This window comes from Hymenobacter arcticus (genome assembly GCF_054779975.1).
The window spans coordinates 1-49,816 of sequence record NZ_BAAGXF010000025.1; the positions used below are offsets into that span (position 1 = coordinate 1).

At 61.2% G+C, this 49,816-nt stretch carries 32 protein-coding genes and 2 pseudogenes; 29 read left to right on the forward strand and 5 right to left on the reverse strand.

The annotated features are described in order from the left end of the window. Positions 1-571 precede the first annotated feature (571 nt). The 6 genes from ACYVGC_RS23605 to ACYVGC_RS23630 all read left to right on the forward strand — a co-directional run bounded on the left by ACYVGC_RS23605 (position 572) and on the right by ACYVGC_RS23630 (position 16,763). On the forward strand, positions 572-1,180 hold the full coding sequence (locus ACYVGC_RS23605; protein WP_460586307.1) for an SGNH/GDSL hydrolase family protein: 609 nt from the start codon (positions 572-574) through the stop codon (positions 1,178-1,180). 54 nt (positions 1,181-1,234) lie between these two features. Further along, positions 1,235-1,963 carry an esterase family protein gene (locus ACYVGC_RS23610; protein ID WP_460586308.1) on the forward strand — a complete coding sequence of 243 codons (729 nt, stop codon included), beginning with the start codon at positions 1,235-1,237 and terminating at the stop codon, positions 1,961-1,963. Positions 1,964-3,953: 1,990 nt separating this feature from the next. Then, positions 3,954-9,146: a LamG-like jellyroll fold domain-containing protein gene (locus ACYVGC_RS23615; protein WP_460586309.1), complete on the forward strand. Its 5,193-nt coding sequence runs from the start codon at positions 3,954-3,956 to the stop codon at positions 9,144-9,146. 68 nt (positions 9,147-9,214) lie between these two features. Next, on the forward strand, positions 9,215-14,770 hold the full coding sequence (locus tag ACYVGC_RS23620) for a DUF6443 domain-containing protein (RefSeq protein WP_460586310.1): 5,556 nt from the start codon (positions 9,215-9,217) through the stop codon (positions 14,768-14,770). 6 nt (positions 14,771-14,776) lie between these two features. Further along, positions 14,777-15,238 carry a hypothetical protein gene (locus ACYVGC_RS23625; protein ID WP_460586311.1) on the forward strand — a complete coding sequence of 154 codons (462 nt, stop codon included), beginning with the start codon at positions 14,777-14,779 and terminating at the stop codon, positions 15,236-15,238. Positions 15,239-15,320: 82 nt separating this feature from the next. Beyond that, the gene (locus tag ACYVGC_RS23630; protein ID WP_460586312.1) at positions 15,321-16,763 is read left to right on the forward strand and encodes a T9SS type A sorting domain-containing protein; all 1,443 of its coding nucleotides are present in this window, start codon (positions 15,321-15,323) and stop codon (positions 16,761-16,763) included. Positions 16,764-17,038: 275 nt separating this feature from the next. On the opposite strand, the gene ACYVGC_RS23635 is transcribed toward ACYVGC_RS23630, so the two are convergent. After that, positions 17,039-17,488: a recombinase family protein gene (locus ACYVGC_RS23635; RefSeq protein WP_460586313.1), complete on the reverse strand. Its 450-nt coding sequence runs from the start codon at positions 17,486-17,488 to the stop codon at positions 17,039-17,041. 149 nt (positions 17,489-17,637) lie between these two features. Here ACYVGC_RS23635 and ACYVGC_RS23640 point away from each other — a divergent pair. Together ACYVGC_RS23640 and ACYVGC_RS23645 are read left to right on the forward strand one after the other, a co-directional pair. Next, positions 17,638-20,346 (forward strand): annotated as a pseudogene (locus ACYVGC_RS23640) (Tn3 family transposase). A 19-nt stretch (positions 20,347-20,365) separates the two neighbouring features. Further along, positions 20,366-20,602 carry a Tn3 family transposase gene (locus ACYVGC_RS23645; RefSeq protein ID WP_460586314.1) on the forward strand — a complete coding sequence of 79 codons (237 nt, stop codon included), beginning with the start codon at positions 20,366-20,368 and terminating at the stop codon, positions 20,600-20,602. A gap of 1,388 nt (positions 20,603-21,990) precedes the next feature. On the opposite strand, the gene ACYVGC_RS23650 is transcribed toward ACYVGC_RS23645, so the two are convergent. Then, positions 21,991-23,664 carry an alkaline phosphatase family protein gene (locus tag ACYVGC_RS23650; RefSeq protein WP_460586315.1) on the reverse strand — a complete coding sequence of 558 codons (1,674 nt, stop codon included), beginning with the start codon at positions 23,662-23,664 and terminating at the stop codon, positions 21,991-21,993. 337 nt (positions 23,665-24,001) lie between these two features. Between ACYVGC_RS23650 and ACYVGC_RS23655 the strand changes: the two genes are divergently transcribed. From ACYVGC_RS23655 to ACYVGC_RS23680, 6 genes are read left to right on the forward strand one after another with little or no spacing between them, the layout of a single operon-like run. Continuing rightward, positions 24,002-27,007, forward strand: coding sequence for a SusC/RagA family TonB-linked outer membrane protein (locus tag ACYVGC_RS23655; protein ID WP_460586316.1), 3,006 nt, complete (start codon positions 24,002-24,004; stop codon positions 27,005-27,007). Positions 27,008-27,019: 12 nt separating this feature from the next. Continuing rightward, the gene (locus ACYVGC_RS23660; RefSeq protein WP_460586317.1) at positions 27,020-28,606 is read left to right on the forward strand and encodes a RagB/SusD family nutrient uptake outer membrane protein; all 1,587 of its coding nucleotides are present in this window, start codon (positions 27,020-27,022) and stop codon (positions 28,604-28,606) included. Between the two features lie 56 nt (positions 28,607-28,662). Further along, positions 28,663-29,733: a phosphatidylinositol-specific phospholipase C1-like protein gene (locus tag ACYVGC_RS23665; RefSeq protein ID WP_460586318.1), complete on the forward strand. Its 1,071-nt coding sequence runs from the start codon at positions 28,663-28,665 to the stop codon at positions 29,731-29,733. Positions 29,734-29,735: 2 nt separating this feature from the next. Then, positions 29,736-31,223 (forward strand): CehA/McbA family metallohydrolase domain-containing protein, encoded by a 1,488-nt coding sequence (locus ACYVGC_RS23670; protein WP_460586319.1) that lies wholly within the window; start codon positions 29,736-29,738, stop codon positions 31,221-31,223. Between the two features lie 47 nt (positions 31,224-31,270). After that, the gene (locus ACYVGC_RS23675) at positions 31,271-33,505 is read left to right on the forward strand and encodes a GH92 family glycosyl hydrolase (protein WP_460586320.1); all 2,235 of its coding nucleotides are present in this window, start codon (positions 31,271-31,273) and stop codon (positions 33,503-33,505) included. A 13-nt stretch (positions 33,506-33,518) separates the two neighbouring features. Then, positions 33,519-34,085, forward strand: a complete 567-nt coding sequence (locus tag ACYVGC_RS23680; protein WP_460586321.1) for a hypothetical protein — start codon at positions 33,519-33,521, stop codon at positions 34,083-34,085. A 79-nt stretch (positions 34,086-34,164) separates the two neighbouring features. Here ACYVGC_RS23680 and ACYVGC_RS23685 read toward each other — a convergent pair whose 3' ends face one another. The 3 genes and pseudogenes from ACYVGC_RS23685 to ACYVGC_RS23695 form a co-directional block, all read right to left on the reverse strand. Then, entirely contained in the window at positions 34,165-34,566 is a 402-nt protein-coding gene (locus tag ACYVGC_RS23685; RefSeq protein WP_460586322.1) for a porin family protein, read from the reverse strand. A gap of 753 nt (positions 34,567-35,319) precedes the next feature. Beyond that, positions 35,320-35,745: pseudogene (locus ACYVGC_RS23690) on the reverse strand (AAA family ATPase); the annotation flags it as partial. Positions 35,746-36,019: 274 nt separating this feature from the next. Continuing rightward, complete coding sequence (locus ACYVGC_RS23695) at positions 36,020-36,841, reverse strand: universal stress protein (protein WP_460586323.1); 822 nt, start codon at positions 36,839-36,841, stop codon at positions 36,020-36,022. Positions 36,842-37,038: 197 nt separating this feature from the next. On the opposite strand from ACYVGC_RS23695, the gene ACYVGC_RS23700 reads away from it, so the two are divergent. The 15 genes from ACYVGC_RS23700 to ACYVGC_RS23770 all read left to right on the forward strand — a co-directional run. After that, the gene (locus ACYVGC_RS23700; RefSeq protein WP_460586324.1) at positions 37,039-38,631 is read left to right on the forward strand and encodes an oleate hydratase; all 1,593 of its coding nucleotides are present in this window, start codon (positions 37,039-37,041) and stop codon (positions 38,629-38,631) included. A gap of 38 nt (positions 38,632-38,669) precedes the next feature. Continuing rightward, on the forward strand, positions 38,670-39,338 hold the full coding sequence (locus ACYVGC_RS23705) for a Rossmann-fold NAD(P)-binding domain-containing protein (protein WP_460586325.1): 669 nt from the start codon (positions 38,670-38,672) through the stop codon (positions 39,336-39,338). After that, positions 39,239-39,655 carry an NAD(P)-dependent oxidoreductase gene (locus ACYVGC_RS23710; protein ID WP_460586326.1) on the forward strand — a complete coding sequence of 139 codons (417 nt, stop codon included), beginning with the start codon at positions 39,239-39,241 and terminating at the stop codon, positions 39,653-39,655. Before ACYVGC_RS23705 ends, ACYVGC_RS23710 begins: the two co-directional genes overlap by 100 nt. 32 nt (positions 39,656-39,687) lie before the next feature. Further along, positions 39,688-40,164, forward strand: a complete 477-nt coding sequence (locus tag ACYVGC_RS23715; protein ID WP_460586327.1) for a BLUF domain-containing protein — start codon at positions 39,688-39,690, stop codon at positions 40,162-40,164. A gap of 12 nt (positions 40,165-40,176) precedes the next feature. Further along, positions 40,177-41,661 carry a L,D-transpeptidase family protein gene (locus ACYVGC_RS23720; RefSeq protein WP_460586328.1) on the forward strand — a complete coding sequence of 495 codons (1,485 nt, stop codon included), beginning with the start codon at positions 40,177-40,179 and terminating at the stop codon, positions 41,659-41,661. A 415-nt stretch (positions 41,662-42,076) separates the two neighbouring features. Next, entirely contained in the window at positions 42,077-42,502 is a 426-nt protein-coding gene (locus tag ACYVGC_RS23725; protein WP_460586329.1) for a hypothetical protein, read from the forward strand. 228 nt (positions 42,503-42,730) lie between these two features. Then, complete coding sequence (locus ACYVGC_RS23730) at positions 42,731-44,185, forward strand: BON domain-containing protein (protein ID WP_460586330.1); 1,455 nt, start codon at positions 42,731-42,733, stop codon at positions 44,183-44,185. 9 nt (positions 44,186-44,194) lie between these two features. Then, positions 44,195-44,416: a hypothetical protein gene (locus ACYVGC_RS23735; RefSeq protein ID WP_460586331.1), complete on the forward strand. Its 222-nt coding sequence runs from the start codon at positions 44,195-44,197 to the stop codon at positions 44,414-44,416. A 40-nt stretch (positions 44,417-44,456) separates the two neighbouring features. Continuing rightward, entirely contained in the window at positions 44,457-45,290 is an 834-nt protein-coding gene (locus ACYVGC_RS23740; protein WP_460586332.1) for a universal stress protein, read from the forward strand. A gap of 50 nt (positions 45,291-45,340) precedes the next feature. Further along, complete coding sequence (locus ACYVGC_RS23745) at positions 45,341-45,994, forward strand: peroxiredoxin (RefSeq protein WP_460586333.1); 654 nt, start codon at positions 45,341-45,343, stop codon at positions 45,992-45,994. Positions 45,995-46,296: 302 nt separating this feature from the next. After that, positions 46,297-47,049, forward strand: a complete 753-nt coding sequence (locus tag ACYVGC_RS23750; RefSeq protein WP_460586334.1) for an SDR family NAD(P)-dependent oxidoreductase — start codon at positions 46,297-46,299, stop codon at positions 47,047-47,049. 32 nt (positions 47,050-47,081) lie between these two features. Then, positions 47,082-47,366, forward strand: a complete 285-nt coding sequence (locus ACYVGC_RS23755; RefSeq protein WP_460586335.1) for a hypothetical protein — start codon at positions 47,082-47,084, stop codon at positions 47,364-47,366. Between the two features lie 22 nt (positions 47,367-47,388). Beyond that, positions 47,389-48,027, forward strand: a complete 639-nt coding sequence (locus ACYVGC_RS23760; RefSeq protein WP_460586336.1) for an HAD family hydrolase — start codon at positions 47,389-47,391, stop codon at positions 48,025-48,027. Positions 48,028-48,045: 18 nt separating this feature from the next. Beyond that, positions 48,046-49,233, forward strand: coding sequence for an acetate/propionate family kinase (locus ACYVGC_RS23765; RefSeq protein WP_460586337.1), 1,188 nt, complete (start codon positions 48,046-48,048; stop codon positions 49,231-49,233). 34 nt (positions 49,234-49,267) lie between these two features. Further along, positions 49,268-49,816, forward strand: a 549-nt coding sequence (locus ACYVGC_RS23770; protein ID WP_460586338.1) for a phosphoketolase family protein, incomplete at its 3' end; no start/stop codon positions are given.

Sequence of the window (49,816 nt, forward strand, 5' to 3'; positions counted from 1 at the left end):
GAAAACTACCTCGCCATGCTCCATTTTGCCTGCGCTCGAATCACTTGGTATAATTGCCTATTTGGATAGCCTCTAAGAACCGAGTTACTACCGCGGGGCGCTTGCTTTGCTGACCTAGAAGGGGCGCGCCTCAAACTAGCTGAACACCTCGACTACTATCACCACACCCAGCGCTGCACTCCGCTCGAAATCGAATCCCACTACCTGTTTAATTCACCTTAGCTTCGTATCCAGCGGCACCCGACCACCTAAGGCATAGAAATTCTCATGCGCTTTGAAGTCAATGTATAAAGTGAAAAAGGCAATTCGCAAACGCGGCTAGCAACCCCAAGCTATTTTGCCAGGCAAAGGCAGAAGGGACCCCAGCCAGTAGAGGGTAGAGAATTAGGCGGCCGGTGTGTCAAAATGCGTCATCAGCGCGGCAAGTGATACAGCCGCCACCTGATTTTGATGACCTAACGCTGTTCAGCACACACAATAGCCACATAGATTTGACGTGCGGGTAAACTAGTGGCCTGGGCTTAGGCCGACCTTTGACAGGCAATGAAGGCTTTTCGCCGCCAGATACGCTATGCAGTGGTACCAAGAGGAGATTCGGCGCCTGGCGCAACTGCCCGTGGCGGGGCAAGCGCTACCCAAGGTGGTATTCTACGGCAGTTCCACGTTTACGCACTGGCTTACGCTGGCGCCAGATTTTCCGCAGGTGCAGGCTGTCAATCTAGGCTTTGGCGGCTCAACGCTGGCGGCCTGCGCCTGGTTTTTTGAGCAGGTGGTGCCCCGGCAGCAGCCGGCCGCCCTACTCGTATACGCCGGCGACAACGACCTCGGCGATGGGCGCACGCCTGAGGAGGTAGTGCTGTTTTTTGAGCAATTACTGGCCAGCAGCAAGGCGCAGCTCGGGGCGATTCCGCTGTGCTTCGTCTCGATTAAACCCAGCCCGGCGCGGCTGTACCTGCGCGATAATATTGAGTACGCCAACGCCTGCATCCGGCAGCGCATCGCGGCGCTGGGGCCACCCTACTATTTCTTGGACCTCTACCCGGCCATGCTCGATGGGCAGGGTAACCCCCAACGGGCTTTGTATGCGGCCGATGGCTTGCACTTGTCGCCGGCCGGCTATGCCTTGTGGCAGCAGGCCATCGGCCAGCAGCTCGGCACCATGGGGCTGCTCACCTCCTGAGACAAGCTAGTTGGAGGCTTTGCTCCTGCACGTATTTTCTTTCCCGTAAGCTTTATGCGCCGCGAGTATCGACAATGGTGGAGCCCGGCCCTGGGCCGGCAGATGGAGCTACTGGTATTTGGGCACGCGGGGGCACGGGTGCTGCTTTTCCCCACTCGCAAAGCGCGTTTTTTTGACTACGAAAACTGGGGCGTGGTGGAAGCGTTGCGCCCCCGGCTCGAGCGCGGCGAGTTTCAGCTCTACTGCGTCGATAGCGTCGATGCCGAGAGCCTGTACTGCCCGGCCAAGCACCCGTCCGAGCGCATTCGGCGGCACTTGCAGTACGAGCAGTACTTGCTGGAAGAGGTGCTGCCCCTGACGCGCCACCTCAACCCCAACTTGTGCCTGATGGCGGCCGGATGCAGTATGGGGGCCTTCCACGCGGTTAATTTTGCCTTTCGCTACCCGCAGCTGTTTGCCAAGGTGGTGGGCTTGAGCGGGCGCTACGACCTGACGCAGGCCATGGGCTGCTTCCGCGACTTATTTCAGGGCTACGTCGACCAGCAGGTGTACCTGAACACGCCTAACCGCTACTTGCCCAACCTGAGCGATAACTTTTACCTGGCGCACCTGCGCCGGCTCGACATCAAGCTCGTCATCGGGGAAGAAGATGCTTTTCTGGCCGACAACTGCTTTCTGGGCCAGCAGCTTTGGGCCAAAGGCATCGGGCACCAACTGCACGTATGGGCCGGCGAGGCACATACGCCGCCGGCCTGGAAGCACATGGTGCAGCTTTACTTGTAGCGCTACCAGGAGGTGGCGCTACAAGTAAAGCTGCACCATGTGCTTCATCTGATAGGCAGCCAAGCACTTTACCCCCTCTAACAAAGGCCTTCTTATAGCAGCGGGGGGATAAAATTACTCTAAGCCGTTTCGAACGGGTTTTGCAAACTGCGCAGCGAGTTGGGTGCTACTTCCACTTGGCTAGAAACGGTGTACTTACCTAATCGGTCGATGCGTAGATACCGAGCAGGAGAGAGGAGCGCCAGGTCCCCGTCTCGCACCTCCACGCCTTCGGCTCGTAGCGTTTGCACTATCTGTTGCAGCTAAATCGTGCTCCAGAGCACGACGAGGTTGATGACCAGATTTAGGAGTCGCACAACAGTTGGGAACGGAAAATAATGTTGGGAGAATTCAACCAGTTGTTTCTACTGATGGGACATGTGGCCTAGATGTATAGTCCCAGAGTGTGATGGGCCGCGTGTGCCAGTCGTTGCCCGATACCTGCAACGGGGCGGCCAGAGTACACATCACTACGGTCCGCATCTGCGTGCACGCTGGTACCTAGAAATCGGGACGTGCCAAGTTGTACGGTTCCGCCGAGTGTGCAGCTAGCGGTCGGTGGCCAGAAACTCGACAGCCGCTGAACTCAGGCAAAAAATGGGTGAATTGCCCTATACCAGGGTTAACATGGTAGTTATAGCGGGCAACTTGCCCATCGCTGAGAAGTGCAACGGGCCCTGAGAAAAAAATATTAGCCCTAGAAATGTGCATTTCTGGTTGAAAGCGCGCTTTTTAGGATAGATGCGGCCTCTGCTATCGCAAGTCACTACCCGATTGGATAAAGCCAAGCCGACTGACCAGTTCTACGCAGCAGGTCCTCTCTTGAATAGCTTAACTTAAGCATTCTTTCTTAAGCAGTGCTCAAATAGCACTTTTATTGCAGAAGGATTTTTAATATCTAAAATATTAATAATTTAAGCTATCTACTATCTTATCATTCACCCTCCGCAAAATACTCACCCATACTTTGAAATTTAATTAAAAATAATAATGCTATTAATCAGTAATTTAGCTTAAAAATGAGTAGTTGGTGAACTTTTAAATTGGTTGGTGCCACAGCGACTATATATCTTTCGGCTGTGCTAGAAATAAGGCGATGCAATTACCTTATTCAAAGAGTCTCTTCTATTCCTTTTCTACGATAGCATGCCACTAGCCGCTACTTTTTTTAGAAGTTGGCCCTCCCCAAGGCTCAGCTTTATTTTCCTTGTCTAACCTCGTCTACTTTTAACGGGGCGGTAGTTGTAATAAGTATCGTTGCGTAACCTAGAACTGCACGCAGCACAATCTCCCAGACAAGAATGGGTGCCACCCGACTTCAGTAGGTTCCGCTGCTACCGGAAAATTTGTGTCTGGTTTACTAGGAATGCGCGCCTCACTCATTGCGCTAAAAAGGTGAGTGTTAGTGAGACGCCTATAGCACAAAATCGGCAAGGTAGGGCCGTGCTACAAACAGTAGTACGTAAGCAATACCATGCCCATTCTCAGCGCTGGCAACTCCTTGTGTAGCAACTAGTGCCCAGCACGTTTAGCCTGGATTCTACTGGTTACTCTACCGCTTTGGGCTGCCCAGCCAACCAGCCTTGCCGCCCGGTGCGCCACAATGGTCCTTCTTTAACCTAATCAGCACGCCCGCAGCCCAGGTAACGCTCTTGATTTATTAACACCGCCTCAATTTAGTAACTACATGGTTACTAAACTAGTAGCTTAGAAAGGCTTGTGACTACCAGCGGCCTGTCGGCGGAAATAGGGCTTGATAAGCCGGCCTGGTAACTGTCAATGTGCCGCTCTATCTGGTTGCCGTTCCCAGGTTTTACTCCCCTTGGCGCTGGACTACTGGCCTCGGTTTAAAAGTTAAACGGGAGGGTTGCAAGCTGTTGATATGTAGTTAAAATTTATATATTAAGCTGTTAGAATTTTAATTACTCATTCTTGCGGCTCCTCCCTGTGCATGAAACAAGCCTTACTCCTCCCACTCTTAGTTCTGCTTGGCATAGTACCCCGCCCCAGTTGGGGGCAAGCCGCCGCTACTGCCTCCAATACTGGCCTAGTGGCCAGATTTGCCTTGGATGAATTACCAGGTGCTACTACTGCGAAAGATGCGACTGCCCAGCTGGCGGATGGAACCCTGGTAGATACCGGTGGGTCTTGGCAGCCAAGAGGGGGGTATGATGGGGGAGGCGCCCTCGCCCTGACGGGAAACGCCCGCCTTGACATTCCCCTGAACTGGCAGCCGGCCACCTTTTCCTTCTCTTTCTGGCTCAAGCCTACCCGCCTTTACAACTATGGGCAACTTACCGGGGCTAAAGCGAGATGGGGAGCTTTTTTATTTCACTCGGCGGACAATGGCCAGCTTTACGTCGGTACCGACGGGGATAACCGCATCGTGACCCAGGCGGGGACTGTGCAGGTAGGCGTGTGGCAGCACTTTGTATTCACCTTCGCCAATGGCGTAGGAACAATCTATAAAAACGGCAAACTGCTCAGCAGCCAATCAGGTATGGCTCCCTCCCTGCCCTGGCAGGGCCTGAGCCTGGGCTACAACGGGGGAGAAGCCGTCTACGATGAGATACGGGTATATAACCGCGTCATCTCCGCCCAGGAAACAGCGGGGTTGTTTGGCCACTATGAAGCCGAGGAGATACCCGCTGCCCAGCTTGTCAAGGCCACTATCGGCAGTAGCAACGGCGTTACCTATGCGGAGAATCTGACGCAGTCAAGTTCATCCACTCAGGTCGGTTCTACCGTCCCTTTTACTGTGTCAGTTCCGGAAGCCGGAATATATACCATAACTGCTCGCTACGCAACAACTGCTGAGTACGTGCGAACACTGAGTGTATACGTCAATGGCCTAGACGTCACGCAAGCCCAGTTTCCAGCTACGGGCTCGGCAGCTTCCTGGAGTACGCAAAATGTAAAAGTTGCCTTACAGCAAGGAAGTAATACGATTGCCTATCGGTATGATGCTGATGATAACGGGCAGGTTAACATAGATTACCTTGACGTTAACTCGTCTATTAGTCCAGGTTATATCAACGGCTCCGCCGCAACCAGCACCCTACCGGCAGAAGTAGGAGTCGATAAGTTTACTGGCACAGCAACGGTCAACGCCCCGCTGTACACGGTTACCATTCCTGGTTTTTCACTCCCGCTGGCCCTGCATTACTCCGCTGGGGGGGTGCAGGTGGACGATACCGGGGGCGAAATCGGGTTGAACTGGTCGCTGCAGGCAGGGCCCAGCATTCACCGACAGGTACGGGACCTGCCCGATGATAGCAAATTGGAGACTTCCGCCACCCCGGAACGTCGGTACGGGTGGCTCCGCTATCCCACCGGCACCCCGGCAACCCGCCTCGCCGCGGTTCCCAACGCGCCCACCACTTTCAATGCCACGTGCACTACCGGGGAGCAGACAGCCTTCACGCAGCTTAACAGCCTGGGGTCCTTAAATCATGGGGCTGGGGCAACCACCCTATATGATACCGAACCGGACATTTTCACGTACTCGATACCCGGCTACGCCGGTAAATTTATATTTGATGAAACCGGGGCGGTGCGCCTGATGCCCTATGCGCCCATTCAGATTACGCCCGTCTTTGCTACTGGTACGGCGCTCGCCGGGAGTTGCACGTACGCTGTGCCCGTTGGGGAGTTGGCAGGCTTCACTATCAGGACGGCGGAGGGTGTCCTCTATGAATTCAATGACTTAGCTCGTATTTCCCAGCAGACGCAGACGAGCGCACCTTACGGAGGAAGCAAGTATTTACTGCGTCAATTCCGTGACTTTAAAATCCGCCAGGATGAGAGTGGCTCCTACATGGGGCCCACCAATACTGATTACACTACCGGATGGCTGGCTACGCAGATTACAACTCCCGTTGCCCGTATCAATCCGACGGTTAAAGCCGCTAACAGGATTTCTTTTACCTACGACTGCTCCCCACACATCCCAGTTCCGGAAACCCAAAGCACGCTGTTTCTGGTGGGTAATTCAACTAACCTGCCCACTCCCGACCACACTTTGGTAACACGGGTGCTGACTAGTCCACAACTGACCAAAATTACTACCGCTACCACCGTCGTCACCTTCGCTCGGGAGTTGGATGTCTCGGACAATTATCACCTCACTTCCCTGGCAATTACCTCTCCGCTGGAGCAAGGGGGGCTGCTCAAGTCCTATACTTTCGAGTACCTGGGGGCAGGCCGTTACCTGCGGAAAGTATTCCTGAACCGGCCGACTTCTACGCTGCCGCTTTACGATTTTACCTATGCACCTGAAACCGGTACCACCCCACCCGCCGCGGCGAAGGTAGCCACTGGGGTCAACATCAATAAAGACTACTGGGGCTTCGCCAATAACAACAAGGTTCGCACCGGTATTCCGCAGCTCTACGTCTATCCGCAGCTGCTTAGTGGGACCGCCCTGCGGCCAGCTGCACCCTACCGGCTGTACCCAGCGGCTCCTTACCAGAACGGCGGCCTTGTGCTCGTCGGCGCAGACCGCCGCCCGGCCAGCCGCCTGGGTACCGCCGTGGCCGGTACGCTCACGCAAGTTACGTTCGCTACTGGGGGGCAGGTACAATTAGAGTACGAGCAAAACCAGTTTTACGACCCGGTGGCGCAGCAGTCGCTGCCAGCCGGGGGGCTGCGCATCCGCACCATCAAGGTCCAAGACCCCGTTACGCAGGTCGAATCACGCCGCGATTACAGCTACCAGGAAAGCGCGGGGACGAGTACCGGGATTTCCAGCGGCGTGCTGCTGCACCTCCCGCGCTTTGCGTTCGTCATGCCGCTGACCACCAGCACGCAGTGGGCTGACGTAACGGTGCGCAGTACCGAAGAGCTAGCTCCCGACCCCTTTGAGGGGCGACCCGTCGGGTACCGGCAGGTCACGGAGCTAATCCCCGGTAAGGGGCAGGTGACTACGGTGTTCTCCGTACCCGGTGGGGCCGACGAGGTCCTGAGCGCGGCCAACGCGGACAGCAACCTGCCGGAGTGGCGCCGGCCGGTGTTCGGTGTGGCCCGGCAACCAGGCTCCGGCACCTGTCCGAATCTCACCCCCCTGCAGGCGACCAGTGACCTGTACCCGTTTGCTCCGGCTCCTAACTACGACTTCTGCCGGGGACTGCCACTGACGGTCTGGTACCGGGCGGAGCCCACCAGCGGCACGGCCCCCGGCCCCGTGGTGCGGCAGGAAGACTATACCTACCAGTATGTCAACGCCCAGCCGGCTTTGCCGGCGGTGACGGGCCTGCGGTACGAGCAGCTGGGCAACCTGAGCACCCCACTGTATGCCTATGCCAAGTACAGCCTGCTAACCGATTTCTTTTACGCTACCCGGCAGCAAGTGAGTCAGCTGCCCGTCGCGGGGGGGACTACCAATCAGACCAGTATCAGCTACCGCTATACCAACCAGGGCTGGCTGGCCGCCAAGATTATCCAGGGCAGCGATAATACGCTGGGTCGGACACGCTACAAGTACCTGCGTGACTACCCCCTCCCTGCCACGGCTACCGGCAGGGCCCTGCAGGCCATGCGCACCCGACTAGTTACGGAAGGCATCAGCTCCGACCTGGTCGAAACGATTTCCGAAATCCGACCCGCGGGCAGCACTGGTCGCGTGGCCTACGCCGGGGCTACGCTGCAAACTTTCACCACCAGCACCGCCCCGGACGCAACTAACAACCTGCTCACTACGCCGACCTATCCTTATCAGCTGCGGCGCTGGCTGCCTGCCCAGCCGGTAAGCAGCTATGACTCGGTGCGCATCGTCAATAACGAGCTTTACATTCCGGCAGCCCTGCGCGAAGCGTCGACTATTCTGGCCGTTAATGCCAACCTGACGCCGCTGGCCACCCGTACCCAGGCTGGCCGGCAGGTAGCGGCAACGCACGTCGGCTACGAAGGGTCGTTACCCTTGCTGCAGATAGCCAATGCAACGGCTGCCGAAGTCGTCTTCTCGGACTTTGAGACGACTGACAACCCCTACAGCTTCAAGCTAGCTACCGGCAGTAATCCTACTTATTCCACTCCTGTCGCCGCCCGGACAGGCAAGGCGGGACTGCTATTAGGGGCTGGTAGTGCCCTGACCGCTTTTCTGCCCGTCTCCGTCGCCCCACAGTATCGGCTGATATTCTGGGCCAAGGCATCGTCAGCCACTACTATCACGGTGGCCATCAGGGCTGGTTCCAGCACGCCGTTCACACAGTCGCGCAACAGCGCTACCCAGTGGCAACGCTACGAAGTGCTGCTGCCGCTGGCCACGTTAGGGAATCGGAGTGATTATCAACTGAGTATCACGGTAAACGGCCCGCTTCAGCTGGACGATGTGCTACTATTACCGGCCGAAGCCTCAGCGGCCAGTACCACATACGGTCTTGCGGTCGGCAAAACGTCGGAAACGGATGCGCGGGGGCGCACGATGTACTATGAGTACGGTCCCACGGGAGACCTGGCGCTGGTGCGTGACCCGAACCAAGCCATCGTGCACCAGTACCAGAAAGTACTACCCGGCCGGACCGTTACGGCGGGAATTTCCTTCACCACGTCCGGTACGGGCATGGAAAATGAGCCCCTGACCTTCACTGCAGCGGCGGGACTCAATGGGCCATTGCAGTATAAATGGGATTTTGGAGATGGTACCGTTACCCCTTATTCTACTGACTCCAATCCGGGGGCTACGCACGTTTACCCGTTACTCGGGCGTACGCAAGGCTACAACGTGCGCTTATATGTCACCAGTCAGGGGATAGAGTATCTGTACGCGCAACCCCTGACCATCATGACGCCGCCGCTCACCTTAACTACCTGCACGGCTGGCGTGCTAGCGGTAGACGACTGCGTTAAAGGGAGCGCCAATGAGCAGGTTGATTACAGCTGCAACCCCTCAGCACCCCGTACGGCTGGCTACACGACGTTCCAGGTTAAGCCCAGCCTGATGGGTAACCTCACGTACGCCTGGGAGGCGTTGGATGCTACTAATCCTACCGGGCAGTGGGTACGCAGCACCACTAACACCGCCACGATAACGGTGTACAAGAGCTCAAGCCTGCGCTACCGGTGCCGGGTCACCAGGGGGGAAGAAATTGTACTATCCGAAGAGTTAGGAATCGACCATTTCCAAAGTAGCCCGGGCTGCCCATAGGCTGCGCCCCCTCTTCGCCACGCCGTCAGCCGCTACCCTGGTTTCCTCCGACTATCACGCACAGGACTATGAACAATTCTACTTTCTTTCGGGTGCTCGTGAGCTGGCTGGTGCTGGTGGGCCTGGGCAGCGGGCACTACCCGCGGGCTTGGGCCCAGAAAAAGGCCAGTACCAGCCAGCTAGTGGCCAGCCCGCAAGGGACCGGGAATCTGACCATTGGCGTGCCTAACCCCAATCCCGCGTGCCCGAACACGGACGTCACGTTTACAGCGCGGGGCGAATGCAGTTCGTGGTCGTGGGATACGGGGGGCGGTACCTGGATTTCTCAACGGGATATCCCCAACGCTTCTTCTACGGTGACTATCCGCTGGGCAACTCCCGGCACGTACACGGTGAGCGTGGACACGGACTGCGCGGGGACGAGTTATGCGGAGCGCACCATCACGGTGGTAGATACAACGCCCAGGCCAATAACGACCGACGGCCCTGCCAGTCAGCTAACGGCTACTAGTGCCACCATTTGCCAGGGCAACTCCCTGAACCTAGTGCCGCCCGCCGGCTCCAGCAACTGGGTATGGAGCGGTGCCAACGTCGCGCTGGTTTCCAGTAGTGGCGTGGCCACCGTGCAGCCCGTGGCGGAAGCCAACACCTATTCCCTGACTTACAGGCCTTCGGGGTCATCGTGCACGAGTACCAGCACGTTTGCCGTCAACGTAGCCGCAGTTCCTGGCAAGGTAGAGATGCTTAATAACGAGGTACCTGGTGCTAATTGGCGCTTCGGTCCGGGCAGCTTTACGCTTGCCGTAAAAAATCCGGAGCCCGGCTACGTTTACAACTGGTATGATGACCCGGCCAGTAAGACCAGCCTACACACGGGCCCGGACTTTACGCCATCCTTGACGCAGAGTCGCTCCTACTATGTGACGGCGACTGCGTGCCAGGAAACGGAGTATACCGCCGCAGGCGTAGTCCTGCGTACCATTCAGTTACTAGTCGCCGGCGTAGTGCCTGCCGCCCCCGTGCGCTTAGTCAACGGCACGCCAACGGTGCTGCAGGCGACCAGCAGCCTCAGCGGCCCGTTTACGTGGTTTCTGAATGGGCTGGAAATCAAGAACCAGACCGGTAGCCAGCTTTCCGTCACGCAGGCGGGCCGCTACACCGTGCGGACTCAGTACCCGGGTGACTACTACTCGTCGGAAAACGTTTCGCAGCCGGTTGACTTAGTGGAGGGCCTGGATAGCCAGACGGCCAATGGCCAGGCGCTTACGTACTTGAGCGACTTACAGGTGCTGAAAGCCGGCGTGACGACGGTTGACCAGTTGCCGCAGCTCGCTACCGCCGACCGCGTTCAGAACATCACGTACCTCACCAGCTGGGCCCAGCCGCTGCAGCAGGTAGCCGTGCAGGCAGGCCCGGCCCAGCAGGACATCGTGCAGTACTACACCTACGCTGGGAGTGCTACAGCCGCACAGACTTACCTGCCCTTTCCGGTCAACAGCCAGGCCAAAGCGGCCGGCCTCTACGAAACGGACCCGCTGAGTAAGCTTACCGCGTATTACGCCCCGCAGGACAGCCAACCCTACGCCACGACAACCGCGGAGGCTTCGCCCCTAGGCCGACCACTCAGCCAGGTGCAGGCGGGCAGCGCCTGGGCCAGCCACGCGGCCCGCGTGAGCTACGCCACCAACACGACCCAAGACGCCGTGCGCCTGTGGCAGGGCCTCACCAGTCCCAATACTTATGCGGCGGGCCAACTCAACAAGGAAGTGCTGCTGGATGCCGATGAGCGCCGCACCGAGGTCTACAAGGACGGCCTCGGGCGAGTTGTGCTCCAGCGCAAAATAACCGGCTACGGCAGCGGCAGCGCCCAGAACTTAGATACCTACAGTATCTACGCGCCGGCTGGCTACTTACAGTACGTTATCCCGCCCGCCGCCGTCGGGGCCCTGGCGGCCGCCGGCACTTGGAACGTGAGCAGTATGCCTGCCGGCTTTGCCGGTCAGTGGCTCTACCAGTATACCTACGATGACCGCGGCCGCCTGGCCGAGCGCCAGTTTCCCGGCGCGGCCCCCGTGTACCTGGTGTACGACCAGGCTGACCGGCCCATCCTGGTGCAGGATGGCAATCACCGCAAAACGGGCGTCAGCCAGTGGCTGTTCACCAAGTTCGATGCGCAGAACCGACCGGTGGTTTCCGGGTTGTACTATTCCACGGCCTCCCGCCAGACCCTGCAGGCTCAGGCCGATGCCGCTACGTCTAGTGCCGAGTTTGAGAGCCGCACCAACGGCGGCTACACGACTGGCAATACTTTCCCGGCCGTGCAGGACGGGACCAACGGCGCGGTGGTGCTGTCGATGTCGTTTTTCGACGACTACGACCTGAACCAGGATGGCAGTCCCGATTATGCCTATGCCAGCCAGGTGCTGGGCACCGACCCACAGCCCGTGGCCACCACGCAGCTGCGCGGGCTACCCACCATCACCCGCACCCGCGTGGTGCAGCCCGGCGGGCAGTACGGCAACTGGCTGCAGGCCGTGCTCTTTTACGACGAATACGGCAACCTCATCCAGAAGCAGAGCAATAACCTGCTGCAAACTGGTAGTGGCCTGGGCGATGTCACCACGCTGGTCTACCGCCAGCAGGGCTTCGTGCCGCAGGTGCTGCGCTCGCTCAAAACGCAGCAGACGAATGGCCTGACGGGCTCCTCTTCGCCGCTGGTGAGCATCCGCAACCGCTTCAGCTACGATGCCGCTGGGCGTCTGCTTCAAACCTGGCAGCAGCACCAGTGGAAAAACACCTGGGAGCCGGAAGTGCTGGTCAGCAGCAACGGGTACACCGGCCTGGGCGAGCTGACGCAGAAAAAGCTGCACAGCCGTGATGCAGGCGCGACGTTCCTACAGAAAGTAGACCTGGCCTACAACCTACATGGGCAACTGCTAAGCATCAACAAGAGCGACCCGACCATCAATCCCGAGAACGACTTGTTTGGGTTAGAGTTGGTACGAGAGCAATCTACCATCACAGGCAACGTGCCGCGCTACGACGGGGGCATCTCGGCCGTGAGCTGGATGGCCCATAACGCGGCCCAGCAGAACCAACCCGAGCGGGAGCGCCGCTACAAATTCACTTACGATGGGCTAGGCCGCCTGACCGATGCGACCTACGCGGCCCGCAATCGTCCCTGGGAACTCTTCACGTTGGAGCAGGGAGCCTACGACGAGAAAGAGGTGAATTATGATGCCAATGGCAACATCAAAGCCCTCAAGCGCTACACTCAGGTGAGCGCGGCAGCCAGCCCCATGGTACTCGATGACCTCACCTTTACCTATACTGGCAACCAGCACAGCAAGGTGGATGACGCCGGCGACATCACCCGCGGGTTCAAGGATGTCAACACGTCGACCGAATATGACTACGATGCCAACGGCAGTATTACCCGCGACGCCAATAAGAACGTCACCTACACCTTTAATTCCCTCAACAAAGTCGAGCGGCAGGCCGTCGGGACCGGTGCGCTTATCTATACGTACGACGCAGCGGGCACCGTGTTGAAGCGGGAAGTAGTAGCCAACGGTACCACCAGCAAAACCGAGTACTACATCGACGGCAGCGTGTACCAGGCGGCTCCCGGCTTCGTGGGGCTGCTCTCGGTGCCGACCAGTGAGGGACGTGCCCTGGCTCCCGACGCCCAGGCCACTGCCCTTTCGTATGAATACCACCTGCGCGACCATCTGGGTAACCTGCGGGTGGCCTTCCGGGCCGACCGCCAGCCCGAGCTGCTGCACCTGGCCATGGAAGACCCCAGCCGGGAAGAGGGTGCCTACCCTAAATTTCAGAACGTCAGTGCCTCTCAGAGCCCAAATGGCCTGTCCTACCACGGCGGAACCGTGGCCCGCGGCTCGTACTCAGCTGCCGTATCGGCCTCTCAATCCGGACCGCTCACCCGCATTCCAGTGGTGCAGGGCGACCAGTTGAAAGTGAGTCTGTACTACGCGACGCCTAATGGAGTGCAATACGGCGAGACAACCCCTCAAACTCCCGGCCCCCAGGGTCCTGGTCAAACGGGGCTGACTGCTACTCCCCAGTGGGCAGTAGCGCCCACGCTGTTGGCCGTAAACCCAGCCGCCGGGAATCGCGAGCTACAAGCCAGCGGCTCCGCCAAGCCCGTGATGGGGGTGCAGGTGAGCGTGACGGGGCTCCTAACCCGACTCTTGCAAAAGAAGAGCGCACTGCCTGCCCGGTCTCTGGCTAACGGAAGCGGTAGCGCGAATGCTCGCACCACCAGTGACTTCGACTTGGAGCCGGGTCCCGAACAACCCCAGGCAGTTGCCTACGTGGCCCTGCGGGTGTATGACCAGCAAAACCGGCTGATTCAGGAATGGCGGCAGGAAGCGCCGGTGCAGAACACGGGCAACTCGATTATGAGTTGGAACCAGTTGCGCTTTCTGGTGACCCCCGATTTATCCAACTTGCCCAGCCGCGCGGGCTACCTGGAAGTGCAGCTGCTCAACGAGGGCAGCCAGCCCGTCTACTTTGACTCGCTCACCATTCGCCACCCGCAGGACCGGACGCTAGTCAGTCAGGAAAATCACTACTACCCATTGGGTATGGCCCTGAGTGGGGTAGCCGTCAACACGGTACCGGTGGCGACTTTGAGTAAGGAGCAGTTCAACGACGGCTCCACGTTGCAGGATGAACTACTGGGGACGGAGGGAGGCGTATATAGTACTTTCTATCGCACCTATGACCCGGCAACCGGACGCTTTACAGGGGTGGACCCGCTGGCCAACGTAACACCAGACTGGACTCCTTACCAATTTGCTCTTGGAAATCCTATTGCGATGAATGACCCCAGCGGAGCATTGTCTGAGTTTGGTTCATGGGGTGCTCTTATCAAGTCGTTCTTTGATGGAACAGCAGATGAAGGTACGTATTCACTTGGCGGTGGAGGGGGAGGAGGTAGTGGAAACACTGACAATGCATTAGGATTCCAAGCTTTAAGTTATGTAGATGTGGCTAATAGAATATTTTACACTTTGGAACAAAGGATATTTCAGCCTGTTTACTCTGATAATAATGGCAATTATTATCATTCGGACAAGAATAATTTCAATTACTTTGTTGAAATAGGCCATGCTTTACCTAACACTAGGTCGAATGATTTCTGTCCAACATGCTTGGATCCTAGCAGCCTGCATCAGAATGGCTTTGGGTTGGGGCTTGATTATACGGGCGGCAATAATCCTAAGAGCTATAATGGCAATGATAATTATGAACACAGACCGGAAAGTTTAGCTGACTATCCCTCTATTGGTCATGATAGACGCTATGATAACATAGGGGCTCGTGGCCCACATGGTGTGTTGTTTGATACTCACGCTACTGGCGCTGACCTCCGATTTGGTGCGGAGCAATATGGCACTTTCGTTGGCGCATTTTACTCTGGTAAATTTGTAGACGCATATGAAGCATTAGGTGCTGGAACAGTTATAGGTGTTATTGGAATTGCAAAAGGTTTGTACGTAATTGCAGGTGATCCAAAAAATGGGTTATTTGAATTAATTACGTGGTATAAAATCAGTAATAAAGGTGTAACTAACGACCCTTCTTATAGAGGGCATTAAGTTATTATGAAAAATTTTGCTTGGGTACTCTTCCCACTATTACAGAGCTTAACTAGTTCTTGTGACATCCGTTCCTTTTCAGCAGGGTCGTATCCTTATGCTGAAAGCGTCACTTCCAATTGTCGCCGCGACTATATCATAAGTAAGCTAACTAGTTTAAAATCAGATAGTAAGTATAATAATACTTATTCTTTTCCAGATGGCCCGAATGAGTCACCATCACCTTACTATAGTTTTTACTTTTTTTCTAGCGAAAATAACTGTATTGTACACATGGCTGTTGGGCCTGGTTTTGATAAGAATGCAGCTCTATTGATAGTTGGTATTAAGGAGGCTTATTCCAATAGTCCATGGGTAGATTTTAACCATGGATTAGTAAAAGACCGGCAAAAAAAAATAATGACTTGGTTTAATAAGGAGATTCAACCCAGCATCATTTGTGAAAAAGGGCAGGATGGAAATTTGTGATTCATATTAAATTACTTAATAACTTATTTAAGACATGATAAGATAATTGCTTTCCATTTTCTTAATAAGAATACTTCACTAAATGAAACAACTTCTATTTTCTGTACTCGGTTTATTAGTAGGCACCTCAGTTCGCGCCCACGCCCAACAAACAGGCCCCGCTATACGCCTGCAAGCTGATGCAGTAATCGCCCTGCCTCCCGGGGCCGGCTTGGCTGCTATTGCCGATGGCGATTTCAACCACGACAATCGCCGCGACTTGGCCGTGTGCGAGCGCAAGCTTGGGCAAGTCGCTCTGTACATGCGCTCGGCGGCGGGCACCTACCCTACGGCCAAGTTTACCTATGACGTTGGCCAGGGCCCCAGCGGCCTAGTCGTTTTCAACCACCTTCCTGGCCGCTACCACGCCAGCCTAATGGCTGTGAGCGGCCCCAGCAGCCAGTGGACCATGTTGCGCGACGACCAGGATACGACCGGCAACCTCGTACAAACGACCTATCCCCTGAGTTTTGGCGTGCCCGACATCAGCTCCCGGCCCGAACTAGTGCAGGCCGATGTAGACCAAGACGGTAACGCTGACTTTGCCTACACCTATCCCATTAAGGGCACCGAAAGCTTTATTCGTTACAGCCGTTACAATAGTAGTGGGGGCCCGCCCGGCCCAGCTCGCCCGTTTTACACGCGCCAACTCGACACCGACTTCAACGCGTCAAGCAGCCTAACCCTGGCCGACTTTAACCGCGATGGCTTCCTTGACCAAGCCTGGACAGACTCCACCAACAGCGCGGTGCACGTGGTGCATAGCTTCCAGCGGGAGGTGAATGTGCTGCAAACCAGCGGCCGCGGGCCCGTACACACCGCCGCGCAGGATATTGACGGCGACCAGCTACCTGACCTAGCCGTGGCCTACGCCACCAGCAAGGAAGTGATGGTGCTGCGCACCACTATCATGTCTGACTTCACCCGCTCTTATTCCTACCAGCTTGCGGCCTCCCCACGCCGGGTGCTGCTAGCCGACCTCAACGGCGATAGCCTCCCAGAATTGCTAGTTGTGACGGCCGATAATCAACTTCTTGTTTATCAGCATAATGGCAGTCAATCGGCCCTGTGCTACGCCACTATTACCCCGCAGGTGCTAGCCACGGGCGTTGACCCCTCGCTGCTGCAAATTGCCTACCTTGATGCCGATAGCTACCCCGATGTGGTGGTAGGCTGCCGCGGCGACAACACCGTGCGCACCTACCTGAACCGCAGCAGCACCGTCGTCACCGCCAGCCAGGCCAGCCAGTTGCTCGCCGGGGTAGATGTGTACCCCACTTTGGCTACTGACCAAGTGACCGTGCGTCAGGCCGCGCCGCGAGCGCTGCAAGCTACGCTGCTTGATGAGCTAGGTCGCCCCGTACGCCAGCAGCTACTCACGGAATCTACCAGCATATTGAGCACTGCCAGTCTGCCTCGCGGACTCTACTTGCTGCGCCTAGTAAGTACAGCAGGCACGCGTGTTACCCGAGTGGTACTTCAGTAATAGGTTGACACTCTAACATTAAAGGTAGCGGCTCCTATCGATAACGCACTGAAATAATAATCAGCACGTTACCGATAGGAGCCGTTAGCATGTCGTGCCACACGAGTCTGGAAGGGGAACAGAATTACTTCAAGCCATTCTGGGCCGCCTGTGTTAGTAGCTCAACGCAGCTTGCAGGTACTTACGGTAGCGTTTGACGCTGGAGAGGCTGATGCCAGTCAGCTCTACGGTTTCGGTAACGGACAAGCCTTTTTCGAGTGCCTTTTTAACTTTGCTCAGGTTTTACGCGTCGAGCCCTTTGGGCCGGCCGATGCGCTTGCCCTGCGCGGCTGCCAGTTGCTGGCCGGCCTTGGTCTTATCCAGGAGCTCTCGCGGTCGTAATCGGCCAGCGAGGCGAAGATGGAGAGCATAAACTTGCCCGCCGGCGTGGTGGTGTCGATGCCCAAGTCCAGAGCCTTGAAGTGTATGCCGCGCTGGTGAAACGAGTTGACCAGGTGAATAACGTGGTCGCGGCTGCGCTCCAGGCGGAAGAAGCGCGCCACCAGCACGGTATCTCCCGCCCGTAGCAACCCCAATAGCTCATCGAGCGCGGGCCGCTGCACACTCATGCCCGTGATTTTACCCTGGAAGATGCGGTCGCATCCAGCCTTGGTCAGGATGTCAAGTTGGGTGTCTAAGTTCTGGTCAACGGTCGAGACGCGAGCGTAGCCGAAGGTCTGGTGCATAAAGGGTCAACAAGTCAGGTTCACAAAGCTAACGTCCCGTTTATTTTTGGCCCGGCTTTCTGACCCCAGTTTTTCGGGCGGCTCGCCGCCCGGTGGGTGGGTCGGGGCCAGGGCCAGGAAGCTTGGCTTTTTGAACCTGCTCCAGACGCATGATTTCACCCTTTCTCACCGCCCCCGAACGCAAGGGCTACCAACAAGTACCCGCTGTACTCAGTGAAACCGACCTGCGCCAGCACTTTCACCTGACGGGGGCTGACTGTGAATTCATTCAGCGGCAGCGCCGCGACGGCAACCGCCTGGGCTGTGCCATGCAGCTAGGCCTGGTGCGCCTGATGGGCTACCTGCCCGAAGACTGGTTCGAGCAGGTGCCGGTGCCAGTAGCCGCCTTTGTCGGCCAGCAGCTGGGCATCGCGCCGGACGCGCTGGCCAGCTACGGCGAACGGGCGGCTACCCGTAGTGAGCACTTGCAACTGGTACTGCGGCACCTGGGCTATCGCAAATGTCAGCCCCTGGACAGCCCCGGCTTAGAATCCTGGCTACTGGAACGGGCCCTGGAGCACGACCAGCCGCGCCTGCTCTTGCAGGCCGCCTGTCAAAAGCTGCACCAGGACCGCCTACTGCGGCCCGCTATCTCGGTACTGGAGTTGCTGGTAAGCCAGGCCCTGCTGCAAACTGACGCGGTCACCTACCAGCGTCTGGCCCCGCTGCTCACGCCGGCGGTGGAAGCACAGCTCGACGCGCTGCTGGTACTGGCCCCCGCCCGGCGCGTGACCCCGCACCGCTGGCTCTGCCAGCCGGCGACGGCCAACACGCCCATGGCCATCAACCAGGCCCTAGCCAAGCTGGACTTCCTGCACCAGCTGGGGCTGGCCGACTGGGACACGAGCGGCCTGAATGCCAACCGACGCAAGCGTCTGGCCCACCGGGCGCGCCACCGCACTAGTCAAGCCATCGGCCGCTACGCGCCGGCCAAGCGCTACCCGCTGCTGGTGGCCTTCGTACTGGAAAGCTACCGCGATGTGCTCGACGCGGTGCTCACCATGTTCAGCGATTACTGGGCGCTGGCCCAGCGCAAAGCCCAGCGCGAGTACGAGGCACACCTGCTGGTCATTCGCCAGGCCCGCGAAACGGCCTTGCGCGTTTTCGCCCAGGTCGCGCGCACGGTGGTGGACGAGCAAATACCGGCCGCGCAGGTGCGGGAAGCTGTATTTGAATCGATTTCTCGGGAGCAGGTGGAGCAGGCGCTACAGGCTTACTACGCCCTGAGCGATACCCGTCTGGATTCGCCCCTAGCCTTTCTGCTGCGGCGCTACGCGCACCTGAAGCAGTTTTCGGCCAACCTGCTGCGGCACGTCTCCTTTGTCAATGCCTTTGCCGGCGACCGGTTCGGCGAAGCCCTGGCGCTGGTGGTGGAGCTGCAGACCGGGGCCCGGCGCAAGCTGCCGACCGATGCCCCGACGGACTTCATCACGCCCTCCTGGCAGGGCTTTGTGCACCCGCAACAAGCATCGGAGCGCCTGCCCTACGAGCTGTGCGTGCTGGCCACCCTGCGCGAGCGGCTGCGTTCGGGCGACGTATTCGTGCCGGGCTCGCGTAAATTCGCCGACCTGGAAAGCTACCTGATTCCGGCCGCGCAGTGGCCCGGCCGGCGCGGGGAGGTACTGCGCCAGTTGGGCCTGCCCGAAGACCCCAGCCAGCGCCTACACGCCCGCCTAGCCGAACTCGAAGCGCTGCTGCCGCAGGTAACGGCGCTGCTGGCGGAAGGCGGCGAGGTCCGCCTGGAAGACGGCGAATTGGTGCTCACCGCATTGCAAGCCGAGGAATTGCCGGCCTCCCTCCAGGCGCTGGACGAGCAGATTCGGGCGCGCATGCCGGTCGTGGAACTGACCGATATTTTAGTGGAGGTGGACGGCTGGACCGGCTTCTCTGAGTTACTACGCGAGGCGTCGGCCGGGGGCAGTGAGGCCCCGGAGCCCGTTTATGCGGCCCTGTTGGCGGCCGCCTGCAACATTCCCCTCTCCGACATGGCCCGTAGCACCGGCTTGGCGTACCAAACGGTGTGGTGAGCCACCAACCAATTCCTGCACGAGCAGCCGCTGCGGGCGGCCACGACCCGCGTGGTCAACCAGCAGCACCGCCAGTGGCTGGCCCGGCACTGGGGCGGCGGGGGCTTGTCGTCCTCGGACGGGCAGCGCTTCCCCGTCAGCGGCCAAGTGCGCAACGCCAAGGCCCTGCCACGCTACTTCGGCTACGGGCGAGGCGTCACCTTCTACACCCACACGGCCGACCACTACGCCCAGTACGGCAGCAAAGTCATCCCCGCCACTGAGCGCGACGCGACCTACGTGCTGGACGAGGTGCTGGGTAACGAAACGGACGTGGTCATCGTCGAGCACGCTACCGATACGCACGGCTACACCGACCTAGTTTTCGGCCTGTTTGACCTGCTGGGCTTGCAGTACTCGCCGCGGCTGCGCGACATCGGCGACCAGAAGCGCTGCCGCATCCGGGGCCGGGAGCTGAGCTATCCGGGCCTGCACTTTACCGGCCACGTGCAACCGGGCTACATCGCGGCTCGCCTGGACGACCTGCTGCGGGTAGCCGGCTCGTTTAAGCTGGGCTACGTCACAGCTTCCCTCTTCATCAGCAAGTTGCAAGCCTACCCGCGCCAGCACAACCTGACCTACGTGTTACAGCAGTACGGGCGACTTATCAAGACAAATTTCATCCTGCGCTACCTGCTCAGCCAGCCGCTGCGGCGCAAGATTCACGTCCAGCTCAACAAGGGTGAGCGGCTGCATGCGCTGCGGGTCTTTCTCTGGTTTGGCGGCGACGGGCTCATCCGCCGCAAACAATGAGGAAGCCCAGCAGGAAGTCGTGGGCGCGTTAAACCTGGTCACCAACCTGGTCGTGCTCTGGAACACGGTTTACCTGCAACAGGTGGTGCAAACGCTGCGGGCCGAAGGCGTGGAGGTACGCGACGAGGACCTGGCGCGCCTCTCACCCGCTCGGTACGAGCACATCAACCGCCTGGGCAAGTACACCTTTCCCCGCCAAGTGAAAGTAGAGCCCAATGGGCTGCGCAGCCTACGAAAGCCGGTGGAAACGGCTTAGAGTAATTTTATCCCCCCGCTGCTATAAGAAGGCCAGCCCGCCAGCAACCCGGTACTTGCGAGTAGTCCACCTAACACAAACGAGTATTTGAATTGCATGCTGCGGCTGATAACCTTGAATTATCCCACAAAAGACTGGCCGGCATATTTCCTGACTATTGCCCAAGGGCTACGTTTTTGATACCTTAACCCTGACAGTAGCCAGCCTGCACGCTTTTTATTTAGTCAAGTAGTAATGGGCGGAGGCTGTCCTGCGTTGCCCGGCGGCGGCGAGCAATAAAAGCTGCTTAGGTATGTGGGAAGAACTTTTCAGTTGCGGGTGGCTGGTGGAGAATTCCTCGCGACACTTTGCACTTAGTTAAGGAACTAGCCTAATTTACAGCCGTCTACCACTACCTGCTTTACCTGCCATTCAAGTGCGGGTTGACTAGGCAGGAACGGCGCAGATGACTACTTCAGTTGAGACAATGCAACAACAGGAACGCACTGGCGGCGGCGGGAGCGGTCGCCCGGTCCCCTGCTCATTTCGTACTATTGCGTCCTGAAAGCACCCCTATTACCTGCAAGCGATAATCCTAATTATCAAGTTATCCATGGCCGCAATGGTCGTGCTAGCCGGGGTGCTAGTAGTGCAGCGTTAAATTCGTTAACGCCCATGCACGCTTAATTTTTTGTTCTCATGAGCACTTCCAAAACCTCCCTCGCAGACCAGTTAGCCACCGCCATTGGGCCCCATCTTGGCAACACCTCCGCCGGCCACCCACCCAAAGCCATTGCGAAAACGCTGCGGAAACTGGCCAAGCAGCTTGCCAAGAAACAGCCTAAGCCAGAAAAGTCCGCCGCGCTGCCCACCGCCAAGCAGGCGCGCAAGTTATTGACGGGTGAGCTAGCCCAAGCCGTGCAGCCCTATCTGGCTGGTGAGGAAACGGCGCCCAAAGCGATTACTAAATCGGTAAAGCGCTTAGCGGCCCAACTAGTCAAGCAGCGCCGCAAGCAGGCCAAACGCACTGCTCAAAAGGGGCAGGGCGCAACACCTGACAGCACTGCACCTCTAAGCGCTGGCGACCAAGCTCCAAGCGCTCCAAAGGTCGTGCGCCCAGCTCCGGCCCGCCGGCCTGCCACCAACCAACCCGGCTCAAAAAAAGTCGCCCGCCCCGTGAGTACGCCAGAAGTAACCCCGCAAGCCACCGCTGAGTAGAAACGGAAGCACCATACCCTTACCTAAAAAGCCCTTGTCAGGTCTTGACAGGGGCTTTTTGCTCTACTACGCTAGCTGTTGCTGGGCAAAGCTATGAATCGTGGCTGGCGGCAATTGCAGGGGGTTTTCTGCCCTTCACCTGATGAGCCTGCGTGTACGCTAGTTGCTGGATACGGGCAGCAGGCACGTGCTTACTTACGACGGCGGCCGCCGACATTTTTAGTGGGGCGCAGTACCTCCACAATGGGCTGGCCGGTGCAGGCGCTGGGCAGCTTACTGTTTAGGAGCATGGCCGCCGTGGGGGCAATGTCGGTGATGGTGTGCGGGACGAAGCTCACGCCCGGTGCAATGCCCGCGCCAAACCAGAGCAGCGGCACGTGGCTGTCGTAGGCGTAGCCGGTGCCGTGGCTGGCGCCGGGGCCGATGTCGCCGGTCCAGCCGGGCAGCAGCTCGTAGCGCACGTCGCCGAAGCGGGGGTAGTAGAAGCCGGCTTGCAGCTTGGCTTCGAGGTAGGTGGTGTAGCTCGCGTTGAGCAGCTGGGTGGTGGTGTTGACCTGGGCTACGCCGGGCTGGTCGCGCACGAAGTCGGCCAGCAGCTGCTGGGCGCGGGCCAGGTCTACCTTGCGGCGGGCCAGCAGCGGGCGGTTGAGGTAGAGCATGTTGCCGCGCAGGGTTTCGAGCCACTGGTCGGGGCCGAGCTGCTCATTGAGGTAGGCGGCGGCCCCTTTGGCCATGGCTTCGGTGGAGAATGCGCCGGTGGGCGCCTGGTGGTCGGCGAGGTAGCGCGTTACCTCACTGGCGCCGTGGTCGGCGGTCAGGAACACGGTGTACTGGCCCTTGCCCACGGTTTTGTCGAGGGCTTGCAGCAGGCGGGCAATTTCGAGGTCCAGGCGCAGGTAGAGGTCGTTCTCTTCCTTCGACTGCGGCCCGAAGGCGTGGCCCACCGCGTCGGGGCTGGAGTAGCTGAGGGCCAGCAGGTCGGGCACGTCATCGCGGCCCAGGTCGGTGTTTTGCAACGCTGCCAAGGCAAAGTCAGTCAGCAGGTTATCGCCGTAGGTGGAGGCGTACACGGTTTCGTAGCCGGGGCCGCTGAGCGGGGCCAGCTTGGCCAGGTCGTACGGAAAAGTAGCCACCGCCTTGCCCTTAAATGGGCGCTCATAGCGGTTGGAGTCGGGCAGGCTGTTGCGGTAGGCTTCGGGGCCGCGCAGGGGCGCCCAGGTTTGCTGGCGATAGTAGTCGGGTCGCTTTTGGGCGTTGAAGGCCTGCACCCAGGCCGGCAGCGCGGGCACGTAGTAGGTGCTCGAAATGAAGTTGCCGCTGGCCACGTCAAACCAGTAGGCGCCGTCGGCCATGTGGCCGGCGGGCAGCGCCGAGGCCCGGTCTTTCAACGACAAAGCCAGCACCCGGCTGCGGCCGCTGGTCACCATCTTTAGCTCGTCGCCGAGGGTGGTACTCAGCTGGTTGCGGGCCGACACGCCCATGCCTTTGCCGCCGCCCACGAGCTGCACGGTGCTGTCGTCGGTGCAGTACACGTCGCGGCGCAGTTGGCGGCTGTACCACGAGTTGCCCACGATGCCGTGGTAGCGCGGCGTGGTGCCCGTGTACACGGAGGAGTGGCCGGGGCCCGTCACGGTGGGGATGTAGTTGTAGTGCGTATTGCGGCACTCGAAGCCTTCGCGCAGCAGCCGGTTGAAGCCATCGGGCCCAAACTGGTCGCGGAAGCGGGTGATATAGTCGGGCCGCATCTGGTCCACCATGATGCCCACCAGCAGCTTGGGTACGGGTGGCGGGGTAGGGGCGCGCTGGGCCAGTAGGGCCGACGCGGGCAGGAGCAAGCCAGCGGCGAGCAGAATGGGTCGAATCATAAATAAGGTGTGCCCCACCAGCCCGCAAAAGTCCGGGTTTGCGATGGGGTAAATGTTACCCGAATGCTATGTTATTGCCCCGGCCGGCGCGAGTTGAAGCAGTTGCGAACTGTTGCTCTTGCTGCCTGGGCTTCCCGATTTTGGGGCTAGTTGCGCTATTTGTCTGGTCTTTATCCGCGCTGCACTACTGCGCTGCTTTGGCTCACCATTAGATAAGGTAAGTACCACTAATTCTGGGCTTAATGCTAAGCTTAACGCTGAAATGACATTCTGGTAATAGGCCCACCGGTGCTTTGTGGTGCTCAAAAACAGCCTATTCAGCCTAGCATAAGCACGCATGAAAAACAAGTACTTTGCTCCCCGGGCCGGGCAGCCAGCCCACAAGCTTCGCACGGGCAGCGCCTGGCTGCTCCTGCTTCTGGCCCCCGCCGCCGCCGCCGCTCAGCAAACCATTAAGGGCACCGTGACGGACGAGAAAAACGCCGCCCTGCCCGGCGTAACGGTGCGCCTAAAGGACGGCAGCGCCGCCGTGGGCACCGCCCCCGATGGCTCGTACAGCCTCAAAACCAATGGCCCGGCCGACATCCTGGTGTTCTCGTTTGTGGGCCTGGTTTCCAAAGAAGTAATTGCCGGCACCCAAACCAGCCTCAACGTGACGCTGCAAGCCGATGCCCAGCAGCTGAAGGACGTGGTGGTAATCGGTTACGGCACGGCCAGCCGCGAGGACATTATCGGGTCGGTGACGTCGCTCAAGGCCGGCGAATTCAACCAGGGCGTGCTCACCACGCCCGCCGAGCTGCTGCAAGGCAAGGTGGCCGGCCTCAACATCACCAAGAGCGGCGACCCCAACCAGCGGCCCTCGGTAGTGCTGCGCGGCCCCAGCACCATCCGCACCCTCAACGGCGGCGTGACGGAGCCGTTCTACGTGATTGACGGCGTGCCCGGCGCGAGCATCGACCTGCTGGCCCCCGACGACATCGCCACCATCGACGTGCTCAAGGATGCCTCGTCCACGGCCATTTATGGCACGCGGGCGGCCAATGGCGTCATCATTATTACTACTAAGCGGGCTAAGGCGGGCCAAACGCGCCTCACCTACAGCGCCTACGGCGCGGTGGCCAACGTGTCGAAAAAAGTGGACATGCTGAGCGGCGACGACCTGCGCCAGTACCTGGTGGATAACAAAACCCGCCCGCTGGCCCAGCCCACCGACGACGACGGCTCGAACACCGACTGGCAAAAGCTGGTGGAGCGCACCAGCTACTCCACCAACCACAACCTCTCGTTCAACGGCTCGGCCAATGCTACGGACTACGGTGCCAGCGTCAACTACTTGAAAAACAACGGGATACTGAACCGTACTTCGCTGGAGCGCATCATTTACCGGGGCTTCATCAACCAGCGCTTCTTCAACAACCGCCTGAAGCTGGGCGTGAACATCATCAACAGCTCGACCACCCAAAACGACTTGCCGCAGACCAGCGTGCTGCAAAACATGCTGTTTTACCTGCCCACGGTGAGCCCCTTCAACGCCAACGGCAGCTACAAGGAGAACTACACCCGCACCGGCAGCGGCCCGCTGAATCCGCTGTCGCTGGTGAATAACAACACCTACGTGACCAAGGACAGCAAAACGCTGGTCAATGGCCTGGTGCAGGTGGACATCTTGACGGGCCTGAAATTCACGATTAGCGGCTCGACCCAGCGCACTCAAACCAACTTTAACAGCTACTTCAACAGCCAGTCGGGCCTGGCCGTGAACCTGGGCGGCGTGGCCCGCCGCAACGAGTACGAAACCACCAACGACGTACTCGAAGCCTACGCCAACTACGACCGCAGCTTTGGCCAGCACAACTTGCAGCTGCTCGGCGGCTACTCGTACCAGCAGGACCGCACCAACGACGGCTTCGGCATCACCACCCAGGGCTTTGCCAACGACGCGCTGGGCTACAACAACTTATACCTCTCCAACCCGTCGTCGCTGGCCCAAATTGCCTTCGACAACAACCCCATTTCGACGCTGCGCTTGCTCTCGCAGTATGGCCGGGCGCAGTACCAGTACGGCGACCGCTACCTGGCGCAGGTGTCGGTGCGGCGCGATGGCTCGTCGGCCTTCGGCGTGAACAACCGCTACGGCTACTTCCCCACGGCGGCGCTGGGCTGGCGCATTATCAATGAGGAGTTTATGCGCGGGCTGCCCGCGTTTAGCGACTTGAAATTGCGCGCCGGCTACGGCGTGTCGGGCAACAGCCAGGGCTTCGACGCTTTCTCGTCCATCCTCATCTACGGTACGCCGCCCGGCAGCAGCAAGTACTTGAACAACGGCACCATCTCGAACGTGGTGAACGCGGTGCGCAACGAAAACCCCGACCTGAAGTGGGAGAGCACCGCCACCACCAACCTGGGCCTGGACGTGGGCTTCTTCAAAAACCGCCTCACGGCCTCGGTCGATTTCTACGTCAAGAAAACCAGCGACCTCATCGACGACGTGCTGCCCGTGTCGAGCACTGAGTTTCAGTACACCACCTACATCGCCAACGTGGGCAGCATGACCAACCGCGGCGTGGAAGTGGCCCTGAACGTGGTGCCCGTGCAAACGGCCGCCTTCATCTGGCGCTCGTCGCTCAACTTTTCGCACAACACCAACCGCATCGACAACCTGAGCACCGACCGGTTCACGATTCCCTACATCCAGACCGCGCAGCTCGGCGGCAAGGGCCAGAGCGGCAATTACAGCCAGATTATCCAGCCCGGCTCGGCCGTGGGCACCTTCACGCTGTGGCACTACCTGGGCAAAAACGAGCAGGGCGTGAGCACCTTCCAGAAGGCTGACGGCAGCACCACCGCCACCCAGCCCCTCACCACCGACCAGCAAGTGGTGGGCAACGCCCAGCCCAAGCTCATCTACGGCTGGGTCAACAATTTTACCTATAAAGCTTTCGACCTCAACTTCTTGCTGCGCGGCGTGTACGGCAACAAAATCCTGAACGCCACCCTGGCCGGCCTCAACAACCCGGCCGATGCGCGCCTGCAAAACATCCCGCGCTTCACGCTGGGCGAGTCGTTCAACGACATCAACGCCTACCTCATTTCGGACCGCTTCCTGGAAAGCGGCTCCTACCTGCGCCTCGACAACGCCACGCTGGGCTACACCCTGCGGCCCAACACGCAGTACGTGAAGGCCTTGCGCTTCTACGTGAACACGAATAACCTGTTCATCATCACCAAGTACCGCGGCATCGACCCCGAAATCAACATCGGCGGCCTCACGCCGGGCATCGACAACAACAACTACTACCCCAAAACCCGGACGTTCACGCTGGGGCTAACGGCATCGTTCTAAGCTGTATCTGTTATGAAAAGCAAAGCTATTATCCTTGTCCTGAGCGTGCTAGCCACCGCCATGTACTCCTGCAAAAAGCTTGATGTGCCGGTCGAGTCGCAGTTTGTGGCGTCCAACTTTCCCAAGACCATCAGCGACTACAACGCCTCGGTGGGGGCCATGTATTCCAACCTGTCGTCGCAGTTTGCGGTGCCCTACTGGCGCATGCAAACCATGAGCACCGACGAGGCCATCATTCCGGCCCGCGACGGCAACTTCGACGACGGCGGGCAGTACCGCCAGCTGCACTACCACACCTGGACGCCCGACCACCCCAACGTGCTCACTATCTGGCAGTGGGCCTACGGCGGCATCACCACCTGCAACCGGCTGCTCAACGTCACCACCTCGTTTGGCTTCACGCCGGCCGAGCAGCAGGCGCGCCTAGCCGAAATCCGGGCCATGCGGGCGCTGTACTACTTCTTTTTGCTCGACTTGTACGGCAACGTGCCGCTGGTGACCGACTACCCGGTGGCCGCCTCACCGGCCACCAAGTCGCGCGCCGAGGTGTATAAATTCATTGAGAGTGAGCTAACTAGCCTCACCCCGCAGCTGCCCGCCAAAACCACGGCCAACGCCACGCTCCAGTACGGCCGCCCTACCAAGGGCATGGTGTACGCGCTGCTGGCCAAGCTCTACCTCAACGCCGAGGTGTACACGGGCACCGCCCGCTACCCCGACGTGGTGCGCATGGCCGACAGCGTGCAGGCCAACCCGGACTACGCCCTCGACACCCGCTACCGCGACATTTTCCTGCCCAACAACGGCCCCCAGATTCGGGAAACCATTTTTGCCGTGCCCTACGACCAGCAGATTCCGGGCAACCAGTTCACGCGCTTCGGCTTCTTCTACTACCTCACGCAGGCCTACGGCTTCAACGTGGGCCTGAGCATTGCCATGAGCACCACGCCCGAGTTCTATGCCCGCTTCAACCTGCCCGGCGACTTCCGCACCCGCACCTGGCTATCCGGCCCGCAGTACGTGCCCGATGGCAATGGCGGCTTCACCACCACGCCGGTCTACTACCCCAGCTCTACCACCCAAATCGTTATCAACCCGGTGCTGACCCTGGTGCCACCCAAACCCATGGATGTGGGCAACACCCAGGCCAGCCAGGCGCAGGGCGTGCGCTCCATCAAATATTATCCCGACCCCACCACCATCCAGGCCACCCGCCTCAACGGCAACGACGTGCCCCTGCTGCGCCTCGCCGACGTGCTCCTGATGAAGGCCGAAGCCATCCTGCGCGGTGCCCCGGCCACGGCCGTGGCCGGCGAGCTGCAAACCCCGCTGGTGCTGGTCAATAAAATCCGGGCCCGCGCCGGGGCCCAGCTCGCCACCAGCATTGCCCTCAACGGCATGCTCGACGAGCGCGCCCGCGAACTGAGCTGGGAAGCCTGGCGCCGCAACGACCTCATCCGCTTCGGCCAGTTTGAAACCGAATACCCGCTGCCGAATGACGTGCTGAAGATGGATAAAAGCCCCTCCCGCCGGCTGTACCCGGTGCCCACTATTGAGCTACGGCTCAACGCAAATCTGGTGCAGAATACGGGGTATTAGGTTCGTTCAATGAGGCGCCCTGCCCGAACGAGCCCACCCACTTCCTATCATATTCCATGAAACTCGTCCTCACTTCTGCCGCCCTCCTCGGCACCGCCTGCCTCGTCGCTTTCACCAAGCCCGCCGAGCCGCTGATGAACCAAATCCAGGTTATCGGCTCGCACAACAGCTACAAGCAAGCCATTGACCCCAAGCTGTTTGCCGTATTGCAAAAAGCTGATTCGACCAGCTTTAGCAAAATCGACTACGAGCACGCCACCCTCACCGAGCAGCTCGACCTGGGCCTTTTAGCGCTGGAAATCGACGTGTACGCCGACACGCAGGGCGGCAAATACGCCCACCCCAAGGGCCTCGACCTGGCGCCCGGCCAGCCCGCCTACGACGCGGCCGGGCTGATGAAGCAGCCGGGTTTCAAGGTGTTCCACATCCAGGACCTCGACTACCGCAGCAACGCGCCCACCTTCAAGCTAGCCTTGCAGGAGCTGAAAAAATGGTCGCTGGCCCACCCCACGCACCACCCGGTTTTCATCACCATGAATGCCAAGGCGGAAGCCTTGTCGCGGCCGGGCTTCTCGGTGCCCGAGCCCTTCACATCAGCCGTATTTGATGCGCTCGATAAGGAAATCCGCAATAACCTGGGGGCCGACCAGCTCATCACGCCCGACCAGGTGCGCGGCCAGTACGCCACCCTCGAAAGCGCCGTGCTGCACCGCCACTGGCCCACGCTGCGGGCCGCGCAGGGCAAGTTTGTGTTCGTGCTCGATGAGCTGGGCGAGAAGCGCGCCACCTACCTCCAGGGCCATCCCTCGCTGAAGGGCCGGGTACTGTTTGCCGACGCCGAGCCGGGCACGCCCGAGGCCGCCATCCACATTATGAACAACGCCAAAAAGGACCAGGCCGCTATTAAAGCGCTGGTGCAGAAGGGCTACATCATCCGCACCCGCGCCGACAGCGACACCCAGGAAGCCCGCCGCAACGACAAGAGCAGCTTCGAAGCCGCCCAGCAGTCGGGCGCCCAAATCATCAGCACCGACTACTACCGCCCGAGCACGCACTTCAAGTCGGACTACGTCATCAGCTTTCCGGATGGCAAGTACTTTCGGCCCGACCCGGTAGCGGTTAATTAACCATGCTAGCTAGTGGCCGAAAAGTGCAGCGCAAGTGGAGTAGGGGCTGCGTTCTGGCCGTGCTCGGTGGCTGGTTAGGACTGGCCGCCCCGGCGCACGCGCAGGCCCCAGTTGAGCTGACCAAAACCGGCCACGTGCCGGCCGACAGCCTGTACAAGCTGCTCTACGTGCCGATTGAGGTGCCAGCGGGCACGCGCGAAATCCGGGTGCAGGAGTCGTACACGCACCAGGGTAAGAACGTGCTGAACATGGGCATCTACGACCCCAGGGGCTACCAGCCGGGCCAGCCGCGGGGCTTTCGGGGCTGGTCGGGCGGGGCCAAAAGCGAATTTTTCCTCAATGCCCAGGCGGCCTCAATGGGCTACGTGCCCGGCCCTATCCGGCCCGGCACCTGGTACGTGCTACTCTACGCTTCCACCATCGAGGCGGCGGGACTTGACTGGCAGCTGACCGTGACGCTGGTACCGGGCGCGGCCGGGCCGGCCTTTCAGCCCACGCCCGCGCCCGCCGTCGCCAACACCCGGCCCGGCTGGTACCAGGGCGACCTGCACCTGCACACGCTGCACTCCGATGGCAAGCGAACGCCCCAGGAGCTCGTGACCGAAGCCGGCGCCCAGGGCCTGGACTTCCTGGTTTCGACCGAGCACAACACCAACAGCGCCAACCTGAGCTGGGGAAAATACGCTTCGCCCAACCTGCTCATTATCAATGGGGAGGAAGTAACCACCACCGCCTTCGGCCACTGGAACGCCCTGGGCCTTGACGCCACCACGCTGCTCGACTGGCGCTACACCCCTGCCGACAGCGCTATTGCCGGTGCCACGGCCCAGGTACACGCGCTCGGCGGGCTGGCCATCATCAACCACCCGTTCTTCCCCGATACCGTCAACCGCTTCCGGTTTGGCGTGCGGCATTTTGATGGCATCGAGGTGTGGAACGGCCGCTGGGACGCCCGCAACGAGCGCGCCCTGGCCTGGTGGGATGCCCTACTGCGCCAGGGCCGGCCCACCCTGGCCGTGGCCGCCAGCGATACCCACACCGCCGTCCCCTCGCCTAATCAGCTCGGCCGGCCCCGTACCGTGGTGCAGGCCAGCGGTTTATCGCGGGCGGGCATCATGCAGGGCCTGCGCCGGGGCCGGGCCTACCTGGTCGCCGACCGTCCCATCAGCCTGACGCTCACGGCCCGGGCCGGCGCGGCTACGGCAGGCCTCGGCGATACGCTGGTGGTGGCCGCCGGGCAGGCTATCCAGGTGGCGTTTGAGCTGCGCAACGTACCGGCCGGCACCATCACGCTGCGCGGCGACCAGGGCGTGCTGGCTACCAACCCGGTAGCGGCGACCGGCCCCACGGCGGTGCGTTGGCCGCTGCCCACCACCCGCCACCCGCGCTACCTGCGGGTGGAGGTGCGCACCCCGCAGGGCACCATGCTGGCCCTCACCAATCCCATTTGGGTGCGCAGCCCGGCCACGGGCCGCGCTGTTGCTAAGTAATTGATTGAATGAAAGTTAGTAAATTATTTTTGTTAAGTGGTAGCCTTTTGGCCGGCTCCCTGCCGGCCACCGCACAGGACTACGGCCGGTACGTAGACCCGATGATTGGCTCGCAGGGGCTGGGCCGGGTGTTTGTGGGCCCCACCGCGCCGTTCGGCATGGTGAAGCCCGGCCCCGACTGCACCAGCAGCCCCAACAGCGGCTGGCTGCCCGAGCCCACGCCCGTCACGGGCTTTACGCAGGTGCACGTGAGCGGCACCGGCGGCGGCCCCAAATACGGCAACATCCTGCTCATGCCCTTCAGCGGCCCGCTGGCCCTGGGCGACAAGTCGGCCCACCGCCAGGCCGAGCATGTGGAGCTGGGCTACTATCGCACCCAGCTCGCGCAGCCCGCTATCAAGGTGGAGATTACGGCCTCGCCGAAGGTGAGCTTCTACCGCCTAGCCTACCCGGCGGGCCAGCCCAAGGCGCTGCAACTCGACGCCGGTTTTTTCCTGGGCGAGCAGTCCGAGCCCGACGGCCGCGAAGCCCAGCAGTTTGTTGGCTCGGAGGTGGAAGTAGTGTCGCCGACCGAGGTGCGGGGCTACAGCCGCATTCGCGGCGGCTGGAACAACGGCCCGGCCTACACCGTGTATTTCGCGGCCGTGTTCGACGCGCCCGTAGCCGAGTTTGCTACCTGGAAGGGCAAGCAATTACAGCTTGGCCAAAAACTGCAAGCCGACTCAGGCGAAAAAACCGGGGCCCTGTTGCGCTTCGCCAGCGGCCCCGGCGACACGCTGAAAGTCAAGGTCGGTATCTCGTTTCTGAGCGCCGCCCGGGCCAGCGACAACGTGCGGGCCGAAATCCCCGGCTGGAATTTCGCCCAAGTGCTGGGCCAGCTCCGCACCCGCTGGAACGCCCTGCTGAGCCGCGCCGAGCTGGGCGCCGACACGCCGCTAACCCAGCAAAAGCTGTTCTACACCGGCCTCTACCACACCATGCTCATGCCCGTGGACCGCACCGGCGAGAACCCACTTTGGAACGGCTCCGCGCCGTACTACGACGATTTTTACGCCATCTGGGATACGTACCGCACGTCTAATCCGCTTATTACGCTGCTGGCGCCCGAGCGCGAGGTGGCCATCGTCAACGCCCTGCTCGACATCTACAAGCACGACGGCTACCTGCCCGAGGCCCGCAGCGGCAACGCCAACGGCCGCACCCAGGGCGGCTCCAACGCCGAGGTGCTCATCGCCGATGCCTACGTCAAAAACCTGCCCGGCATCGACTACCGCCTGGGCCTGGAGGCCATGCTGAAGGACGCCACCGTGCCGCCCGGCGGCAACGAGGAGCAGGAAGGCCGCGGCGGCCTGCTCACTTATAATAAGCTGGGTTACGTGCCCTACGGCGTGGACCGCGCCGGCAACCGCACGCTCGACTACGCCTACGATGATTACTGCATATCCTTGGTAGCTAAAGGCTTGCAGCAGCAGCCCACGTATGAGCAGTACCATCGCCAGGCTAGCAACTGGCAAAACCTGTGGCGCGATGGCTACCGCAATCACGGCGCCACGGGCTTCATCATGCCCCGCGACGCGGCCGGCAAGTGGCTCGATACCATCCCGTTTGGCAATTCGGTGCGGCAGCACCCGACGTTCGTATATACGCCGCTCACCCGCGAAAACCCCTGGTACGTGTGCCATTGGTGCGCCTATTTCTACGAGGCCACGTCCTGGGAATACTCGCTGAGCGTGCCGCACCAGGTGCCGGTGCTCATTGCCAAAGCGGGCGGGCCGGCGGCCTTCCGCGCGCGGCTCGACACGCTGTTTGAGAAGAAATATTACAACGTGGCCAACGAGCCGTCCTTCCTCACGCCCAGCCTCTACCACTGGCTGGGACGGCCCGATTTGAGCAGCCAGCGCATCCGCCAGATTATCGCCCAGAGCTTCAACACCACGCCCACCGGCCTGCCCGGCAACGACGACTCGGGCGCCATGTCGTCGTGGCTGGCCTTCCAGCTCATGGGCCTTTATCCCAACGCTGGTCAGCCCTACTACCTCCTCAACGCCCCGCTGGTGCGCCAAACCACCCTGCACCTGGCCGGCGGCCGAGACTTCCGCATCACCGCCCACCACCTATCGGCCACCAACTGCTACGTGCAGTCGGCCCGGCTCAACGGCCGCCCCCTGCGGCAGGCCTGGCTAGCCCATCAAGCCCTGGTGCAGGGCGGCGAACTGGTATTCGAGATGGCCGCGCAGCCCGGCAGCTGGGGCACGCAGATATTGCCGCCAAGCGCAGAATAATCTATTAATCAATATGATACGAATAATCCTACTGCTGTCGCTAGTCGCCCTCGCCTGGACTCCGGCGCGGGCTCAGGCGCAGAAACCCGCCGTGGGCGTTGGCACCACGTTCAGCTACGTGCTGGAGCTGCACGGCCAGCATGCGCCCTTCGAGCTGGCCATCGCCAGCGCCACCGACACGCTAAAGCTGCGCTGGCGTATCCGCAACCTGGCGGGCGGTGTTTACGCCGTGTCGCCCGCGGCCTGGCAGCGGGGCACCGCGCTGCACGTAGCCCAGCCACTGCCCGGCCCCCCGGTGCAGCTGCCCGATAATCAAACGTTTATGCTGCTCTCGAAAAGCGCCTACGCCACGCTGCTCGCCCAGCACCGTTTCGAGTACAACAACACCGTGTATGACCTGCGCGACGACATCACGGCGCACCCGCTGCTGCTCGGCGGTCAGCCGCTCGACGTGCTGCACGTAGTGGCCCAGGGCGATGCCACCGAACTGTGGATACTGCGCAATGCTACGTTCCCCATTGTCTGCCAGATGACACATAACCCTTTAGGAGTCAATTATCTACTAAGTGCCCTTCACTAATTTATTTTGTGGGAACAGGGTTTTGCCCGCGTGGTTGAGCTAAGCTCTTTTTTCCCAGAGAATTCACTGGTGAGAGTTGCTATATTCTCAACTCAAAAACGTCGCCATAAGATGGGTTCAAATCGGGGTTGCCGACGTACTGCGCGTTCAGGTCGGTGAGCTCATTGAAGGGATAGCGCATCCACAGCGCGGGCCGGTTAATGCGCTTGCTGTAGTTGAGCCGGGCCGTGGTGCCCTCGCCAAACTGGTAGCTCAGGCTGAGGGTAGGAAACAGGCGGTCGTAGTTTTTCTGGTTGTTGTAAGCGCCTTCGCGGTCCTGTATCGTGATGCGGGTCAGCTCGGTGCGCAGGCCCAGCAGGTAGGAGAACGTCTTGGTTTTGCTGCCAAACTGCGCATACGCGCTGCTGATGAGCTCCTGGTATTGTAGCTTGTTGTTGATGCCCTGGGAGATGGCCCAGTTCGCACCCAGCTGCCAGCACACGCGGGGAAAAAAAATTAGGACTCTGGTATGTACTATTAAGGTATAAGGGTGCGATAGGGAAATAAATATAAGGTTTAAAAAAGTAGAAAATATAAATTGCAGCTTTGTGCTTTCTTATACTATTACACTAAGAGAATAGGTGCTCCTCATGCCCCAAGGTAATCAGGGGAATAACAAATAGTGGGTGATTCTAAAGCTGCTACAGAAACCGTAGCAGCTTTAGAATCACCCACAGCATGCTTTCTAAGTATTATATCGGCTAAGTATTATATCGGCGTCAGTTATAAAAAGCAAGTCTTGGACATGGCAATAAACCCGAAATAAGCAGCCCGAGATACTGAGAATAGTATCTGTAGGGAAAACTAGGAGAAAGAAAGCAATTGTGAGACGAAGCAAAGGTAAAAATGCCACCAAACAACCCTTTATTTTAAACATTTTTGAAAGAAATAGTACCTAAAATCACATTTATTAAGTACAATCAAGGCACGAAAAGTCGTGGGACACTCATCAGCTTTATACTGCAAATACTCTATAAAACAGCTGATTTAGAACGACCAGACGCCGCTAATTAGCAAGGAGGTGAACCCTGACCACGTGAAGGGCAGCACCACCGGGGCCATGAACTTCCTCCCCTTTGGTTGCGCAGCAGTGCCTGCACATCGACCACCTGGTCCGGAGTCACGCGGTTGGCCAGGACTTGCAGCACGGGCACCTCGTGGCTTTCGAAGTTGCGCAGTGTGGTAAGCACCGCGCTCACGACCTGGCCGTGCTCTTGCCCTGCCCCGACACCACCAAAATGACGGGCACGCCCAGGTTTTTAGCAATCGACACGTTGGCGTCGAACTCAAGCGCGGTGCCCGGCCCCACGAAGTCGCTGCCCTCCACCACCGTAAAATCGCAGGTGTCTTCCCAGTGTTTAAACTTGCGGATGATGGTGTCAATCAGCTCGCCTTGGGGCCCGGTTTCGAGCAGGGCCAGGGCTTCGGCGCGGGTGTAGGCGTAGGTATCGGCCAGCGGCAGCGGTAGCTTGAAGTAGCTGGTAATGGTGGCCAGGTGCGGGTTGGCCTGCTGAGCGGGGTCGTAATCGATGAGCGGCTTGAAGTAGCCCACCTGCCGCGTCTGGCCCAGCAGCATGTTTACCAGCCCGAGCGTGACCAGCGATTTGCCGCTGTAGGGCTCGCACGAGAGTAAGAGCTGAAAACCCCGCTAAGGCACTTTCAGCACTGAAATCCACTAAGCAAGAAGGGTAAGCCCTTTTCTACAAGCGGCACTTACGATGCATGGGCACCAGCAAACAAGTAGACAGAAGAGAACTCGAACCTGATTCGGTAGCAAAACACATTGACTTATAATTGCTTATACTTCTAAGGCCTCCTAGCGGGGTTCTCTGTTCATACCCTCGTGCGACCCATTATATTATATTAAATTATTGCAGTAATTCGAAAATAGCCAACTACTCCGCCGGCAGCACCAGCACTGGTATCTGACTGTGCAGTAGTACGTGCGCCGTGACGCTGCGGTGAAACAGCTCGCCCAAAAAGCTGCGCGGCCGCGCCACCAGTACCACCGCATCAAACTCGCCGGTGGCGGCCACCTCCAGGATGCCACCGGCCGGCGTGGCGTGCACGAGGCAGCGGGTGGGTAGCCTGATGCCCAGGTTCAGGGCCAGCCCGGTGCGCTCAATAGCTTCGACGGCGGCGGCCGTGCCAGTGGTAGCTTCGTCCCGGTCGGAGCCCACGTGCAGCACGGTGAGCTCGGCGGGCAGTGCGTCGAAGAGGTGCCGCACCAAGCCCGTGTGGCCGCCCAGGCTGAAGGGCTCGGCGTCGAGGGCCAGCAGCAGGCGGCGCGGCACGGTGGGCGCGGCCCCCACGGGCACCACCAGCATGGGCTGCGGGGCGGTGCGCAGGATATCCAGCGCGGCGGTCGAGACCAGCTCGTCGGCCATGCCGTCGGTGTTGCGGTGGCCCAGCACTACCAGCGCGGGCTGGTGGCGGGCCAGGGCGGCGGCTACCACTTCGGCTACCCGACCGTGGCCCACTTCGGCCACGGTCGGGGCGGTTACGTCGCGGGTCAGGCTGGCCAGGGCCAGGTCTATCGCCTCCTGGCTCAGGGTATCGACCCGGCCGGTGAGGTGCTCGGGGTCGAGCAGCGCGTCGCGGCGCACGTGCAGCAGCACCAAGTGCGCGCCGATGGCCCCGGCCAGCGCGTCGGCATAGGTTAGGGCGTGGTCAGCGGGCTTAAAAAAATCGGTGAGCACGAGCAGCGAAAGCGCCATGAGACGAGGGTAGGAAAGGGGTGAAACCTGCCCGCAAAGAACCGGGTGCAGGCCGGCGCCGGGGCTACCAAACGTCAGCTCTACACCTGATTTTTATCATGGTCCTGTCCCGCCTGCGGCCGGAACCTTGCAGCTTCCTTCGCCCAAGCTGCTGGAATTGATTTTCAGCAGCTTAAGTATTCGCTTCTCTTCCCTTTATGGAAACGTTACCTTCGCCTGCCACCCGCCACGCCTACCTGGTCGGGAGTGGCATCGCCTCGCTGGCAGCGGCCGTCTTTCTCATCCGCGACGGCCAGCTGCCGGGGACTCAGATTCACCTGTTGGAAGAAGCTAGCATGCTGGGCGGCAGCCTCGACGGGACCGGCCAGGCCGACGCGGGCTACGTGCTGCGCGGCGGCCAGATGCTGAATTTTACCTACCGCTGCACCTACGAGCTGCTGGCTTCCATCCCGTCGCTGGAGCACGCAGGTCGGTCCGTGAACGACGATATTATTGCTTTCAATCAGCAGATTAAGACCCACGCCCTGGCGCGGGTGGTGGACCGCGACGGCCACATCGTGGACGTGACCTCAATGGGCTTTACCGAGCCCGACCGGCTCGACCTGGTGGAGCTGCTGGCGGTGCCCGAGGCAATGCTCGGCACCAAGCGCGTGGACGAATGGTTCAAGCCGGGCTTTTTCGAAACCAACTTCTGGTTTATGTGGGCCACCATGTTTGCCTTCCAGCCCTGGCACAGCCTGGTGGAGTTCAAGCGCTACCTGCTGCGCTTTCTGCACGAATTTCCGCGCATCGACACGCTGGCCGGCGTGGACCGCACGCCGTATAATCAGTTCGATTCCATGGTATTGCCCATCACGACGTGGTTGCAGGCGCAGGGCGTGGAGTTCCGGTTGGGCAGCCAGGTGACGGACCTGGACTTTGCGCCCCACGCCGACACCAAAACCGTGGAGCGCCTGCACTACACCCGCAATGGAGCCTCCCAGACGCAGGACGTGCAGCCCCAGGATTTGGTGCTGATGACCAATGGCTCGATGACGGCCAACTCCTCGCTCGGCACCATGACGACCGCGCCGGTGCTCAACGCCACAACCGGCGACGGGGCCTGGGCACTGTGGGAAACCGTGGCGAAGAAGTACTCCGATTTCGGCCGGCCCTACGTTTTCGATGCCCGCCTGAGCGAGTCGACCTGGGAGTCATTCACCGTCACGAGCCAGGGCACGCTGTTTTTTGATTTGATGGAGAAGTTCTCGGGCAATAAGGCGGGCACCGGAGCCCTGGTCACCCTCAAGGATTCCAACTGGCTGCTGTCCATCGTATTGGCGTATCAGCCCCACTTTCTCAACCAGCCGGCTGGCGTGACGGTTTTCTGGGGCTACGGGCTGTTTCCGGATAGAGTAGGGGACTATGTGCCCAAGAAGATGAGCGACTGCTCGGGCGCAGAAATCCTGACCGAATTGCTCAGCCACCTGCACCTGGCCGAGCACCTGCCGGCGGTGCTGGCCGAGGCCAACTGCATTCCGTCGCTGCTGCCCTACATCACCAGCCAGTTTTTGACCCGCGCCCCCGGCGACCGGCCCCAGGTGGTGCCCGCCGGCTCGACCAATTTCGCCTTTTTGGGCCAGTTCACCGAAATGCCCGATGACGTGGTATTTACCGTCGAATACTCCGTGCGCTCGGCCCAGCTGGCCGTGTATGAGCTACTGAAGCTGGATAAGCAGCCCCCGGCCCTCTACAAAGGCCAGCACGACGTGCGCGTGCTGTACCAGGCGATGCAAACCATGCACCGCTAGGTCATTGCTTTTTTGAAACAACTTATTCTGATAAGGTCATGAACGTAACTGTCTTTAGTGCGCTGGCCTTTGAGCGGCCTTTCCTGGAGCAGGCCAATGCGGGTCGGCACCAGGTGCAGTTTTACGAGCAGCGGCTCACCGACCAGACCCGGCCGCTGGCGCAGGGTGCGCTGGCCGTCAGCGTGTTTGGCAGCGACGACTTATCGGCCCCGGTGCTGGCGCAGCTTTGGGCGCACGGGGTGCGCTACGTGCTGGTGCGCGCCACCGGCACCGACAACGTGGACCTGCCCGCCGCCCACCGCCTGGGGTTGTGCGTGGCCAGCGTGCCCGACTACTCGCCCCACGCCATTGCCGAGCACACCGTAGCCCTGCTGCTAGCCCTGGCCCGCCACCTGCGCCGGGCCAACCAGCAGGTGCGGCCCAACGCCTTTTGCCTCAACCAGCTCGTCGGCTTCGAGCTGCGCGGCAAAACGGTGGGCATTGTGGGGGTAGGGCACATTGGGGCGGTGCTGGCGGGTATTCTGCACGGCTTCGGCTGCCGGCTGCTGGGCGAAGACCTCTTCCCAACAACGAGCTGCGCCAGCGCTACGGCCTCGAGTACGTGGACTTGCCCACCCTCTGCGCCCAGGCCGACATCATCAGCCTGCACACGCCGCTTATCGCCGAAACCCACCACCTGTTTGGCGATGAGATGCTGGGTAGGATGAAGCCCGGCGCGGTGCTCCTCAACACTGGCCGGGGCGGCGTGCTCGACACCGCCGCCGCCCTGCGCGCGCTGGCCAGTGGCCAGCTCGGCTACCTGGGGCTCGATGTGTACGAGGGCGAAGCGGGTCTGTTTTTCGCTGACCACACCCGCGACCCGCTGCGCGACGCCACCTTGGCCCAGCTGCTCACTTACGATAACGTGCTCATTACCGCGCACCAGGGCTTCCTCACCCACGAGGCGCTGGTCGCTATTACCACCGCCGCCGTGGCCGCCTTCGATGCCTGGGGCCAGGGCCAGCCCGCCCCGCACGAATTGTAGCCGCCCCCCTTTCTCACCTGCCTTCATTCTCTGTGAACCCGTACCAACTCATTTACCAAAGCCAGGCGATGGGCGACTTCGGCGCGCCCGAGCTGGCTGCCCTGCTGCACCGGGGCCGGACCCACAACCAGGCGCACAACATTTCGGGGGTGCTGCTGCACACGGCCGACGGGCGGTTTTTGCAGGTGTTGGAAGGGCCCAAAACAGCTGTACGGCACCTCTACTACCACGTTATCCTGTCCGATACGCGGCACTTTCACTGCCAGGTACTGGGCGAGGGGCCCTGCGCCGCCCGCAGCTTTGCCGGCTGGTCGATGGGCTGCCGAATGGCCCACCCCGACGAGCTGCGCGCCCTGCTGGGCGAGGCCCCGCCCGACGGCCTGGGCCTGGCCCACCGGCCTTACCCCCGCCCCCAGCTGATGACCCTGCTGGAAGCCTTTGTGGCCCAGGAGGCCCTCGAAACCGGCCCGGCCCATCCGCTGGACAGCCTCCCCACCCGCCACCTTTAGCCCGCTTCACCCGTGGTTTTTCTCCCTGCTATCCGGCTCCTTGGCACCGGCGTGGGCCTACTGCTGGCCGCGCAGTGCGGCTCGGCACCTACGGCGTCGCGGCCACTACCTACGCAGCCATTGGCAACTGAAAATCAGCAGATTATGCCAGTGAACTCGCTCGTCCGGGCGTTACTGGATACGACTGTGGCCGGCAGCGCTCGCCGCCTGGATGCGCAGCTGGGCTTGCAGGCCGGGGCCGAGGTGCGGGCTTTTTACGGCGCTACTCCCGCGCCCGCCTGGCTGGCCGACGATAGCCTGGGCCCCGACGCGCTGGCCGCCCTGGCGCTGTTGGCGCAGGCCCCCGCGCACGGCCTGTGCCCGGCGGACTACGGTAACGCCCGCCTGGGGGCCCTGCGCGACTCGCTCACCCAGCCTAGCATGCCGGCTCAGCGTGCGCAGCAGCTCGCCCGCTTCGACGTGTACCTTAGCGATGCGGCGCTGCGCTTCATGCGCGACCTCAGCCGCGGGCGGCTGCGGCGCTACACCGCGTCGGCGCGGGAGCGGCTGGCGGGGCCGGCCGGGCAGCCGGCGGTGCGGCTACGGGCGGGGCTGGCGAGCCACGCGGTGCCCCTGGCCCTGCTCGCCGGGCAGCCGACCAACCGCGAGTATCGCCAGTTGCAGCAGGCGCTGGCCGGCTGGCTTAGGCTGCTCCCGGCCCCGGATTCGGCGGCGCAGCACCGGGCCCGCTACGAGCAAGTGGCCGTCAACCTGGAGCGCTGGCGCTGGGAGGCCCTGCCCGCCGCTGACTCCACCTACGTGCTGGTGAACCTGCCCGCCTGCGAGCTGCTGGTGGTGGCCCGCGACTCGGTGCGGTGCCGCTACCGGGTGGTGGTGGGCAAGCCCGCTACGCCCACGCCTACGCTCAGCAGCGTTATCGACCACTTCACGCTGGCTCCCGACTGGCACGTGCCCCGCTCCATCGCGGTGAAGGAAATGCTGCCCCACCTCCAGCGCGACCCCGGCTACCTGGCACGCAACAACTACGCCCTCTACGACGGCCGGGGCCGGCTACTCGACCCGAGCGGCATCAACTGGGCGCGCGTTAGCGCCCAGCATTTCGCTTACACCGTGCGGCAGTCGGCGGGCTGTGAGAACGCGCTGGGCAACATCGTGTTCCGCTTCGCCAACCCCTACTCGGTGTACGTGCACGACACGCCGCTGCGCCAGGTTTTCGCGCAGCCTTATCGGGCGCTGAGCCACGGCTGCATCCGCCTGGAGCAGCCCCTGGCGCTGGCCGCTTACCTGCTGCTGCGCGGCGGCCAGCCGGTGCAGCTGCCCACCGAGGCCGAGTGCGCCCGCCAGCCCCGCCCCCGCGACGTGCCGTTGCGCCGGCCCATCGCGCTATTCGTGCGCTACGCGACATGCTCGGTTGAGGGCGGCCACCTGCGCTTTCTGCCCGACCTCTACCACCGCGACGAAGTAATCCGCCGGGGGTTGTTTGGCCCCAAGTCGTAGCCCGCACCCGATGAAAGCCCACAATACCCGGCTTGGTACACCTTCTCGACCAAGTGCCTGCTTACAACCGGCAAGAGTTGCAGGCTAATAACCAGCCGGCCCGCAACCTGAGCTACTGCGAAGGACCTTGATAAAGGTCACCCACCGGGGATGAGTTTTGTCATAAAAGGCGGGGGTAGGCGCGTTTACTTTTGAGGGACCGGTTTTCCCCGCCCACGATGCTTTATTTTCTTAAGATGGGCCCCACTGCGTTAGCTGTTCGGCGGCGGCCTGTCGTCGCCTCACGCCTGGGCGCAGTGCCCGCGCGCATGCTCCAGCCGTGGTAGGGCCAGTGCCGAAAGCGGTGCTACTACGCCAGCCGGCCGCTCGTCGCGCCGAAAAAACCCGTGCCTGCGTCGCTACAAAGCTCCTTTGGATGCTTTTAGTGGCCTTGCTGGCAGGCCCGGCGGCCCACGCGCAGACCATGGCGGCCGCCGACGTGCCCCCGCTGGCCTTCGGGGCGATGTTTCAGCAGTACCCGCAGGCCCGGCAAGTGACGTGGCGCCGGTTTCAGGACTGGTACCAGGCCAGCTACACCCAAAGCCAGACCCGCCGGCTGGTCAGGTTCAGCATGGACGGCGATGTGGAAGCCACGGGCCAGGACATGGCGCTCAGTGCCCTGTCAAACCCTATAAAGCACACCCTGACTGCGTACTATCCCACCCGCACGTTCTGCCGCGCCATCGAGGTGACCAATGCCCGCACTGGGGGCCTCACCTACGAAATGGCCACCTGCGAAACCGCCCTCAGCCGCACTATCACGCTCACGGCCAACGGCCGGAAAATACCCCGCCCCCAGTAGCTGTAGTGCCCCTTTTCATGAAGCGTTTTCTCGTGCGCTGGCGCGCCGCCGGCTGGGGCCTGCGGCTAAGCCAGGTACTGTAGCGGCCGGCCGGAGCCGGGTAGTGCCCCCGGCGGGGCTACCTGACAAAGGTCAGGCAACAAGGCGATAATCGTCAGGACACTGCCAGCGTGCGGGGCGGAAGTTTGTGGCCAGTTCACGGCTTCATTTTTTCCTTTTCCCACGCCCATGCAAACCCTGGAAACCTTCGCCCTACCGACCGCTACCGAGCACCTGTCGGACTCCGACATTACGGCCGCCATCGAGCTGTTTTTTCTCACCAAGAAGGGCGTGCCCGCGCACCTGATTGACGTGGCTACCCACGACGGCGTTGTGAAGCTGACCGGCATCACCGACAACCTGCTGGCCAGCGAGCGGGCCGAGGAAATTGCCCTGGCCGTGCGCGGGGTGCGGGGGGTAGTCAACGAACTTATCATCAGCACGCCCGATGTGCCCAACGACGAGCTATACCACGCCGTGACCCAAGCCCTGAGCGCCGACCCCGCCACCACCGACTACAACGTGGCCTGCACCGTGGCCGACGGCGTGGTGGCACCCACCGGCGTGGTGCAGTCGTGGGCCGAGCAGCAGCTGGTGCTGCGCGTGCTGCGGGGCGTGCGCGGCGTGCGCCGCCTCAACACTGACGAGCTGACCATCCGCTGGGGCGAAATTCAAAATTCGGATGCCGAAATCAGTACCCAAATCCGCGAGCTGCTGGCCTGGGATATTCGGGTGAATAGCGCCCTGGTAGAAGTGCGCACCAACGACCGGGTAGTGCACCTAAGCGGCACGGTGGGCACCGCCGCCGAGCGGGCGCAGGTGGTAGCCGTGGCCTACCAGGCCGGGGCCCGCCGCGTCGATGCCCGGGATTTATTCGTGGCCTACTGGGCGCTGAGTGCCGATATGCGGCGCGAAAAGTTCGCCCAGCGCAGCAACGAAGACATTGCCCAGGCCGTGCGCGATACCTTCCGCTCCGACCCGCGCGTGCTCTCGTATCAGCCGGTGGTAGCGGTCCACAATGCCGTAGTGACGCTGACCGGCGAGGTGAGCAGCCTGCGCGCCAAGCAGAGCGCCGAGTACGACGCCCGCCACGTGGTGGGCGTGTGGAATGTGCACAACCTGCTGAAGGTGCGCACCCGCTGGTTCACGCCCGATGTGGTGGTGCACCAGTCCATTCTGGACGCGCTGGCCCGTGACCCCTACGTCAGCTTTTTCGACTTCAGCCTGCGCGTGACCAACGGCAAGGTGCACCTCTACGGCCAGGTAAACAGCCACTTCGAGCAGGCGCAGGCCGCCGAGGTGGCCGCTGGCGTGAACGGCGTGGCCGAGGTCGAGAACAACGTGCGCGTGCTGGGCAGCACCGGCTTTGCCGGCCCGCCCGCCGCCTGGTATCCCGGCGCACTGCGGCCCGCCGCCCATCCGAATTCGGATTTTGCGCTGGCCGAGCGCATCCGCACGCTGTACTTCTGGTCGGCCAGCCTGCACAACCAGAACGTGGAGGTGCTGGTCGAAAAAGGCCGCGCCACCCTCACCGGCACCGTCGCTACCTGGCTCGACCGCGAGCAGGCCGCCTACGATGCCCACGAGGCCGGCGCGCAGGACGTGGACAACTACCTGCTGATTGCTGCCTCCAAACTGCTTTAAACCAAGGTTATGCGCTCGCTCCGCCGCACCGGCCCCAGCGGCCCATCGCACACGGCCAGCCGCCACGACGCGGGCTCCGTGAGCCCGACCGCGCTGCGCATTGCCCAGGAAGCCGATGCCACCATGACGCCCGATGGCTGGAAAGCGGACTATTCCGCGCCGGGCTCTGTGGCCGAGGCGCCGGTAGTTGGTCCGAGTTTTTTCCTCGCCGGGGCGTTGCCCACTGCATAGGCTACACTGAACGCAACCCACTGTTCTACTACTAGTTATTATGAACTCCTCCATTCTCCTGCTGGCTAATCTGCCCGAAGCGGCGGCCCACACGGCGCGGTACGCCGCTGCCTTGGGCCACCCGCTGGGCCTACGCTTGGTGCTGCTGCATTGCTACCTCTACCCGGTGCTGAGCGAGCCCGAACTGCTGACGGCGGCCACGGAAGAACTGGACCTCGACGAGGCCGAAACCATGACGGCGCTACGGGCCCTGGCTAGCCGCCTGCCCGTACCCGCCGAGGTGCTGGAGTCTACTGGGCTGGTGGTCGATGACGTCGCCGCCGCCATCCGCCGCTACCAGCCGCTGCTGCTGGCCATGGGCCTGGGCCCCGACCAAGGCCTGCTCGATGAGCTGCTGCGCAGCCAGGTGCTGCCCGTGCTGCGGGATACGCGCCGGCCGCTGCTGCTGGTGCCCGCTGCTGCCACCGCCGCCGGCCCGCCGCGCCGCGTGCTGGTGGCCGTTGACGGGGAGCCGTTTACGCCCAACGCGGCGGGCCTGGCCGTGGCGCCGCTGCTGGCTTCCTGGGCGGCGGCTTATTCGGTGGCCCACATTCTGCCCAATGCCGACGAGGCGGCGCGGTCGAGCCACCTGGCGCTGGCCGACGTGCAGGCTAGTGGCCTGCTACCGCCCGAGGCACCGCTCCGGCTCTACCAGCAAATCTACTCGTCGCCGGTGGCCGGCATTGCGCAGGCGCTGGCCGACACTCAAGCCGATTTGCTGGTGCTCATCGCCCGGCCGCGCAGCTTTTTGGGCGAGCTGTTTCACCGCAGCGTCACGGCCGCCGTGCTGCGCCACTGCCCGGTGCCAATACTGCTGCTGCCAGCAGAGGGATAGGGGCTAGCGCCCACATCAGTTACTTCTTTTTAGCTTTTCTCTCCTAAAAAATGGATACCAACCAACCCGCGCACTGCCCGCCCGGCATCGGGGCCCAAGCCCCCGATTTTGAGGCGCTTACTACCACCGGCCCCCTCAAGTTTGCCGATTTTGAGCCCGGCAAGTGGGTCGTGTTCTTTTCGCATCCGGCTGATTTTACGCCCGTCTGCACCACTGAGCTGATGGGCTTTGCCAAGCGCGAGGACGAGTTTACGGCCCTGAACACCGCCCTGCTGGGCCTGAGCATCGACAGCATCCACTCGCACATTGCCTGGGTCAATGATGTGCGCGAAAAAAGCGGCGTGTACTTCCGCTTTCCCATCATCGCCGACATCGACATGAAGGTGGCGCGGCTTTACGGCATGCTCCAGCCCGGCGAGAGCGACACGGCCGCCGTGCGGGCCGTGTTTTTCATCGACCCCAGCCACAAAGTGCGCCTCGTCATGTACTACCCCATGAGCGTGGGCCGCAACCTCGACGAACTGCTGCGTGCCCTCCAGGCCCTGCAATACGTGGACGAGCACCACGTGTCGCTGCCCCTCAACTGGCAGCTGGGCCAGAAGGTACTGCTGCCCGCCCCCCTGACCCTGGCCCAGCTCGATGAGCGCCTGGCCGATACCTCGGTCGAGCAACCAGAGTTTTACCTGGCCGAAACCTACGTGTAAGCACTGGCTGAAAAGCCAGCTATTGCCGCCAAAACACCTTAACCACTTTTCACGCATTCCTCCCAACGGCGGCGGCTCCAGAAGCCCCGGTTTCCTGCCCCGGAAGCCGGGGATTTTTATGGGCTAGGCGCATCGGCTCCTGAAAGCGGCTTTTGATAACCTGACAAAAATCAGGCAATCAGGCAATTATTGTCAGGATATGGAAATGGCCCGGTCCGGACCTTTATGCCCGGCTTTCTTCCCACCCCCAGCCGGACCGGGCGGCCTTGCCCCGCGCTTTCGGGGCCAACAATACGTACTCTATGGACAAGGATTTGCAAGGAAAAACCGCCCTGGTTACCGGGGCGGCCTCGGGTATCGGCCGGGCCGTGGCGCTGCTCTACGGGCAGCACGGGGCCAAGGTCATGGTGTCGGACATCGACGAAGTGCAGGGCCAGCAGGTGGTAGCCGAGCTAACGGCCACCGGGGCCGAGGCCCAATTCTACAAAGCCGACGTGGGCGACCCGGTCCAGTGTCACCAGTTGGTGCAGGCCACCGTAGCCACCTTCGGCACGCTCGACATAGCCTGCAACAACGCCGGCATCACGGGTGAGCTGAGTTTGACGGCCGACTACTCGCTCGAAGGCTGGCAACGCATTATCAACGTGAACCTGAACAGCGTGTTCTTCTGCCTCAAATACGAGCTGGAAGTGATGCTGAAGCAGGGCAGCGGCGCGATAATTAATATGTCGTCCATCTTGGGGCAGGTGGGCACGCCCACGCTGGCGGGCTACGTCACGGCCAAGCACGGCGTCATCGGCCTCACCCAAACGGCGGCTCAGGAATACGCTGCGCAGGGCATCCGCCTCAACGCCGTGGGCCCCGGCTACATCGACACGCCCTTGTTGAGTGCGTTTTCGGCCGAAACTAAAGCCGGGCTGGTGGCGCTGCACCCCATTGGCCGCTTGGGCAAGTCGGAGGAAGTGGCCGAGCTGGTCATCTGGCTCAGCTCCGATAAAGCCTCCTTTGTGACCGGGGCCTACTACCCCGTTGATGGCGGCTACCTGGCCAAATAAGCACCCCTATTAATTCTCAGCCCTTCCTTCCGATGAAAAAATCCGAATCCCAGTTGCAGGCGGCTCTGGCCGAAAGTCTACAAGCCAGCCTGACTGGTATCAACGAAAAGCACGCCAAGAAGCTACAAAAAATCGTGGCCAACGCCGCCAAAAAAATTGCCCGGAAGTTCGCCAAGCTGCTGGCCAAGGAGCACAAAGCCGGTAAAGCAACTGCTGCCCATACCGTGGCGCCCGCGCTCCGTAAGGCCGCCCGCCGCGTGGGCAAGCATGCGCCTCGATTATCCACCCACAAAAAAGTCGGTGCGGTCAGCCGCTAGCCCGCGCGCGTTCCGATGACAGATGACAGAACATTCGCCCCCGGCCCCTGCGCGCCCCATTACCACCCTGTTCGTGGACATCGGCGGTGTGCTGCTCAGCAATGGCTGGACGCAGGCCTCGCGCCAGTTGGCGGCCACCACCTTCAACTTGGATGCGGCTGAGCTGGAACGGCGCCACCAGTTGGTTTTCAGTACCTACGAACTGGGTCGCCTCAGCCTGGCCGACTACCTGCGGCACGTGGTGTTCTACCAGCCCCGGCCGTTTGGCGCGGCCGCGTTTCAGGAGTTCATGTTTGCCCGGTCGCAGCCTTATCCTGAAATGCTGGCGCTGGTGCGGCAGCTGAAGGCCAAGTACCACCTCAAAATAGCCGTGGTCAGCAACGAGGGCCGCGAGCTGAATGCCTCCCGCATTCGCGCGTTCGGGCTGGCCGACTTCGTGGATTTTTTCGTGTCTTCCTCCTTCGTCCACCTCAGCAAGCCCGACGTGGCCATCTTCCGCCTGGCGCTCGACCTGGCCCAAACGCCGGCCGGGCAAGTGCTGTACCTCGAAGACCAGCCGCTGTTTGTGGGCGTGGCGGCGGGGCGGGGCATCCGGGGCATTTGCCACGAAAGCTACGCCTCGACCTGCGCCCAACTGGCCGCCTTTGGCCTGTCTGTTTAACCTCTCCCTGCTCCCCGTATGGCCGCCGAAGCTGACCTTATTCTAGTCCTCAACGGCGGCTCGTCGAGCATCAAGTTTGCGGTGTACGGGCCGGGCGAAGGGCCACCGCGCCAGCTGCACGGCCACCTCGACCGTATTGGCCAGCCCGGCGCGCAGCTCACGTTCAGCAAGGCGGCGGGTAGCCCCACCACCTGCCCGGCCCCGGCCCCCGACCCAGTGGCAGCGGCCGGCTTCCTACTGGACTGGCTGGCCCGGCACGCGGTTTTTGCCCGCGTGGCGGCCGTGGGGCATCGGGTGGTATTTGGGGAGCCGGCGCACCTGGCCCCCGAACTCATTACCCCCAAATTATTGGCTGACTTGCAGCAGCTTACGGCCTTCGACCCCGACCACCTGCCTGGCGCGCTGGCCCTTATGATGGCCGTGGGCGAGCGCCACCCGCACCTGCGGCAAGTGGCGTGCTTCGACACTGATTTCCATCGCACCATGCCCCGCGTGGCGCAGCAGTTGCCACTGCCGCGCCGCTTCGAGGCGCATGGGCTGCGGCGCTATGGCTTCCACGGGCTTTCCTATGCCTACCTGCTCGAAGAGCTGGCCCGGCAGGCGGGGCCGGTGGCGGCGCGGGGCAAGGTTATCCTAGCGCACTTGGGAAGCGGGGCCAGCATGGCCGCCGTGCTGGATGGTCAGAGCCAGGACACGAGCATGGGCTTTACGCCCGCCGCCGGCCTGGTGATGGGCACCCGCCCCGGCGACCTCGACCCCGGCGTGGCCGCTTACCTCCTGCAAGCCGAGCAGCTCACGGCCAAGGAGTTCAATCACCTCATCAACCACGAATCGGGCCTGCTGGGCATATCAGAAACCAGCGCCGACATGCAGGATTTGCTGGCCACCCAGGCCACCGATGCACGGGCGGCCGAGGCTGTCGAGCTCTTCTGCTACCAGGCCCGCAAGTGGGTCGGGGCCTACGCGACCGTGCTCGGCGGACTCGATACGCTCGTGTTTTCGGGTGGCATTGGCGCGCACGCGGCCGAGGTGCGCGCTCGCATCTGCGCCGGGCTGGCGTTTTTGGGCATTGAGCTCGACGCGGCGCACAACGCGACGCACGCGGACGTGATTTCGAGCGCAGCCAGCAGGGTAATGATACGCGTGATTCCGACCGACGAGGAGCGGATAATTGCGCAGTTGGTCAGTCGCTTGCAGCAGGAATAAGAATCAGTATTTGTACTCTAGCTCACCCCGTTTTATGACTATTGCCACCCTCGCGCCCCCCATCGCCCGCCCCGCCGCCACGCCGCTCTCCCCAGAAGTGGTGCAGCGCCTCGATGCCTATTGGCGGGCGGCCAACTACCTCTCGGTGGGCCAGATATACCTGTGCGACAACCCCTTGCTGCGCGAGCCGCTGCAACTGGCGCACGTCAAGAAGATGCTGCTGGGGCACTGGGGCACCACGCCGGGCCAGAACTTCATCTACACCCACCTCAACCGCATTATCAAGCGGCGCGACTTGAATATGATTTACCTCTCGGGGCCGGGGCACGGCGGGCCGGCGGTGGTGGCGGGCACGTATTTGGAAGGAACGTACAGCGAGGTTTATCCCAACATCAGCCAGGACGAAATCGGGCTGAAACGGCTGTTCACGCAGTTTTCCTACCCCGGCGGGATTTCCAGCCACGCCTCGCCCCAAACGCCGGGCTCCATCCACGAGGGCGGCGAACTGGGCTACTCGCTTAGCCACGCTTTCGGGGCGGTGTTTGATAATCCTGAATTAATTGTGGCCTGCGTGATTGGCGAC

Coding starts and splice junctions, on each gene's coding strand:
- ACYVGC_RS23635 (WP_460586313.1), bottom strand. CDS start 17,488: ATGCACCAGACCTTCGGCTACGCTCGCGTCTCGACCGTTGACCAGAAC.
- ACYVGC_RS23650 (WP_460586315.1), bottom strand. CDS start 23,664: ATGATTCGACCCATTCTGCTCGCCGCTGGCTTGCTCCTGCCCGCGTCG.
- ACYVGC_RS23620 (WP_460586310.1), top strand. CDS start 9,215: ATGAACAATTCTACTTTCTTTCGGGTGCTCGTGAGCTGGCTGGTGCTG.
- ACYVGC_RS23655 (WP_460586316.1), top strand. CDS start 24,002: ATGAAAAACAAGTACTTTGCTCCCCGGGCCGGGCAGCCAGCCCACAAG.
- ACYVGC_RS23625 (WP_460586311.1), top strand. CDS start 14,777: ATGAAAAATTTTGCTTGGGTACTCTTCCCACTATTACAGAGCTTAACT.
- ACYVGC_RS23695 (WP_460586323.1), bottom strand. CDS start 36,841: ATGGCGCTTTCGCTGCTCGTGCTCACCGATTTTTTTAAGCCCGCTGAC.
- ACYVGC_RS23760 (WP_460586336.1), top strand. CDS start 47,389: ATGACAGAACATTCGCCCCCGGCCCCTGCGCGCCCCATTACCACCCTG.
- ACYVGC_RS23740 (WP_460586332.1), top strand. CDS start 44,457: ATGAACTCCTCCATTCTCCTGCTGGCTAATCTGCCCGAAGCGGCGGCC.
- ACYVGC_RS23745 (WP_460586333.1), top strand. CDS start 45,341: ATGGATACCAACCAACCCGCGCACTGCCCGCCCGGCATCGGGGCCCAA.
- ACYVGC_RS23705 (WP_460586325.1), top strand. CDS start 38,670: ATGAACGTAACTGTCTTTAGTGCGCTGGCCTTTGAGCGGCCTTTCCTG.
- ACYVGC_RS23680 (WP_460586321.1), top strand. CDS start 33,519: ATGATACGAATAATCCTACTGCTGTCGCTAGTCGCCCTCGCCTGGACT.
- ACYVGC_RS23765 (WP_460586337.1), top strand. CDS start 48,046: ATGGCCGCCGAAGCTGACCTTATTCTAGTCCTCAACGGCGGCTCGTCG.
- ACYVGC_RS23605 (WP_460586307.1), top strand. CDS start 572: ATGCAGTGGTACCAAGAGGAGATTCGGCGCCTGGCGCAACTGCCCGTG.
- ACYVGC_RS23660 (WP_460586317.1), top strand. CDS start 27,020: ATGAAAAGCAAAGCTATTATCCTTGTCCTGAGCGTGCTAGCCACCGCC.
- ACYVGC_RS23725 (WP_460586329.1), top strand. CDS start 42,077: ATGCTTTTAGTGGCCTTGCTGGCAGGCCCGGCGGCCCACGCGCAGACC.
- ACYVGC_RS23615 (WP_460586309.1), top strand. CDS start 3,954: ATGAAACAAGCCTTACTCCTCCCACTCTTAGTTCTGCTTGGCATAGTA.
- ACYVGC_RS23735 (WP_460586331.1), top strand. CDS start 44,195: ATGCGCTCGCTCCGCCGCACCGGCCCCAGCGGCCCATCGCACACGGCC.
- ACYVGC_RS23670 (WP_460586319.1), top strand. CDS start 29,736: ATGCTAGCTAGTGGCCGAAAAGTGCAGCGCAAGTGGAGTAGGGGCTGC.
- ACYVGC_RS23750 (WP_460586334.1), top strand. CDS start 46,297: ATGGACAAGGATTTGCAAGGAAAAACCGCCCTGGTTACCGGGGCGGCC.
- ACYVGC_RS23665 (WP_460586318.1), top strand. CDS start 28,663: ATGAAACTCGTCCTCACTTCTGCCGCCCTCCTCGGCACCGCCTGCCTC.
- ACYVGC_RS23755 (WP_460586335.1), top strand. CDS start 47,082: ATGAAAAAATCCGAATCCCAGTTGCAGGCGGCTCTGGCCGAAAGTCTA.
- ACYVGC_RS23630 (WP_460586312.1), top strand. CDS start 15,321: ATGAAACAACTTCTATTTTCTGTACTCGGTTTATTAGTAGGCACCTCA.
- ACYVGC_RS23730 (WP_460586330.1), top strand. CDS start 42,731: ATGCAAACCCTGGAAACCTTCGCCCTACCGACCGCTACCGAGCACCTG.
- ACYVGC_RS23700 (WP_460586324.1), top strand. CDS start 37,039: ATGGAAACGTTACCTTCGCCTGCCACCCGCCACGCCTACCTGGTCGGG.
- ACYVGC_RS23610 (WP_460586308.1), top strand. CDS start 1,235: ATGCGCCGCGAGTATCGACAATGGTGGAGCCCGGCCCTGGGCCGGCAG.